Here is a 55,216-nt window from a genome sequence, read left to right on the forward strand (position 1 = left end):
GGCCTTCGCGGCCCGGCTGAGCGGCGTGCTGAAGGCCTGGGTGCAGGTGTCGGAGCCCTACCACGCCTTCGCGGTGAAGTTCTTCAAGCACGCGGCCGAGCCCGACAATCCGCTCAGCCCGTTCAGCAGGGAGTCGTCGCCGGTGCGCGAAGCGGCGATCTCCATCTACCGGCGGGTGGTGGAGGGCTCCAAGGGCCGCATGGATCCCGATCTGCGCGCCGAGCTGCCCGAACTGCTCTGGCTGATGTCGATGGGGATCGTGCTCTTCTGGGTGCACGACAACTCGCCCGGCTGCGAGCGCACCCACCGGCTCATCGACGTCTCCGTGGCGATGGTCGACCGGCTGGTGGGCTTGTCCCATCTGCCGGGACTGAGGGGGATCACCAAAGACTTCCTCGCGGCGATCCACGAGCTACGCGAATAGCGCGATTACTCTCGGTAGCCAAGGTGGCCTATCGGAGGGATCGAAGCCATGGCGTGGGCATCGGTGCTGGTGGCCGTCGCAGTCCTGCTGATCGCGCTGGTCGTGCTCCGGCGCAAGGGCAAGGACGACGAGGGCGACTACAGCGCGAGCTCGCTCGACTTCGCGGCCAACCTGGCGCTCGCCGCCTACCTGCTGGTGCTCGCCTACGCCGCGGTGCTGGTCTACGACGCGAGCGGCGCCGCCGAGAGCGATGCGCTGGCCGAGTCGGAGAGCCTGACCGAGCTCTACTGGGCGGTGGCGCCCCTGCCGGACTCCGAGCAGATCAGGTCGCAGATCAAGGCTTACACGACGGAGACGATCCAGCTCGACTGGCCGAGGATGTCGGAGGGCGAGCTGGCGCAGGAACCCGCGCGGACCCTTGAGGACCTCAGGGCCTCGATCATGAACCTGCGGCCGGTCTCCGACGCCGACAAGGAGCTCCGCAGCACCGCGCTCGACCGGATCTCCGACGTGACGCACGCCAGGGTCGTGCGGGCGGACGACGCGGGGAGCTCGCTGGACAACATCTTCATGATCTCGCTCGTGCTCTCGGGGCTGGTGGTGATCGTGCTGCCGTGGTTCGCGAGGGCCAGGCCCACCGTGGCGTCTGTCGCGGGCGACGTGGTGCGGGTGGGGGTCGTGGTGGGGGGCATCCTGATCATCCTGGTGATGGAGCATCCGTATTCGGGGATGAAGGCGGTCCAGCCCGAGGCGTTCGCGGTGGCCCGGGAGCAGTACGAGCAGATCGACCGGCGTTTCCCGGGAGCGCCTTAGGCGTACGGCCTAGCGGATGGTGCGGCGGGTCGAGGCGCCGGTGCGGCCGCCCAGGACGGCGATGGCGGCCACCGAGACGACGCCGGTGAAGATCACCACAACCTTGGCGGTGCCGTCCAGGCCCTCCCTGCGCTCGGCGAAGCGCGCCAGCACGCCTTGCCTGTCCGCGCGGCGGGGCTCGTAGCCGCCCTCCTGAAGCTCCGCGGGTGGCTGACTGACACTGCGCTCGCCGGAGGCACCGGAGCGCCCGTCAGAGCCCCCAGAAGCCCACGAACCGCCACCGGAGCCCCCAGGGCCCCCATCGGAGCCGCCAGGGCCACCGGAGCGCCCAGAGCCCCCAGAGCCGCCAGAGCCGCCCGAACCCCCCGAACCGCCCAAGCCGCCGAAGCCGCCGAAGCCGTCCGACCTGCCTGAGCCGCCTGAGCCGCTCGAACCGCCGGAACCGCCCGAACCTCTCGAACCGCCAGAGCCGTCCGACCTCCCTGAGCCGCCCGAGTCCCCAGAGCCCTCCCGCCCCTTCTCCCCGGTGGCAGGCCGCGGACGGCTCGGCCGGGCAGCGGGCCGCCGCGTCTCGCCAGGCGTCGGCGAGACGGAGTGCGCCGGAGAAGCGGAGGCACTGGGCAACGCAGCCGTCGGAGAGGGCACAGGCGTCGGTGGCGCATACGAGCATGGCCCGCAGTAGCCCGCCACCACCGTGATCGGCGGGTGATACGGAACGGCCACCCCCACGACGATGTCCACGCACGGCCCGGACCCTGCGGCCGCCATGGAGGCGAACAGGAACGGCGTCGCCGCCACAGCCGTCAGCACCGCAGGAGCCAGAAGCCTCATCGATGCTGTTCTAGCACGTCAGAACAGGAGGACCCGGCAACAGAAGATCAATGTGGCGCAAACCTACATACCGATTGGTATGGTGCTGGCATCCACCGAAGGAGGTCGGGCAACGATGGCCTGGGGTATGACGATTCCCTTCTACGACCGCTCGCTGGCGGGCTCCAAGGAGTTGATCGCCGAGCTGCCCGCTCTCGGCTACACCGACGCCTGGTCGGCCGAGGTCAACGGCGTCGACGGCTTCACCCCGCTGGCGCTGGCCGCGGAATGGGCGCCCGAGCTGCGCCTGGGCAGCGCCATCGTGCCGGTCTCGACGCGGGGGCCTGGCCTGCTGGCCATGTCGGCCGCCACGCTCGCCGACCTGGCACCCGGCCGATTCGTGCTGGGCATCGGCGCCTCCAGCCCGGCCATCGTGGAGCAGTGGAACGCCGGCGAGTTCGTCAAGCCGTACGCCCGCACCCGCGACACGCTGCGCTTCCTGAAGAAGGCGCTGCAGGGCGAGAAGGTCTCCGAGACCTACGAGACCTTCGCCGTCAAGGGCTTCAAGCTGGAGCGCGCGCCGAAGACCCCGCCGAAGATCGTGCTGGCCGCGCTGCGCCCGCGCATGCTGCGCCTGGCGGCCGAGGAGGCCGACGGGGCGATCACCAACTGGCTCTCGCCGGAGGACGTGCCCAAGGTCAGGGCCGAGATCGGCCCCGACACCGAGCTGATCGCCCGCCTGTTCGTGTGCGTAAGCGAGGACACCGAGAAGGTGCGCGAAATGGCGCGCTGGATGCTCACGACCTACCTCAACGTGCCGGTCTACGCCGAGTTCCACCGCTGGCTGGGCCGCGGCGAGATCCTCAAGCCGATGTTCGACGCGTGGGCGGCGGGAGATCGCCAGGGGGCGCTCAAGGCGCTGCCCGACGAGGTCGTGGACGAACTGGTGGTGCACGGCGACGCCCAGACGTGCAAGGCTCGGATCCAGAAATATGTGGATCAAGGACTGAACACCCCGGTTCTCGCGCTGATCCCCGGCGGCGAGGTCCCGATCGCCCAGGCCGTACGCGACCTGGCTCCCTAACCGCAAGGAGGCACGTGTGGAGGAGTTGCTGCGCCAGGACGCCACGGCCCAGGCCAGGGCCGTACGGCAGGGCCAGGTGTCGCCCCGGGAACTGGTCGAGGCGGCGATCGCGAAGATCGAGCAGCACGACGGCGAGATCAACGCCGTCATCCACCAGAGGTTCGAACGGGCGCTGCAGGACGCCGACGCGGCGCCCGAGGGCACTCCCTTCCGCGGGGTGCCCATCCTCCTGAAGGACCTGGGCTGGCCGCAGAAGGGCGAGCCGTACAACGCGGGCTCCCGCACCCTCGACGGCGTCGGCATCCCGGCCGACGGCTACGGCGTGACCAGGCTCCGCGAGGCGGGCTTCGTGATCCTGGGCCGCACCAACACGCCGGAGTTCGGCACGACGATCACCACCGAGCCGTCGGCCTTCGGACCGACGCGCAACCCGTACGACACGGCCTACTCCGCGGGCGGCTCCAGCGGGGGGTCGGCCGCGGCGGTCGCGGCGGGCATGGTGGCGATCGCGACGGCCAGCGACGGCGGCGGCTCCATCCGCATCCCGGCGAGCATGTGCGGCCTGGTGGGGCTCAAGCCCACGAGGGGGCGCTGCAGCTTCGGCCCCGGCAGCGGGGAGGGCTGGGGCGGCTTCTCGGTGTCCGGCTTCGTCACCAGGACCGTGCGCGACACGGCCGCCGGGCTCGACCTGGTCTCCGGTTACGAGCCCGGTGATCCGTACGCGGCGCCGGCGTTGCCGCGCCCGCTGGTGCAGGAGGTCGGGACCGACCCCGGCCGGCTGCGGATCGGGTTCGTGGCCGTGCACCCGCGCGGCGACGTGCCGGAGGAGCCCGAGCTGGTCACCGCCGTGACCGGCGCGGCGGCGCTGCTGGAGAGCCTGGGCCACGAGGTGGTGCAGGCGCATCCCGATGCGCTGGCCGACCAGGACTTCCGCCTGATCTTCGGCGACATCGTCTCCAACAACGTCGCGGCCGAGGTGGAGAGCGTGGGGCGCTGGCGCGGCAAGCCGGTCGACCTGGCCGAGCTGGAGCCGCGCAACCGCGCCATGGCCGAGGCGGGGCGCCGCCACAGCGCGGTGGACCAGGTGCTGGCCACCCAGTGGATCGACGGGTTCCGGCGGCGCATGGCGGTGTGGTGGGACGACTTCGACCTGCTGCTGGCTCCTTCGCTCGGCATCGCGCCCTTCGAGCTGGGCTGGATCCCGCGCGACGATCTGACCACCTCCTTCGGGCGTACGGCGATGGCGGTGAGCTTCACCTCGATCTTCAACGCGACCGGGCAGCCGTCGATCTCCCTGCCGCTGCACACCACGCGTGCGGGAGTGCCCGTGGGCGTGCAACTGGTGGCCGCGATGGGCCGCGAGGACCTTCTTGTCCGCGTCGCCTCCCAGGTCGAGCAGGCCAAACCCTTCGAGCATCCCGCGATGCGTTAGGGAACCCGGCTCCTGGGGCATTGCGTTATGTCGTGAGGGAGGTGCTCACGACATGGCGAAGGCATTACGGGCGTACAAGGCCTACCGCGACGTGACACGACCGGGCACACCAGGATTGGGTGCCCGGTTACGCGCGATTCCGCGCATGCTGAAGGCGGCCACGAGCGGCCGTTATCCGGGACTGGGCAAGCGCAGGCTGGCGATGCTGGCGGTCGGCGTGGTCTATCTGGTCTCGCCCATCGACCTGGTGCCGGAGGCGGCGCTGCTGGCCTTCGGAGTCGTCGACGACTTCGGGATGTTCATGTGGATGATGAGCACGCTGCTCGGACAGGGCGGCGAGTTCGTCGAGTGGGAGAAGCAACAGCTCAGATCGACTCATTCCTGAGCCAGGCGCGCGACGGCAGAGGGTGGCCGAAGAGGCGGGCGGCGTTGCCGTAGGCCACCCTGGCCAGGTCGACGGGGGGCAGTTGCCCGAGGTTGCGGGCGACTGCCTTCTGGGTGTCGGGCCACGTCGAGTCGGAGTGCGGGTAACCGCTCTCCTGCAGCACGTGGTCGAGCCCGACGGCCAGCCGTACGCCCGACAGCGCGTGGTCGTCGAGCGTGCCGAAGAAGAAGTTGCGCCGCAGCACCTCGCTGGGCTTGAGGCCGCCCTCCCAGGAGGCCTCGCCGGCCACCGGGTGGTCGAGGGCGTAGTCGGCGCGCTCGGCCAGCATCGGCACCCAGCCGACGCCGCCCTCGACGATGAGGATGCGAAGGTTGGGGAAACGCAGCGGGATGCCGGACCACAACCAGTCGGCGCAGGCGAACATCGCACTGGCCGGCATGAGCGTGGTGATCGCCTCGATGGGGGTGTCGGGTGAGGGCACGGGTGACCACGACGAGGCGCCGGTGTGCAGGCAGACGACGGTGCCGGTCTCTTCGCAGGCGGCGAAGAACGGGTCCCAGTGGCCGCTGTGGATCGAGGGCAGGCGCAGCCTGGTCGGGAACTCGGGGAAGACCACGGCCTTGAAGCCCCGGGCGGAGTTGTCCTTGATCTCCTTGGCGGCGATCTCGGGGTCGGGAAGCCACGGCAGCTGCAGGCCGATCATGCGCTCGGGATAGGTGCCGGCCCAGACGTCGATGTGCCAGTCGTTCCACGCCTTGACCAGGGCCAGGCCCAGCTCCTGGTCGCGGGTCTTGGCGAAGGGCATGCCCGACTGGCCCGCGAGCATGCCGGGAAAGCACACGGCCGCCCAGATGCCCGCCAGGTCCATGTCGGAGACGCGGGCTTCGATGTCGTAACAACCGGGGCGCATGTGCTCGAAGCGGATGGGTTCGAGGTTCCACTGCTCGCGTGGAAGCCCCGAGCCGACGTCGATCGCGGCCGCGGGATAGGTGGCTCCGCCGTAACGCCAGACCTGGTGACCGGCTTCGGTCTCGACGACCTTCGGCGCGGCGTCCGCGTACTTGGCGGGAAGCCTGCCTTCGAACAGATCCGGGGGCTCGATCAGGTGATCGTCTGCAGAAATGATCACATAGTCGCGCCGCCTCTGCTCAGGGTCGGGGAGGAGCGCCGTAGTCACGCAGGTAACCGTACGACGTGCCTGAGGCGTCGAACAAGCGGACCCGGGATCGCAGGAGGGGGAAAGGGGCCTGCGATCCCGGTCCGGATGGCCCGCCGGAGATGAGGAGGATGCTGCTCGCGGCGGACCGTCGGCGGACCAACTACCCCTCCGTGAGAGAAATTCTCAGCTTTTCCACAGCATCTGCGGAAAGTCCGGCGACATCCGTGCAATAACCCGCAACGGATCCGTGTCTCTCCGCCAGCCCGGCCAGGAAGAACCGCATCGCGTCCGCGGGGGCCTGCCCGAATCCCGGCCACATGGTCACGTACGGCGTGCGAGCCAGGTGGTCGGCGATGAAGTGCTCGGTGGCCAGGCCCGTCAGCGCGTAGTCGGCGATGATGTCCTCGTCGGAGACGCCCGCCAGGCTCAGCGCGAGCGCCGTGACGATGCCGGTGCGGTCCTTGCCCGCCGCGCAGTGCACCACGACCGGGCCGTCCTCGGCGATCGCCTCCAGCGCGAGGCGGATGTTGTCGGCGCGGTCCTCGGTGCACTCGAGGTAGCGGTCGGAGAAGAAGCGGGCGATGCTCGAACCCGGCTCGTATCTCTCGTGGGCGTTCCAGCGGCGCCCCTCGATCGGCAGGTTGAGGTAGCGCAGGCCCTCGGTCTCCGGGGCCCTGCCGCTCTTGTCGACCTCGAAGTCGTGGCGCAGGTCGATGACGGTGCGGATCTTCAGGGCGTGGAAGGCCTCAAGATCGGCTCCCGTCAGGAAGCCGAGGTTGTCGGCCCGGTAGAGGCGCTGCCACTTGACCGTGCGACCGTCATAGGCGGCATATCCGCCGGCGTCGCGAAAGTTACGAAGATTTGCGAAGGAAAGGTGGCGGATCACGACGCCACACTAGCCGCCTTACGATCGTTGACCTCGCGCCGGATCAGCAGCAGCCATCCGCCGATCGCGACCCCGATGAACAGCCACCACTGCACGCCGTACGCGAAGTTGAGCCCGCCCCCCGCGCCGACCTCCGGCGCGGGCACCGGCTCGGGCGCGGCCTGCGCCTGCGGGTCCTGCGCGGTCAGCTCGACGTAGCCGTCGGAGATCCCGTACGGCAGGCGCCCGGCCAGCGCCTCGGAGTCGATCAGCAGGATCTGCCCCTGCGGCAGCCCTTCCCGATCCTTGATGCCGGTGGTCTCCTCGGTCTCGCTGAGCCGTAGCCTCCCGGTGACAGTTACCTGACCGGCGGACGGCGCAGGCACGTCGGGCGGGGTGTCCGCGGTCGCCGCGGCCTTAACCCAGCCGCGATTGACCAGCACCGCCCGCCCGCCCGCCGTGACCAGGGGCGTCACCACGTAGAAGCCCGGCCTGCCGTTCTGGGAGCGCCGTCGCACGACCAGTTCGTGGGCGGCGTCGAAGGTGCCCGTCGCGGTGACGGTGCGGAACCGGTTGGCCTCGCCGACCTCGACCTGTTCGAAGGGGACCGGCGCGGCCTCAAGGTTGCCGGTGATCAGCTCGCTGCTGGCCGATCGCTCCTCGAACCGGCCGAACTGCCAGTTGCCGAGGAAGACGAAGGCCGGGATGACCAGCAACACCACGATGTGGAGTGTCACCCAGCGGGGGGTCAGCAGGAACCGGTACACGCCATCAAGGTTAGGCACCGGGTGCACCGGTCGAACCATCGGGCAGAACGCGGGACGCGGGCTGCGGCGATCGCGTACGGTCGAAAGCCTCCCGACCCCCTCTGGAGTAGCAAGCCCTCATGTCAGTGCTCGAAGCGCCGCCCGTGGCGGCGTCGTTCACCATGCCCGCGCTGCCCGCTCTGCTGAGGCACGCCCTTCCCCGGGCGATCGAGTCGATGTTCATGCCGGTCATCGCCTTCTGGGCCGGCTTCTTCCTGGCGGGTCTGGCCGGAGGGCTGGTCACGGGCCTGATGTGGGTCTACGGGTGCGCTGCCTGGCGGCTGTTCAGGCGCACGGCGCTGCCCGGCATGGTGATCCTGGCGGTCGTGGCGATCACCGCGCGCACGGCCTTCTCGCTGGCCGCCGACAGCGCGGTCCTGTACTTCCTGCCGCCCCTGGCCGGGGTGTTCTGCGTGAGCCTGGTCTTCCTGGCCACCGCGCCGACCCGCCGTCCGCTGGCCAGGAGGGTGGCGTGCGATCTGGTGCCGATGCCCGAGGGGGTTCAGGAGCACCCGGCGATGCGGAGGTTCTTCAGGCGCCACTCGGTGATGTGGGGATGCGTGCAGCTGGCCAACGCCTCGCTGAGCCTGTGGCTGCTGCTCAGCCAGCCGGTGGAGGGTTTCCTGCTGGTGCGCACCTGCGCGGTGGCGGTGTTGTTGTCGTGCGCGGGCCTGGTGTCGTTGCTGGGCTTCCGCCGGGCGCTACGCGCTCTGCAGCTTCGCCCCTGACCCTGGCACGGGCGTGACCTCGCGGGGCCCGCTCAGGTCGTGGCCTTCAGAGCACCTGAACTGCTGGTGGATCGGGGCGCCGCAGTCGCGGTGGGTCAGCACGACGGGCGGGCCTTCGGGGTCGGCCATGTACTTGTCGCCCCAGTGCATGAGCGCGACGAGCAGGGGATAGAGCTCGCGGCCCTTCTCGGTGAGGCGGTATTCATAGCGCTGGCGCTGGCCGGGCTCGCGGTAGGGGACCTTGCGCAGCAGGCCCTCGTCGACCAGGCGGGCCAGCCTGGCGCTGAGCACCTGGCGCGGGGCGCCGGTCATGGTCTGCATGTCGGCGAAGCGGCGCACGCCGCTGAAGGCCTCTCGCAGCACCAGGAAGGTCCACTTCTCGCCGACGATTTCCAGGGTGCGCTCGATGGAGCAGTTGTCCACGCGGAAGGCCACGTTCATCTCCACATCATATCTGAGTTCAGTTGACAGACTCAGCTCTCCTGGAGGAGTCTGGGTCTATGAACGGAACCCAGATCCGCCCGATCCGCCCCGAGGACGAGGCGGCATTCACCCGGTTCCTCACGGGGTTATCGCTGCAGACCCAGGTCATGCGCTTCTTCACCGGGCTGGGCAGGCCGTCGCCCACCCTGGTGCATCAACTGATGAAGGACGCGCTGATCGCTGTCAGGGAGGGGGAGATCGTCGGCCACGCGATGGCCTTCCCGGGTGGCACGCTCGGTGCCGACGTCGAGATCGGGGTGGTCGTGGCCGACCAGTGGCAGGGCTTCGGCCTGGGCCCGAAGCTCATCGACGCCGTGCTGATGCGGGCCTGGCTGCGGGGGGCGCAGACGGTCGGCATGGACGTGCTCGGCGAGAACCGCCGGGTGCTCCGTATGATCCGCAGGACCTGGCCCGAGGCTCGGTTGCAGGTCTCTTCCGGATCGGTGGAAGTGGTCGCTATGATCAATGCGGCCGTTCTATTTGCAGAATAAGGTTCTGTTGGTCCACCATTGACCTGTGAAGACTGCAAAGAACGGACGCGATGGTCGCACTCGGATCATCGAGGGCGCCCTGCGCCGCTTCAGCCAGGATGGGGTCTCGGCCACGACGCTTGCCAGCCTGCGCGAGGAGAGCGGGGTCAGCGTCGGCAGCTTCTATCACCACTTCGCCAGCAAAGAACACGTCTTCGGCGTGCTCTACTCCGAGATCCTCGCCTCCTACCAGGAGGAGTTCCTGTCGGAGCTGGTCAGCCACGACAACGCCCGCTCGGGCATCGAGGCCATCCCCGCCTTCCACATGAAGTGGGCCGGCGAGCACCCCGAGCAGGCGCGGCTGCTCGTCAGCGAGCGTCCGCCGCGCAAGCACGAGCCCGGCGGCGCCGAGGTCTCCGAGGCCCGTCGCGCCTTCTTCCGCAAGGTCTCCGACTGGTGGAAGCCGTTCATGAAGACCGGCGAGCTCCAGCCCATCCACGCCACCATGTGCTACGTGTTGTGGCTCGGCCCCGCCCAGGAGATGTGCCGCCTGTGGTTCGCCGGAGCGCACACGCCCACCGACGAGGAGATCAGGAGCCTCGGCGAGGCTGCCTGGCAGAGCCTGCGCCAGCGATGATCGGCCACCCTCTGTGGTGTTATTGTCACGTTTGTGGGACGACCTCGTGCGCTGGTTCTGACCGCGCTACCGCAGGGCGCTCTGGCACGCCTCGGTGAATTCGCCGATGTCGTCCCGGCCGCCGACCGGCCCAGCCTGGGCTTCACCGACGAGCAACTGGCCGATCTGGTCATCGGGACCGGCGCCACGATCCTGATCACCGACGGCGACGTCGTGGGCAGATGCGTGTTGTCGCTCCCGCTCGACGCCGTCGCGTGCCTGGGCGCCCCGGTCAACATCGACCAGCAGCTCGCCGCCGAGCGCGGAGTGCCCGTGCTGCGCGCCGCCGACCACGACGTCAACGCCGTCGCCGAACTCACGCTCGCCCTGCTGTTCGCGGTCAGCCGCCGCATCGTCGTCGCCGACCGCGAGGTACGGCGGGGCAGGCTCTACCGCGGCAAGGTGCCGCCCAACCGGCGCTACCGGGGGACCCGTCTGGCCGGGCGCACCTTCGGCATCGTCGGGCTCGGCCGGGTCGGCAGGGCCGTGCGATGGCGCTGCGAAGGGCTCGGCATGCGGGTCATCGCCTGCGACCCCTACGTCGCCGAGGCCACCCACACCCTGCCCGAACTCCTCGCCGAAGCCGACGTGGTCTCGCTGCACGTGCCCGTCACCGGCGAGACCTGGGGATTCATCGGCGACACCGAACTCACCGCGATGAAGCGGGGCGCGGTCTACCTCAACACCTCGCGCGGCTCGCTGCACGACCTCTCGGCGCTGGTCGACGCCCTGCGCTCGGGACATCTCGGCGGCGCCGGGCTCGACCACTTCGAAGGCGAGTGGCTCGACCCCACCCACCCGCTCACCCGGCTGTCGAACGTCGTGCTCACCCCTCACCTGGGCGAGGCCACGAACGACAGCGAGGAAGAGCGAGCCGAGCGCATCGTCGAGGACATCATCGAGATGGTGGCCATGCCGACGGCCGAACTCGCGTAGGCACGCGCCAGCAGTCGGAGTCGAGCGAGATGTCGAGCCGCAGGTCGCGGCGCTTGCGCCGGAGCCCTGGCACCCTCAGCCGGTCGGCGTCGAACCCGAGCTCGCCCGGGAGCACGCGAACATCGTCGTGGTTGCCGCAGCGCGGGCAGGTCCACGACACCAGATCGCGGCCGCGGTGATAGTCCGAACAGGCCCGGAAGTATTCATCCGGCCTGAAGCGGGCCTCACACGCGAAACAGGGGAGCAGCACGCATAAACAGATATCGTGGCCGACTTGCCGACTGCCTGCAGAACGCTTGGGTAACTTTGTAACAGTCTGATTACTGTGCGTTGAGGGAACGATGATGCGGGATCTACTCCTGAAGTCCGGCTACACCATCGACGGCGTGCGCGAACGCCTCGGCGACGTGGCCGCCACCGCGCTGTCCCGGGAGGAGCTCGTGCCCGCGCTGCGGGCCACCCGCGAGCTCGATCCGCTGGCCGTGCTCATCAGGCATTTCTGGCTGGGCGTGGAGGTGCCCGAGGACCTCGTGCCCGCCGAACTGGCGCCGCTCAAGGGCTACCACGTGCAGCCATGGGGCGACGACGGCTACCTGGTCTCCGACCGCAAGGTACGGCCCGGCGACGCGCCCTTGCGCCCCGACCACGTGGTGGGCGCCGGCGGCGCCTCGGCCAACCTGGCCCAGCTCGCCAGCCGCCGCCCGGTCGAGCGCGCCCTCGACCTCGGCACCGGCTGCGGCGTCCAGGTGTTGTCACTGGCCGGTCGCGCCACGAACATCGTCGCCACCGACCTCAACCCGCGGGCGATCGAGCTGGCCAGGCTGAGCTGGGAACTGTCCGGCATCTCGGGCGTCGAGACCCGGGTCGGCTCGCTGTTCGAGCCGGTCGACGGCGAGCTGTTCGACCTGATCGTCTCCAACCCGCCGTTCGTGATCTCTCCCGCCAGACGCTTCACCTACCGGGAGGTCGGCGGCGACTCCTTCTGCCGCGACCTCGTACGGCAGGCGCCCCGATTCCTCAACCCCGGCGGCCAGGCGCACTTCCTGGCCAACTGGACCCATGTCGAGGGCGAGGACTGGCGCGACAGGGTGGGCGGCTGGCTCGGCGAGACCGGCTGCGACGGCTGGGTGGTCGAACGCGACGTGCAGGACCCCGCCGAATACGTGGAACTGTGGCTCAGGGACGCCGCCGAGCAGGGCACCGCTGCCTACACCGAGCTGTACGACCAGTGGCTGGGCTGGTTCGAGGAGCAGAAGATCGAGGCGATCGGCTTCGGCTGGATCAGCATGCGCCAGGCCGAGTCGCTCGACCCGGTCGTCCGCGTCGAGCGCATGACCCACCAGGTCCAGCTGCCGGTCGGCGACTACGTCGACCAGGTGCTCGACGGCATCGCCCTGGCCCACCGCCTCGACGACCTCGACGAGGCCCGGCTACGCGTCGCCGAGGGCGTGCTCGACGAGCGCATCGGCCTGCCGGGCGCCGAGGACCCCTCGCGCATCGTGCTGCATCAGACCAGGGGCCTGATGCGCAGCACCGACGTCGGCACGGTCGAGGCCGCCCTCGCCGGCGTCTGCGACGGCGAACTCGCCCTCGGACCGCTGCTCAACGTGATCGCCGAGCTCGTCGGCGGAGACCGGGTCGACGCCGAGCAGCTCAGACCGTTGATCGCCGAGGGATACTTCACCGTCTGAGGAGCCTGTTTATCGGTCGTTGATTGGGTGTTGACCCCCCAGGAGCACTCTCTAGGAGTGGACACGGACCCGGGGGGTTCAGGGAACGTGTCAGGCCCGGCCGGTCGTCGAATGTGAGGCGGCTATCCGTCGCGTGGAGCATCCGGATAACCGGGCCCCCTAGCGAAACGCGGCGGTAGATGACCGGCCGGGCTAAAAGTCCTCTCACCCAAAGGGACAGGCTCTTGTTCAACCATGTCTGGATGACGCGGCTCGACGACGAGCTCTACTCAGGTCTCGACGACAATGGGAAGCTCGTCGAGGAGCGCCCGCAGGTCGGCGGCCTCGGGGGCACCGAGCCTGACGAAGAGGGTGTGGGCCTGGCGTAGGCATTCGGCGCTGCGCGTCGTGTTGCCCATGCCCATGAGGGCCTTGCCCAGCACCGTCAGAGAAAGCGCCTCGCCGTACGGATGCCCGATCTCCCTGCTGACCACCAGTGCCTGTTCCGCGTGCCGTACGGCGTCGGCGTAGCGTTCGGCGGTGATGAAGGTCTCGGCCAGGCGGGAGCAGACGCGCTGCTCCCAGACCCGCTGCTTGCCGGCGCGGAAGAAGGCCAGGCACTCCGCGTGGTGGTGGACGGCCTCGTTGAGCCGGCCGACCCGCGACAACACGATGCCCAGGTGGTAGCGCGCCCTGGCCATGCCGGCGCCGCTGCCGATCTCGGTGAAGATCGCCAGGCCCTTCTCGGCGGCGGCGATGGCGTCGTCGGGCCTGCCGAGTCCGAGGTGCTCGCGCGCGGAGTAGCTCAGCACGAGGGCCTCGCCTCCCGGGACGCCGTTGTCGTGGTAGTAGGTCATCGCCGCGTCGAACCAGCTCAGCGCCTCGTGGTGGCGCCGCTGGCGGCCGACGACGACGGCCAGGGCGTTGAGCACCTCGCCGGTGACGACCTTCTCGCCGCGGGCGGACGACAGCTCGTGCACCAGCCTGAACTGCTCCTCCGCCTCGACGAGCCGGTTGGAGGCGAACATCACGCGCCCGAGCACGTAGCGGGCGCGCAGTTCGCTGCCCGCGTCGCCGATGCGCAGCGCGGTCGCCAGGACCGCGCGGCTGGCCGAGTCGAACTCGCGGGTGTGCGTGCCCATCTCCAGCAGCGGTTCCATGCCGACGAGCATGTCGCCGGCGGGCAGGAGTTGGTCGGCGGCGCGGGAGGAGTCGGCGGCCTGGTTGATGGCGCCGAACAGTGCGTCGCCCTCGGCGATGAGCCAGGCCAGCGCGCCTTCGATCGCGTTGAAGCTGAGCCCGCTGCCGACGACCATCAAGTTGTCGGCGATGCCGCTGCCCTCGTAGGCCAGCCGGTGCGCCGACTGGGCGGAGGCCAGGTAGAAGCCGAGCAGGCGGCGCAGCGCCATCGTGCGGGCCTGCGGGCGCTCGGCCTTGTCGAGCACGCGGCGGGCGAACAGCTTGAGCAGGTCGTGGAAGCGGTAGCGGCTGGGCGCGGGCGCCTCCAGCAGGCTGACGTCGACGAGCGACTCCAGCAGGTTCTCCGCTTCGTGGGTGCTGAGCGACAGCACGGCGGCCGCGGCCCCGATGGAGATGTCGGGGCCGTTGGGCAGCGCCAGGAGCCGGAAGGCCCTGGCCTGGTTGGGCGAGAGCTGGCCGTAGCCGAGCGCGAAGGTGGCCTCCACGGCCAGGTTGCCGACTCGCAGCTCGTCGAGGCGGTGCTGCTCGTCGGCCAGGCGCGGCACCAGCGAGGCCACGGTCCACGAGGGCCGCGCCGCCAGGCGGGCGGCCACGATGCGTACGGCCAGCGGCAGGAACCCGCAGGCGGCCACGACGTCCATGGCGGCGGCGCGCTCGGGGGCGACGCGCTCGGGTCCGGCGACCGTGGCGAACAGCGACAGCGCTTCGTCCGGCTCCAGCACGTCGAGGTCGATCAGCCGGGCGCTGGGCAGGTCGGCGAGCTTGCTGCGGCTGGTGACGATCGCCGCGCAGCCGGACGAGCCTGGCAGCAGCGGCGTGACCTGGGCGGCGTCTCGCGCGTTGTCGAGCAGCACCAGGATGCGACGCTCGGCCAGCAGGGAGCGGAACAGGGCCGAGCGCTCGGCCAGGCCCTCGGGGATGACGTCCGGGGGGATGCCCAGCGCGCGCAGGAACGCGCCGAGCGCCGACTCGGGCGCGGTGGCCTCGTCGGTGTAGCCGCGGAGGTCGGCGTAGAGCTGGCCGTCGGGGAAGGTCTCGTCGCACGCGTGCGCGACGTGAACGGCCAGAGCTGTTTTGCCCACCCCGCCGATTCCGCAGATGGCGGCGATCGGCACGCCTTCCGACTGGCCGGTGGACAGGTACGTGCGCAGCCTGCCGACGATCTCGCGGCGGCCGGTGAAGTCGCTCACCGCGGCGGGCAGCTGGGCGGGCTTGGGCAGGTCGGCGAGGGTGTCGTCGTCGGAGGCCGCGGCGACGGGCTCATGCGGCGCCTCGGTGGCGGCGGCGAGCGTGGGGTCGGCGTTGAGTATGCGCTGGTGCAACGTCGTCAGCTCGGAGCCCGGCTCGACGCCGAGCTCGTCGATGAGCGCCTCGCGGGTCTCGGTGAAGACGTTGAGGGCGTCGCCCTGGCGGCCGCAGCGGTAGTAGGCCAGCATCAGCTGGGCGCGCAGCCGCTCGCGCAGCGGGTGGTCGGCGGTCAGCGCGATGAGGTCGGAGACGACCGCGGCGTGGTTGCCCAGCTCCAGGTCGATGTCCATGAGCGTTTCGATGGTCGTCAGCCGGCACTCGATGAGGCGGTCGCGCTGGTGGTCGGCGTACGGCCCGACGGCTCCCGCGAGGGGTTCGCCCTCGAACAGGTCGATGGCGGTGCCCAGCTTCTCGGCGGCGTCCTTCGGCTGCCCGGACCTTCGGGCGGCCTCGGCCTCGTGGATGAGCTTCTCGAAGCGCGTGAGGTCGAGCGCGCCCTCGGGCAGGCGCAACGCGTAGCCGCGGCCGACGGAGGTCAGCAGCTCGGGGCGGGAGCGGGCGGGACGTTCCGGCTCCAGCACGGTGCGCAGGCGGGAGACATAGGTGCGCAGCGCGCCGAGCGCGCGCGGCGGAGCCTCCTCGCCCCAGACGGCGTCGATCATCTCGGTGGGGGTGACCGCGCGGCCTTCCCTCAGCAGCAGGACGCCGAGGATGGAACGCTGCAGGGGGGTTCCCAGGTCGAGCTCGATGTCGTCACGCCACGCCCGGACCGGACCGAGTACGGCGAACCGCAGTCCTCCAGCCATGCCGCAATCTCCAGCCTCAATGGGTTGATTTCTGACCAAATGATATGACGAGTCATGCCTAACACATAGGCACGCATTGATTCGTTAACCGAAGTGTTGATCGAGCGTTGATTCGGCATTGAGCCGGCCTGTTCATGCTGGGGGCATTCGGGCGTGGTCCCACGGGGGCGACCATGCCTTGTCGATACATGGAAGGCCCCGTCCCGAGGGTTCCGGGACGGGGCCTTCAGCCGACTGGGTGGTGACTCAGGCTGCCTCGACCATTCCGAGGCGGTGGACCAGGCGATCTCGGATCGCCGGCCATTCTTCGCGCAGGATCGAATAGAACGCGGTATCTCGGACCGTGTTGTCGGCGCCCCTGCTCTCCCGGCGCCTCACCCCGTCGAAGTGGGCGCCCAGGCCCTCGATGGCCTTGCGAGAGCGGTGATTACGAACGTCTGCCTTGAGCGTGATGCGGTGCACGTTCCACGTGTCGAAGGCGAGCGAGAGCATCAGGAACTTGCTCTCCCGGTTGACCCCTGTGCCCTGGGCCGATGCGGCCAGCCAGGTGTAACCGATGTCCGCCACGGACGGAACCTCACCCACCGCGCTCCGCGAACCAGGAGGCCAGGGCATCGGGCCCTGCCAGTACTCCAGGTTCATGAGACGGGTGGCACCGACGATGCGGTCGGTGTTCAGCCACCGGATGGCGAAGGGCATCGTGTGGCCCTCCGCCTGCTCAGCCATGGCGGCCCCCACATAGGAGGCCATCTCGTCCCACCCGTTGGGGACACGAGTGAACGCATACGTGCTGCGGTCTTCACTCGCCGCGGTGACCAGGTCATCGACCACCGCGAGGCTGAGAGGCTCCAGGCGCACGAGGCGCCCGGACAAGGTGACAAGAGCGGGCATGAGCACATGATGGGGCCTGCCCGCCGTGCTCGGTACCACCGGAATCTGCAGGTTTATGCAAACGAGGTGTTTTCCCAGGTCAAGGCCCTCAAAGCAGCGTCAAGATGATCAAGATTGGCGGCGATCCAGGGCAGGTTCAGCGGGTCGTCGGAGGTCAGTGCGGCCCACCGTTCGTCGGTGTGCTCGCCGTACAGCAGGCTCGTGGCCACCCGCACGCGGCCCGAGGAGGGGTCGTCCCCGAATGCCTGACCAGGCAGAACGCCGATTCCGTGATCTTCGAGAAGGATCTTGGTGATGTTGCTGACGCCGAAGTCCGGATAGAGGTAGAAACCGCCGTGAGGCCTGGCCACGGGCACTCCGGCCGCGATGAACCTTTCGTAAACGGCGTTGGAAACCTTGCCGTGCAACCGCCTGCTCAGTTCGATGTGCTCGACGATCTCCGGGGGCTCCGCGAAGCCGTACGCCGCCGCCTCCTGCACCGGGGCGGCGGGCGCGGACCAGATCTCGCTGGCCACGGCCAGCAACTGCCTGCGCATCTCGTGGGCGCCGTCGGGCAGTCGCGCGACACCGATGCGCCAGCCGCCCAGCGCCAGGCTCTTGCTCAGACCCGTGGTCACGATCGTGCGCTCGGGCGCGAGATCGGCGGGGGAGAGGTACGGCAGGGCGGGGTCGTGCACCAGGTCGCGGTAGATCTCGTCGGAGATGATCAGCAGATCCTTGGCGCGGGCGACCTCGACGAGCCTGCGAATGGTCTCGGGGGTCGCCAGGCGCCCGGTGGGGTTGTCCGGGAGCGTCACCAGGACGGCCTTGACGTTGGGACCGGCCTGCGCCAGGAGGTCCGGGTCGGGCACGCCGCCTTCGGTGGCGGGGATCAGGATCGCGCGGGAGCCGACCAGGTCGGCCTGCGCCGCGTAGCTCACCCAGCTCGGCTTGGGGAGCACGATGTCGCCGCCCAGCACCAGCAGCAAGCCGTACAGCAGCGACTTGCTCCCCGGGCCCGCGATGACCTGCTCCGGGTCGGTGGCCAGGCCACGCCGGTTCCAGTAGCCCGCCGCCGCTTCGCGCAGACCGGCCGCTCCCGCGACGGGGCCGTAGCCGTTGCGTCCCGACGCGTCGATGAGCCTGTCGCGCAGCGCCGGGTGGACGGGCAGACCAGCCTCGCCGAAGGCCAGGTGCAGCACTCGTTCCCCGGCGCGTCGTCTTCGTTCGATGTCCTCGTTCGTCGCCAGCGTGGCGGAGAGGGTAACGGTCATGTTTGTCACGTTCCCAAGATGGTTGGATGAAGGCATCAGCACAAGCGAGGCTTTTGGTGGGTAGGCATAAGGAAGTCCGATGCTTGATTTGCGCCGTTTGGCCTTGATACGAGAGTTCGCCCGTCGCGGCAGCATCGCCGCGACGGCCGCGAGCTTGGGTTACAGCCCGTCCGCCGTCTCACAACAGCTCGCCGCCCTGGAGCGGGAGGCGGGCGCCGTCCTGCTCGACAGGACGGCTCGAAGCGCCGAGTTGACCGATGCCGGACGCAGGCTGGTCGAGCACGCCGAGCGCATCCTGTCGATGGTCGAGGAGGCCGAGTCCGATCTCTCGGCACATACGGCCACTCCTTCCGGTCGTGTCGTCCTGACCGCATTCCCCACAGCGGCCGTCGCATTCGCCCCGGCTCTGGCCCGTTCGCTCCGGCGCTACACCGAGCTGACGTTGCGCCTGGGACAGTCCAGGTCAGGGCGCGGAATGCGGGAAGTGCAGTCGGGCGAGGTCGACATCGCGCTCATCGACGACTGGTACGGCAGGACGCAGGACTCGGCGGGCCTGCGGGTCTTCCCTCTGCTCCACGACCCGCTCGTCCTGGTGGTTCCGCGCAAGCACCGCCTGGCCGACCCCGAGGTCCCGCTCGACCTGCGCGAGCTGCGCGACGAGCCCTGGATGGCCACCCCTGACGGCGAGCCCTCGCGCCTGGCCGTCGACCGGCTCCTCGTCGACGTGGGCGGCACCCGCCCCACGCCGTGGGAGTTCGAGGGACTCGGCACGATCCTGTCGCTGGTCGCCAAGGGCATCGGCATCGCGGCCGTGCCCGCCCTCGCGCTGGCGGCGGGGGTGCGCGGCATCGCCGTCCGCGAGTTCCCCGGCAACCCGGTCGGGCGCGACGTGCACGCCGTGGCCCGCGGCTCGTCCATCCACCGGCCCTCGGTCTCGGTCACCCTGCGGGCCATCCACGTGGCGGCCCGCTATCTCGCGGCGGACCTGGAGCCGGTACGGCTAGCCTGAGGGCCGTGCCGTCCTACGCGATCGAGGAACTGCTGATCTCCTCACGTCCCGGCGCCCTGGTGGCCGGGGTCGACGAGGTCGGGCGCGGCGCCTGGGCCGGTCCTGTGCTGGTGTGCGCCGTCGTCACCGACCTGTCCGAGCCGCCCGCCGGGCTGACCGACTCCAAGCAGCTGTCCCCTGGGCGGCGCGACGCGCTCTTCGAGACCGTGACCTCGTGGGCCGCCGGAGTCGGCTACGGCGAGGCCTCCCACGAGGAGATCGACACGCTGGGCATGACGGAGGCGCTGCGGCGTGCCGCCCACCGGGCGCTCCGCGCGCTACCCGTCCGGCCCGACTTCGTGATCCTCGACGGGGCGCACGACTACATCGGCTCGCCCTGGCCGGTGCGGCTCGAGGTGCGCGGCGACTCCGCCTCCGTCTCGGTGGCCGCCGCCTCGGTGCTGGCCAAGGTCAGGCGCGACACCTACATGGCCTCGCTCGACTGCCCCGGATTCGGCTTCGACGAGAACGCCGGCTACCCCTCGCCGGTGCACCAGGCCGCGCTCGCGGAGTCGGGGCCGACGGCGCACCACCGGCTGTCGTGGAGCTACATGGACGACCTGCCGCAGTGGAAGCACCTGAAGAAGCACCGCGACCCGCTGGTGGGAGAGGGGCAGCTATCGCTCTTCGGTTAGGGATCTTCCTCGTCGCCGCGGGGTTCCCAGGCGTCCCGCCCGAGCAGACGCTCCAGACCGCGCTCGACACGATCGTCGCGGCCGAGGAGGCCGGATTCGACGACGTCTGGATCGCCGAGCACCACTTCATGTCCTACGGCGTCTGCCCCTCGCCCATGACGATGGCCGCCGTGGCCGCCGGCCGTACCCGGCGCATCGGCCTGGGCACCGCGGTCTCGGTGCTCTCGACCACGCATCCCGTGGCCCTGGCCGAGCAGGCGGCCATGCTCCACCACCTGTCGGGCGGCCGCTTCACGCTCGGCGTCGGGCGCGGGGGTCCGTGGGTGGACCTGGAGGTCTTCGGCACCGGCCTGCCCCGTTTCGAGTACGGCTTCGCGGAGTCGCTCGACCTGCTGTGCGCCTGCCTCGACCGGTCGAAGGTGTCGGCCGAAGGCGAGTTCTTCTCCTTCCGCGAGGTCTCGCTGGTGCCCCACGCGCGGCTGCGTCCCGTGGTGGCCTGCACCTCGCTCGGCACGGTGCGCCTGGCCGCCTCGCGCGGGCTGCCGATGTTGCTGGGGATGCACATCGACGACGAGGGCAAGCTGGAGCTCATCCGCGCCCACGGCGGTGACGGGCACGTGGCCGCGGTGGCGGCCCACGTCGCCGACACCACGGCCGAGGCGGTGGCCGAGATGAAGGCGCGCATGCCCGCCTGGCTGACTCCGGGACTGGCCGGATACGTGCCCGTCGACGCGCGGCCGCGCTCGCCGCGCGACGTGGAGGGGTACGTCGACTTCCTCACCCGCGTGCACCCGGTGGGCTCGGCCGAGCACTGCGCGGCGGTGATGCGGCGCACGACCGAGGTGACGGGGCTGCGGCACCTGCTGCTGATGGTCGAGGGCACGGGCGACCCGGTCGGGACCGTCAGGCGTCTAGGGGAAGAGGTCCTTCCCCTGGTCAAAGTCTGTTGATCTTTGCTTCATGCGGCGGCGCGTGTCGGGGCGATTTGCGCGCATGCTGAGCAAGATCCATATTGTGTGGAGAATCCGGATCATCAGCGTGGTGGCTCTGGCTTGTCTCGTCCCGCCCCAGGCCGTCATGGCGGCCGGCGAGGACGCGGCCTACGCGCAGTGGACGCCTGACGGTAAGTCCGGCACGGTCGAAGTGCCCGGCGTCGGCTTCCCGGCGGGCACCTGGACCAGCGACGCCAGCACCGTCAGGGCGCCCTCCGGGGCCTCGACCTTCCTGAACGACAACACCCCGTTCGGCAAGGAATTCGGCAGCTCCAGGGGCGAGAACTACCTGTACTTCGGGGCCAGGGGCACGCAGCCGTCGACGACGGAGGTCGAGTTCGACGCCCCGACCCCCGCCGGCCGATGGGGCTTCACGCTCGGCGACGTCGACGCCGACAGCGTCATGGTCGAGGCCTTCGCCAAGGACGGCACCAAGCTGACCGCCGCGCAGCTCGGCTGGAAGGGCGCCTTCAACTACTGCTCGGCCGGTCCGAGACCGTCGGCGTGCACCTCCGGGTCCTCCACCGACAGGCCCACCTGGGACGGCGCCACAGGCACGCTCCAAGGCAACGGCCCCGACACGCAGGGCGCCGCGGGCTGGTTCATGCCGACCGTCCCGATCGTCAAGCTCACGCTGACGTTCTCCGTCAAGCAGGGCATCCCGGTCGCCCAGCTCTGGATCGCCTCGAAATGGGTCGACAAGGGCAGGCCCGATATCCAGATCAAGAAGTCGGCCAGCCCCAAGGTCGTCAGGCCGGGCGGCGTGATCACCTATACCGTGACCGTCACCAACAAGGGCACCGCTCCGGAAGAGGACGCGGAGTACGTCGACGACCTGTCCGACGTGGTCGACGACGCGACCTACCTCGGCGACGCGAAGGCCGACTCCGGCAGGGTCACCTACGCCGCGGCCAAGCTGAGCTGGGACGGCGTCGTCGAGCCCGGCCACACCCACAAGGTCACCTTCTCCGTGCGCGTGCACAGGCAGAGCTCGGGCAACCGCGTCATCCGCAACGTCGTCATCAGCGACGGCGCCCGGCTGAACTGCGAGGACGGCAGGGGCAAGGGCTGCTCCGTCGCCTACAGGTACAACCCGCGTCGCGACGCCTACGTCCAGGCGGGAGCGGGCAAGCACGGCAGGAACTGGTCCGTCGGCTTCAAGAAGCGCACCAAGGTCTGCAGGACGGCCGACGCCGGCGCCCTCTGCTGACGGGCAGAGGGCGCCGGCGCGCCGGTGGTCAGCAGTCGACGAGCTCGGGCTTCTGGTTGAGGATCTGGGCGCGGGGGCTGGTGAACTCCCGGAGCGCGTCGACCGCGCCAGGGGAGAAGACCGCGACCCGGTGGCAGTTCTGGAACGCCAGCCTTACATCGAAGTGCCGTTCGAGCGCCCCGCGCATGGAGTCGCTGGCCAGGCACCGCAGCAACTGGCCGCGAGCCTCCTCGGAAGGCGGGGCGACGAGGTTGTCGGCGAACTCGGCGCCGGTCTCCGAGCGCTGCTGGACCAGGCCGCTGATCACCGACCAGGCGTACGGCAGGGAGTCGCGGACGCAGGCCACGAAGGCCGCGTCGTCCACGTCTCCGGCGCGCGCTTGGTCGAGCAGATCGTTGGGAACGGTCAGCGACATGCTGTCTCCTCTGTTCGATGGTCGTTTTCGACGCTAAAACGGGCTAGCCGAGCCGTCCATAGACGAAGCCGGGGTCTATCTGCAGGGAAAGATCGGTGCCGGCCCGCGAGTTTCCCCAGGCCTCCGCGTTGCGCTCGTGGAACTGTGCGGTCTGCCTGCCGTACCTCTCCCAGTTCTTCTCCTGGGCGTCGACCTGCTTGAGCACGCGGGAGAGCGCTTCGGTGTTGGCCGGTTCGAGATCGATCAGGTCGAAGGGGCGGCCCTGCTCCAGCGCGCGGACGGCCGAGGAGTGCTCGAACCAGGTCAGCAGCGAGTCGCCGACGTGGGCGCGCAGGAAGTCGACGTCGTCCGGTGAGTGGATCTTGTTGCCGACGACGGCGAGGCTGACGTCGTAGGCGGAGGCGTAGTCGCGGTATTGCTGGAAGACGCTGACGCCCTGGCGGGTGGGCTCGGCGACCAGGACGGTCAGGTCGAAGCGGGTGAACAGCCCCGAGGCGAAGGAGTCGGCCCCGGCGGTCATGTCGACCACGACGTACTCGCCCTGCTCGTCGACGAGGTGGTTGAGCAGCAGCTCGGCGGCGCCGACCTTGGAGTGGTAGCAGGCGACCCCGAGGTCCTCCTCGGCGAACGGCCCGGTGGCCATGAGGCGCAGGCCGTGCGGGGTGGCGACGGTGTACGGCAGGGCGTCGAGGGGGAGCAGCCGGGAGCCGCGTCCCGGCGGGGTCGTCTTGGTCATCGCGGCGGCCGAGGGGATCAGCGGGTTGGAGCCGCGCAGGAGCTCCTTGATCTCCTCCAGGTGGGCGCCCAGCGGCTCGGGCTGCTCGTCCAGGCCGAGGACGAGGGCGAGGTGCTGGTTGATGTCGGCGTCGATCGCGACGACCGGCGCGCCCTGGCTCGCTGCGTAACGGGCGAACAGGGCGGAGATCGTGGTCTTCCCGCTCCCGCCCTTGCCGACGAAGGCGACTCTCACCTGGGACTCCCTCAATGGAATGAAAACCGTTTCCATCGATGATGGCATAGGGTCCAGCCATGAGTGATGAAGAGCTGAGAATCAAACTGGAAAAGTTGCTTGCCCAGGTCGCCGACAATCCCGACGATCCCGAGCTGAACCGGGAGATCGCCTACACGCACGACGGCCTCGGGCTGGAGCACGACGCCGTGCCGTACTACGAGAAGACCCTGGAACTGGGCGCGTCGGACCGGCAGGGCACGTGGACCGGCTATGGCAGCACGTTGCGGGTGATCGGCCGTTTCGAGGACGCCGTGAAGGCCTTCGACAAGGGACTGGAGGAGTTCCCCGGCGATCCCGCGATGCGGGCCTTCCGCGCGATGGCGTTGTACAACCTCGACCGGTCGCGTGAGGCCGTGGCGGAGCTGCTGCGGGTGCTGGTCGACAACAAGCAGCTCGGCGGCTACGAGCGGGCCGCCGCCTACTACGCGGAGAACCTCGACGAGACGATCTGAGCGAACGTCACCTCGGTGAGCAGCTTGGTCTCGTGCTCGCGCAGCGCGCTCCACACGTCGGCCAGCGGCTGGGCGACGCCGGGATAGTCGCCCTGATACTCCGGGCGTCCTTCGACCAGGTCGATGACGTCGGCCAGGGTGATCTCCGAGGCGGGGCGGGCCAGCCAGTAGCCGCCGTCGGGGCCGCGCAGGCTGTGCACGATGCCGGCCTTGCGGAGCTGGAGCAGGATGTTGTCGAGAAATCGCCGCGGGATCTGCTGGGCCACGGCGATCTTCTCGGCGGGCACCGGACCAGGCGGTGCGGCGGCCAGCTCGGTGACCGCCCGCAACGCGTACTGAGTTCTCGCAGAGATCCTCATTGTTCCTGGCGAAGACCCCAGCGGCGGCGAAGGGCGGTGTTGGCCGCCTCGAAGAGCATGTCGATCACGATGCCGATGACCAGGATGACGATCATCGTGCCGATCAGGCCCGGCGAATCCGACAGCTCGCGTGAGATGGCCAGCTGCTCGCCCAGCGAGGCCTGGTAGGCGATGATCACCATCAGCTCTCCGGCCATCAGCGAGCGCCAGGCGAACGCCCAGCCCTGCTTGAGCCCGGCCAGGAACGACGGCAGCGAGGCGGGCAGGATGACGTGCCGGTACATCTGCAGCCTGCCGAAACCCAGCACCTTGCCCGCCCGCAGGAGCAACGGCGGAGTGTAGTCGACGCCGGCGATCAGGCCGTTGGCGATCGAGGGCGCGGCGCCCAGGACGACCACGAACTGGATGGCCGACTCGGTCAGCCCGAACAGCAGGATCGCGAAGGGGAACCAGGCGATCGACGGCATGGTCTGCAAGCCGGTGATCAGCGAGCCGAAGGCGGCGCGCAGGATGCGGACGCGGGAGACCGCGGCCCCGATGACCAGCCCGATGAGCACCGCCAGCGCGAAGCCGACGACGGCCCTGCGCATCGTGGTGGCCAGGGCCTGGTAGAACTCGGGGTCGGTGACCTTGTTCGCCAGGTCGCCGAAGGTCGTGATCGGCCCGGCGAACACGTACTCCGGCCAGAACCCGGCCATCACCACGGCCTGCCAGATCGCCAGGACGATCACGACGGCGGTGAGCATGGGCCAGGCGTGCCGCCAGACCCTCAGCCCGAACGAGGTGCGCTTGGCGGGGAGCAGTTCGAGCGCGTCGAGCCCGGTGAGCTGCCGCTCGTGGGTGTCGGCGGGGGGCAGGCGGTCAACGGCCATGGCGGCCCACCTCCTCGCGGAGCCGGTCGGTGATCGTGGCGGCGAGGGTGGCGACCTCGGCGGAGTCGGTGCGTCGCGGACGCGGCAGCTCGATCGGGAAGTCCTCGACCACCCGGCCGGGGCGGCTGCTCAGCAGCACGACGCGGTCGCCGAGCCGTACGGCCTCGCGGACGTTGTGGGTGACGAACAGCACGGCCGGCCGGCGCTCGCGCCAGATGCGCTCCAGCTCGTCGTGGAGGATGTCGCGCGTCATCGCGTCGAGCGCGCCGAACGGCTCGTCCATGAGCAGCACGTCGGCCTCCTGGGCCAGCGCCCTGGCCAGCGCGACACGCTGGCGCATGCCGCCCGACAGCTCGTGCGGGCGCTTCTTGCCGAACGCTCCCAGGTGGACCAGGTCGAGCAGCTCCTGGGCACGGGCCCGGCGCTCGTCCTTGCCGACCTTCTCGGCGCGCATGGCCATCTCGACGTTGGCGGTGACGGTGAGCCAGGGGAACAGGGCGGGTTCCTGGAACATCATCGAGATCTTCGACCCGGAGCTGATCTCGCCGCCCGAGACGTCGTCGAGGCCGGCGACCAGGTTGAGCAGGGTGCTCTTGCCGCAGCCCGAGGCGCCGAGCAGGCAGACGAACTCGCCGGGCCGTACGGCCAGCGAGACGCGGTCGAGTGCGAGCAGGTCCTTGCCGTACATCTTGGAGACGGCCTCCAGCCGGACCGCGTAGGCGTCGGTCCGGCTGTCGGCGTGCTCCGTGAGAGGAGCGGTCATCGTCACTTGTCCTTGATCGACTGCTGGCCCTGGGCCGCCAGGACCTCGTTGAGGATCTTCAGGTCGTAGATGCCGTTCAGGTCGACCGGCTCCAGCAGCCCGACCTCGATGGCGTGCTCGGCGCTGCCGGTCAGGGAGGAGGCGATCGGGTCGTTGGTGAAGGTGATGTTCTTGAACGCGCTGTCGAGCACTTCCTGCTTCAGCGGCTTCTGGGTCAGCTTCTCGATCGCGGCGTTGACGGTGGTCGCGGCGGCGGCCGGGTCGTCGTTGATGAACGTGGTCGCCTCGACGTGCGCCTCGATGAGCTTCTTGAGCAGGTCGGGGTTCTCCTTGGCCCAGGCCTGGCGCACGATCAGGTGGGTGATCACGAACTGCTTGCCGGGCCAGAGCTCACGCTCGTCGAGCAGGATCTTGCCCTTGCTCTCCAGGACCAGGCGGCTGGCGAAGGGCTCGGGCACCCAGGCGCCGTCGATGTCGCCGGTGGCGAAGGTCTGCAGGGTCTGGGCGTTCTCCTGCGGGACGATGTGCACGTCGCCGCCGCCCTTGGTGTCGGTGTTCAGGCCGTTCTGCTTGAGCCAGTAGCGCAGCGCCACGTCCTGGGTGTTGCCGAGCTGGGGGGTGGCGATCTTCTTGCCCTTGAGGTCGGCGACGCCGTTGATCTCGGGCTTGGTGACCAGGTAGACGCCGCCGGAGGCCGAGCCGGCGACGATCTTGATGGCCTCGCCCTTGGACTTGGCCCAGGCGTTGATGGCCGGGTTCGGGCCGATGTACGTCGCGTCGATGGCGCCCGAGAAAATCGCCTCGATGGCGGCGGGGCCGGCGTTGAAGGTGCTGGTCTTGACCGGGACGCCCAGGTGCTTGGCGTACAGGCCCTTCTCGGTGCCGACCAGGGCGGTGGAGTGCGTGATGTTCGGGAAGTAGCCGAGGCGCACCTCCTTGGCGGTGCTGCCGGTGGTGCCCCCAGGGCTCTCCGTGGCGCTTCCGCAGGCTGCCGCGGTCATCAGTGCCAGCGCGGCGACCACGGTGCGGATCTTCATGGCTACTCCCTAATTCCTACTTAATAAGTCGGCTATGTGCACATCCAAGACCTATATTTCCTTTACGTCAAGTAGGAATTGGGGAGAGTTAACGCGTGCAGGGCCTATCCACCGTGTGGGCGCTGCACGCGTGACTGGCCGGCCAGGGCTAGCCGCAGGTGCTGTCGAGCGACACCGGCTTGTCGGGTGAGGTGCCGTGCGTCGAGGAGGTCTGCCGGGTGGTCGCCGTCTTCGTGGCGGGCTTCTCGGCCAGGGCGACCCTGACCCGCTGCTTGATCAGCGCCCAGTCCGGATAGACGGTGCTGATCAGCGGCGGCACGAACTGCAGGCTCTTGATCTGGGTGCCCTTGACCTTCATCGACAGGTCGATCAGGGCGGGCAGCAGGCTCTGCGGCACGTCCGTCGAGATGGCCCGCTTGGCGGCGCCGGCGAGCTTCTCGAAGCTGTTGAGCACGGTGATCGGGTCGGCCTGCTTGGCCACCGCGTTGAGCAGGCACTTCTGGCGGCCCATGCGCACGTAGTCGTCGCTGTTCGTCCGGCTCCTGCCGTACCAGAGGGCCTCCTGGCCCGACAGCTTGCGGGTGCCGGCGGCCAGGTAGCCCTCGTTGTACTTGCCGAAGGTGATCGGCTCCTTGATGGTGACCCTCACGCCGCCCATCGCGTCGATGATCTCGGCGAAGCCCTTCATGTCGACCATCGCGTAGTACTCGACCGGGATGCCGAGGATGCCGCTGACGGTCGACTTCAGCAGGGTCGGGCCCCGCTTGCCCTTGTGCACGCCCGGCACCATCTCCGGGTAGTCCTCGGCGTACTGGAAGACCTCGTTGAGCAGGTTCGGCGTGTAGTCGCCCTCACCGGAGAAGCCGCTCGGGAAACGTTCGCGGGCCGGGCCGGCGGGCAGCGGGACGTTCTCCAGGTTGCGCGGCAGGCCGAACAGGGTCGCCGCGCCGGTGGCGGTGTCGACGCTGGCCACGGTCATGCTGTCGGTGCGCACGCCCGGCCGGTTCGGCGCGGCGTCGGCGCCGATGAGCAGGATGTTGACCCGCTTCGCGCCGTTCCAGGGGTCCTCGGCCAGCACCGGCGCGCTCGCCGACGGCGAGAAGAGCGTCGTCACCACGTCGTGCGAGAGGTAGGCCAGGCGCGCGGCGTAGGCGCTGGGCGCGATGATCAGTGCGCAGAGCGAGGCCGCCAGTCCGATGGTCAACATCTGGCCGACCGGGGTAGGGGAAGTGGGCCGGACGAGGATGAAGGACCAGATGATGACTGCTGACCAGGTGATCGCCACCACGGCTAGGCCGACGGTCATCGCGGTGAGCCACCCTGGCTGTACGGCAAGCGGAAGCAGACGGTCGCCGAAGCCGAACACGGCGATGAGCACCGTGGCCAGGACGATCGCGTACGCGCCCATGAGGGCCAGGCCCGTTCGCCGCAGACCCACGACCAGATGGGCCACGCCCCACAACACGGCCGATGCGAGCGTCAGCGCCACGCTCCGGCCGAGGCCAAACTGTTTCATGCCTGTTCAACCCCCGTTACCAGCAGATCTATCACAGGTTAGTAACGGAAGTCGGATGGGTGGGCCAACGTGCAGATTGGGTCACGTCAATTCAGCGCAAGACCTGTCCAGGACTTGATGTGGGTATGCGGGGACGATACGGATTCGACGCGCCGGTGCCCTTCTTCGGGCTGATCGTGGGAGCGCTGCTGCTGGCAGGGCTGGCCGTGCTCTCCTTCCGTGCCGACATCATCGCGGCAGGGGTGGCGTTCGTCGTGGGTGCGCTTTACACGGCTATGAGTGCTTTCAGCTATGCGTACACCGAGCGGCGCGGCAAGTTCGCGGTCTGGTCCCGGGTGCTGGAGCTCGGCGGGGCCGAGCAGGTGCTCGACCTGGGATGCGGGCGCGGCGCCGTCCTGATGTCGGCGGCGCGGCGGCTGGAGTCAGGGCGGGCCGTCGGCGTGGACCACGCGCCCGGCGCCGTCCACGCGGCCGCGCGCAACGCCGCCCTCGAAGGGGTCGACGACCTGGTCGAAGTGGTCACCGGCGACCTGCGGGCGCTGCCGTTCGACGATCGCCGCTTCGACGTCGCGGTGTCAGGGCTGGCCTTCAAGGACCTGGCCACCGCCGGCGACCGGGCCGAGGCCGTGGGGGAGGCGCTGCGGGTGGTCAGGCCCGGCGGGCGATTGTTGCTGGCGGACGTGCGGCATGCGCTGGAGTACGAAAACGTGCTGCGCGGGCTCGGCGTGACCGACGTGCGGCGGCGCGACCTCGGGTGGCGCTACTGGTACGGCGGGCCATGGTTCGCCACGTGGCTCGTCGAGGCCCGGCGACCCCGCGAGGATCACCAGGCGGAGGCGCCCTCGAACGAGGTGGGCGACGGGTCATAGCCCAGATGCCTCCTCGCCGCCGTGATGTCCAGTGTGCGCTCGACGGCCAGGTGGCCCACGGCATACCGGGTCAAGGTCGGGCGCTTCGACAACACCTCGCTGAGGGTGGCCAGCGCCAGGGCGGGCTTCTCCGGGATGTAGCGCGGGGTGGCCCTGACGGACCGGTGACGAAGGATCGCACGCAGCGCCTCATCAAGGGTGAGCGGCTCCGCGTCGGTCACGTTGTACACCCCCGGGCGGCTGTCCACGGCCAGCAGGCAGGCTTGCGCGAGGTTATCCACAGACGTGAGGCTCACCCGCTGAGCACCCGTCCCGACCGCGAGAAGATGGCGGCCCCTGACCGCCCGCAACACCCTCGGGAGGAGCGTGGTGTCCCCGTGGCCGTAGATCGCGTGAGGCCTGAGGATGACCGCCCGGCCCATCACCGCCCGCTCCGCGGCCGCCTTCGACGCGCCATAGGCGTTCACATATCTCGCTACCGGCGCCTGTTCCTCCTTCGCCATCACCGTGGGGCGGAACGGGTCATAGACGCTCGCCGTGCTGACGTGCACGAAGACCGCGTCGGGGAAGGCGCTGACGGCCGCCTCGGTGCCCAGGAGGTTGGCGCGCCAGATCTCCGCGGGCGGTCCCCAGTCGGTGACGCTGCCGGCGCAATGGACCACGGCGTCCACGTCGAGGGCTGGGGGCGCGCCCCTGGTGAGATCCCACGACCGGTACGGCACGCCTGGCGGCAGGCCGTCGGCCCGGCGGCGGCGGCCGAAGGCATGCACCTGCCAGCCCTTCGCCACCGCGGCCCTGACCACAGCGCCACCCACGAAGCCGGAGGCTCCGGTGACGGCCAGTCTCATGGGGCTCCTCCTGCTTGGTCAGCACGTCGGTCGTCTCTTAGGTCGTCTCACAGGTCGTCTCTCGGGTCAGCTCCCATCCCAGCTCCTGGCCCGCCTTGCGAGCCGACTCGTGGCCCGACGCGCGGCCCGCCTCCTGGCTCGACTCGTGGGCCGTCTTCTCGCCCCGCGCCCTGCGCCTCGCCCTGCCTCGCGCCCTGCCTCGCGCCCTGCCTCGCGCCCTGCCTCGCGCCCTGCCCCGCGCCCCGCCTCGCTACCTGGCCCGCGCCCCGCCTCGCTCCTCGGTCAGCGGGCGTCACGGGGTTCGACCCTTCGCACGAGCAGCTCGGCATAGGTCGGCAGCAGCACCCCGCGCGCCGCCCTCCGGCGCACCACCGTGACCTCCGTCCGGAGCACCACGGAGGCCACGGCCTTGATCTCCTCCACAGCCAGCGGATAGCCGATGCAGAAATGCGCCCCCGCGCCGAACCACAGCCGCCTCAGCTCGGGCGGATGCCTACGCGTCGGGTCGAAGCCCCCGGCGGCACGAGCGCAGTTGTGCGTCACGATCATCACCCGGTCGCCGGGGCGCACACCCACGTCCCCGACCCGCGCCGCGCGAGACACCGAACGGAGCATGACGGGGGTGGGGGTGGTGATCCTCATGGCCTCCTCGATCGCCCGACCAAGGTCGACGGCGAGGCCGTGACCATGGTCACGGTCGAGAACGACACCTGGCTCGCTACCGCCGCCATGCTCTTCAAGGCACCCATCCCCCCGCCTGTCGTCGCGCTCGCCCGCAGCCCCTTCGGCGCGCCCGCCACCAGACCCCAAGAACCCGTGATCGTGCAGCAACGCCACCAACCGCGGCACGAACGTCGCCACCGTCTCCGTCCCCGTGAGAAAGAACGCCCCCGCCGCCCCCCGAGCCTCCGCCTCCGACAACCCCAGCTCGCTCATCCGCCCCATCACCGTGCCCGGATCCCCGTCACGATAGGCAGCCGAGGCGATGTCGCCGATCCGGTCAAGCACCTCCCTGGCCACCTTCACCTGCCGCCCCGACAGGCTGCGGGTGCGCAGCGACACCATCGAGACCACCCGCTCCCCATCGGCGAACAGCTCCCGCGCACGCTCCTCCGACACCTCGCCGAGCCCGATGACCCTGCAGATCACCGCCCCGGCCATCAGCCGCATCGTGTCCACCAGGTCGACTGTCTCGCCCCGCGCCAGCCGGGCCTCGAGCTCGTCGAGCGGTCTCGCGAGCACGTCGGCCACCAGCGCCCGCACCGTCGCGGGCACGAACAACGGCGCAAGCTTCGCCCGGAGCGCGGCATGCGCCTCGCCCTCCATGTTGAGCAGCACCGACGGTCCCAGCACCGGCGTCCACAGGTCGCCGGGCGAGCCGGGCCCGTCCTTGCGGAAGGCAGGATCCATCAGCACCCGCCGAGCCACCGCCGCGTCGTTGACCACCACGCCCAGCCTCGGCACCCTCACCACCGGCCCCAGCCGCGCGAGCAGCCGCAGCAACGGATAGGCGAAGGGATGCGCCGCCAGATAGAGCCGTGCCTCGTGATCCAGGAACCTGGTCACATCTCCGCCAGCATCACACCCAGGCTGATCCCGCCGCCCAGCCCCAGTAAGGCGACCCGGTCACCCGCCTGCCACGGGCCGAGCGACAGCTGCAGGGGGAGGGTGGCCGATGCGCAGTTACCGTGCTCGGGCAGCGTCACCACCAGCTTGTCCTCGGGGATGTCCAGCGACCGGGCCAGGAAGTCCAGGTACGGCAGCGCCACCTGGTGCACGGCGACCATGGCGAAGTCGTCCCAGTGCATCCCGGTGCGCTTCAACGCGTCCAGGAAGAGGTCGGGCCCGACGAGCTCGAACGCCTCCTTCAGCCGCCGGCCGTCACCGCGGAAGTAGGAGTAGTCGGGATCGCGCGGATGCGCCGACCCACCGCCCGGCAGAGTGCCGATGGCCCAGGCGGTGGAGTCGGCCGAGAAGCCGCGGTAGAAGATGCCCCGGTCGGCATCCGCCTCGACCAGGACTGCGGCTCCCGAGTCCGAGAGCGTGTATCCGGCGAACGAGTCGACGAACTGCGCGCGGTCGCGCACCTGCCAGCGAATGGCGCGCGACGGCGTCTCACCCGTGCAGACGAGCACCCGCCGGTGCGCGCCCGTGAGGATGAGCGCTTCGGCGATCTGGATGCCGTTGAGGAGGCTGTTGCACGCGTTCTTCACGTCGAAGACGGGACAGGTGAGGGCGAGCTTGGCGGCGACGATGTGGGCGGTGGCGGGCTCGACCATGTCTTGGGAGGCGGAGGCGAAGATCAGCAGGTCGATGTCCCCGCGCTCCACCGGCCGCACCACCCCATCAGCCCACCGCACCTCCGGCTGCCCGCTCTGACCCGCGCCTCCCTCTCCACGCCCCTGCACGCCCGGCCCCTGCACGCCACGCCTCTGCACGCCACGCCCCTGTACGCCAGGCCCTTGCACGCCAGGCGCCTCCACGCCAGGCCCCTGCGTGCCAAGCCGCACGCCTGCCGTCTGCGAGTCAGGCCGTCCGCCGAGCGTCTGCGGGCCCGGCCTTACGCCCGGGGTCTGCACGCCGTGCCTCGCCTCGGGCGCTCCCGAGCCCAGCCTTACGTCGGGCGCCGCCGAGCCCAGCCCTACGCCGGGCGCATTCGAGCCAAGTCTCCCACCAGGCGCGTCCGAGCCCAGCCGTCCATCCGGCGAGCCCAGCCGTCCGTCCGATGTGCCGAGCCGTACCGCGGACCCTCGCGGGCCGCCACGCTCCGCGAGCGGGGCGAGGATGCGGAGGGCCGCCTCCGCCGCCAGGTCCGATGCCTGTTGTCCCGGCGCGGCCACGTGCCGTCGGCGGATGCCCGTCATGCGCTCGACGATCCCGCGCGGAGGCCGGTACCCCGACACCGACTGCTCCACCTCGTCGCTGGTGAGCGTCCTGGCCGGAAGGTAGCTGGCGATCACGCTGATGCGGGCTCTCATTCCCCGCAATCTAGCGAGTGAGGATTGCAGCGAGGTTGAGCATCTCTTGCGGTGTTATGGGTAGCGCGTCACGCTTATGACGACGGGTACTGTCTCCACCAAAGTCCCGGCCCGCCTTGACCGCCTCCCCTGGTCGCGCTGGCATTGGATGATCGTCATCGGCCTCGGAACCGTCTGGATCCTCGACGGCCTGGAAGTGACGATCGTGGGCAATCTCTCCGCCCAGCTGGCCAAGCCCGGCAGTGGGGTCGAGATCACCCAAGCCCAGGTCGCGGGTCTGGCAGCGGCGCTCTACGTGGCGGGAGCGTGTACGGGCGCGTTGTTCTTCGGCTGGCTGACCGACAAGTTCGGCCGCAAGAAGCTGTTCATCATCACCTTGCTCGTCTATCTGGTCGCCACCGCGATGACGGCGTTCTCCTTCAGCGCCTGGTGGTTCTTCCTGTTCCGTTTCATGACGGGTTTCGGCATCGGCGGTGAATACGCGGCGATCAACTCCGCGATCGACGAGCTGATCCCGAGCAGGCATCGCGGCCGCATCGACATCATCATCAACGGCAGCTTCTGGCTGGGCGCGGCGGCGGGCGCGTTGCTGACCGTCCCGCTGTTGAACAATTTCGCCGTCAACGTCGGCTGGCGCATCGCGTTCGGGCTGGGTGTGGTGCTGGGCATCGGCATCCTGCTGGTGCGGCGGCACGTGCCGGAGAGCCCGAGGTGGTTGTTCATCCACGGCCGGGGTGACGAGGCCGAGGGCATCGTGCGCGGCATCGAGGACGAGGTGGAGCGCGAGACGGGCGAGCGGCTGGAGGAGCCGCAGCAGGAGATGACGATCCACACCCGCCACTCGATCGGCTTCGTCCGCATCGCGCACACGATGGTGGCGCTCTACCCCAAGCGCACGATTCTGGGTCTGTCGCTCTTCCTGGGCCAGGCGTTCCTCTACAACGCGATCACCTTCGGTTACGCGCAGATCCTGTCGACGTTCTTCAAGATCGACACGAACGCGGGCTACTACTTCGCCGTCATCTGTGTCGGCAACCTGCTCGGCCCGCTGCTGCTGGGGCCGCTGTTCGACACGGTCGGCCGGGTGCCGATGATCTCGGCGACCTACATCGGGTCCGGGGTGTTGCTGCTGGGTACGGCGTGGCTGTTCAACCAGGGCGTGCTGACCGCGGTGACGCTGACGGCGTGCTGGTGCGTGGTGCTGTTCTTCGCCTCGGCGGGCGCCTCGGCGGCCTATCTGACGGTGAGCGAGATCTTCCCGATGGAGACGCGGGCGATGGCGATCGCGTTCTTCTACGCCATCGGCACCGCGGCGGGCGGCATCGCCGGGCCGCTGATCTTCGCTTCGCTCGTGGAGACGGGGGTGCCGGGCAACACGGCGCTGGCCTTCACGATCGGCGCCATCGTGATGATCTTCGGCGGGATCGTGGAGTTGTTCTTGGGGGTGAAGGCCGAGCGCAAGGGGCTGGAGGAGATCGCCGCGCCCCTGAGCGCCGCCACGGCCGCCGCCAAGTCCTGACCATCACGCCAGGGTCAGGCGACGTAGCGGCGCATCAGCCCCGACACCTGGCCGAGGTCGGCGAGGTACAGATGGGGCACATCCACGAAGATCCGCATGGAGCCGCAGCCCAGGCCGAGAATCCGCGCCATCCCGGCCTGGACGTCTGCGAGCGGCACATAGTTCAGATAGCTCGTGTAAGCGTTCTGCGACCGGAAGGCCGCAGTCATCACCAGCCGCTCCTGCCTGATCCGGAACGCCACCCCGGTCAGGCAGGGCACCTCGTTGGCCGGCTCGGCCGGCCGGGTGAGCGAGATCCACGCGCTCTTGCTGTACGGCTTGGCCCGCAGCACCTCGCTCGCCCACTGGACCTGGCCGTTGATGCGTTCCCCGTAGCTGTACTTGAAGGGCGCCACGACCTCGTTCTCGGTGAATTTCCTGGCGTAGAGGGCAGCCTTGGCCGCGTCGCCGTACCGCTCGATGAGCGGGTCGCGCCGGTCCACCTGCTTGATGGAGAAGAGCACCGCCGGAGCCTCGAGGACGGGCCCGCGGTCGTCGTCGGCCAGCGTGCCGTACGCCTGGACATGGCGCATCAGCCAGAACCACGCCTCACCGCAGGAGGCCTGTTCGATCATGGGTAACGCCTCCGCCTGGAGATGTTGCAGCGCACGTAGTAGACCGAATAGTGGAGCAGCGCGACCATCAGGATGCTGATCAGCAGCAGGGTCAAGTTGGGTGACTGGCGGGCCAGGCCGGTGACGCCGACGGTGAGGTAGGCGGAGTTGGCGATGGCCAGCATCATGACGTTGATGCCGGGCCAGGTGAGCGGCGCGTAGGTCTCTGGGAACTGCGGGTTGGTCGGCAGGTTGGGCGACCAGTTGAGATCCTTCTTGAGCCGTCCGGTGTAGAGCAGGCGGAAGTTGTTGAGCGCCCGCGCGGTCCTGGCGTGCGCGTCGACGGCTTCGATCATGCGCAGGAACGGCAGCACGCCGAGCACCCCGAAGGCCGCGACCAGGGCGAACAGGTACCAGGGCACGGTCTCCCAGCTGGTCAGGCTGGCCGGGTCGACGACCTTGGTGCTGGCCAGCGCGATCGCCGCCGCGAAGGGCGCGGACAGCAGGCTCATCGCCAGCCTGGTCATTTTCAGCCGTTCATCCTTGGCGGCGAGGTGAACCGCGTAGATGCCGGTGAAGTCCACCGCTGCGAGGTGGAGGAAGTGGCTCGTTTCGAGCTGCTCGTCCTCCGTGGCCATGCGTGGGGGTGTCTTCCGCATGAGGACGCTCCTGGACTGGGTTCCTTCAGTATGCGCACTCTCCGCCGCATTTCCAGGGCTTTCTTGCCATTTGTTCCAACAAATCTCAACTGGTATGGGTCAGGATGGACCCTCACACGGTGTCATGCCCTAGAAAGACAACATGACAGCTGATTGGTGGCACCCCGACCTGCACGGACTCGTCGTTCTCCAGGGTGACGAGCTGATCTTCGAGAGGTACGGCGAGGGCGAGGACTACCGGCTCGACGAGGCGCTCGGACACGTGAGGTTCGGCCCGGAGACGCCGCACGACATCCGGTCGGTTAGCAAGAGCGTGGTCGGCCTGCTGTACGGTACGGCGCTCGCCGAGGGGGCGGTGCCCGAGCCCTCCGCGAGTCTGATGGAGCAGTTCCCCGAATATGGCGACATCTCAGGCAAGGACGCCCTCACGATCCAGCACGCCCTCACCATGACCCTGGGCCTGCACTGGGACGAGAGCGTGCCGTACACCAGCATCGCCAACAGCGAGATCGCCATGGAGATGGCGCCCGACCGCTACCGCTACATCCTGGAGCAGCCGCTGGTCCAGGAGCCCGGCACGGGATGGCACTACACCGGCGGCGCGTCGGCCCTGGTGGGGCGCATCATCGAGAAGGGCACGAGCCTGCCGCTGGAGGAGTACGCGGACGCCAGGCTCTTCCGGCCGCTCGGCATCTCGTCGTGGGAGTGGTCGCGTGGAGCCGACGGCGTGGTGCTGGCCGCATCGGGCCTGCGGCTCGCGCCCCGCGAGCTCGCCGCGATCGGGCGGTTCGCGATGGAGGTGCCCCTGGAGCCGATGATCAAGCGCGAGGACGGCGGTTCGTACGGCATGCAGTGGTATGTCGGCGACGGCTGGCGGGGCGGCTTCGGCAACGGCGGGCAGCGCCTGATCGTCTTCCCGGCGCGCAAGGTGGTCATCGCGGCGACCGCCGGGCTCTACAACAACGACACCGCGACCGTCGATCAGCTGCTCTGGAACACCGTCATCCCCGCCATCACCTGATGGAACGCGCTGACCGCCGGATGCCCGCCGTATCCTCGCCGGAAGGCGATCAACGTGCGGCGGCTGATCGGCAGCGGCGTCAGCCGTACGCCCGGGTGGGGTGAGCGCGCCGCCAGTTCCGGCACCAGCGCGACGCCCTGCCCGGCGGCGGCGAAGGCCAGGACCGTGTCGAAGTCGTCGAGATGATGGCGCGCCCGCGGCTCGAACCCGGCCGCCTGGCAGGCCCGGATCGTCATGGTGTGGCAGAGCGTGCCGGGTTTGGCGAGGATCCACGGATCGTCGCGGGCCTCCTCCAGGCTCGCGCGCTGGGTCAGGAAGACCGCCTCGCTGAACAAGGCGTGGGTCTCGACGCTGCGATCGGTGATCGGCGGGACGAAGTCGTACTCATGGATCAGCGCCACGTCCAGCTCGCCCGCGCGCAGCGCCGCCGAGACGTCGGCCGGATCGATCTCGGTGACCATCGGCTCCAGGCCGGGCGGCAGCCCGGCGAGGGCGGGCGGGAGCAGGGTGCGGGCGGCCGTGGGGAACGCGCCGATCCGCAGCGGCCCGCGCGGCCCCTCTGTCACCGCCCGGAGCGCCGCTTCGGCGCGTTCGAGCTGCTCAAGTACGGCTTGCGCGTGCTCGACCAGCAGGTGCGCGGCCGGGGTCAGGGTGACCGTGCGGCCGGTCCGCTCCAGCAGGGGCACGCCCGCCTCACGTTCGAGCGCGGACAACTGCTGCGAAACCGCGCTCGGGGTGAACGTGAGCGCCTCGGCCACGGCGGCGATCGTGCCGCGATGGGCCAGTTCGCGCAGGAGGCGGAGCTTGCGAGGGTCCAGCATCAGATCAGCTTACGCTCAACAGCACAAACGTGAACTGGACCTGCACGATGAGGCCGCCGCATGGTGGAGGCATGCTTGCAGGAATCCACGTACCGCTGATCACCCCCTTCGCCGCCGACGGCTCGGTCGACCTGGCCGGTCTCGACAAGCTCGCCCACCACGTCCTCGACCAGGGCGCCAGCGGCCTGGTCGCGCTGGGCACCACCGGTGAGATCGCCACGCTGACCGAGGCGGAGCGCGCCGCCGTCGTGGAGGTGGCGGCCCGGGCCGCGCGCGAGCACGGCGCCACGCTGATCGTCGGCGGCGGGAGCCCCGACCCGCGCGCCACGGCCGAGACCCTGCGGTCGCTCCGGGCCGACGCGGCGCTGGTCACGGTGCCGTCTTTCGTACGGCCCGGCGAGCGCGGGGTGGTGGCCTACTTCGAGGCGCTGGCCGCGGCCACGGCGGTCCCGCTGGTGATCTACCACATTCCCTATCGGACCGGGCAGAGCGTCGGCGCCGAGACGCTGCGCCACCTGGGCGGGCTGCCGATGGTCGCCGGGGTGAAGTACGCCTCCGGCCTCGACGCAACGGCCGTTTCGCTGCTGGGAGATCTGCCCGAGGACTTCTCGGTGCTCGCGGGCGACGACGTGTTCGTCTCGCCGCTGCTCGCGCTGGGTGCGGCGGGCGGCATCCTGGCCTCCGCCCATCTGGCCACGCGCGACTTCGTCGAACTGGCCGGCGCCTGGGGTGCGGGGGACGTGGCGCGGGCGCGGGCGCTCGGTGCCAGGCTGGCTCGGCTGTCGGGCGCGCTGTTCGCCGAGCCGAACCCCACCGTGCTCAAGGGCGTGCTGCACGCCCAGGGGATGATCGCGACGGCCGACGTGCGGCTGCCCCTGCTGCCCGCCGGGCGGGACTCGGTCGAAGCGGCTCTCGCGTCACTGTGAGAACTCCACGTGGTGGCGGTACAGCCAGGCCAGCGACTCGCTGCTGGCCGTCTTCCTGAGGAAGAACGGCATCAGCGAGTCGCGCACCACCCGGCCCACCGGCCCGGCGGCCTTGTTGTTGCTGATCCGCCGTGAGTAGGCCACCACCTTCTCGACCCGGTCACGGCGGCGCGCCTCGAAGGCGGCGAACGGGTCGGCCTCCCGCTTGAGGCAGTCGGCCAGCACGAGCGCGTCCTCGATGGCGAGCGAGGCGCCCTGACCCGCGCTGGGCGAGGTGGCGTGGGCGGCGTCGCCGGTGAGCACCACCCGGCCCCGGTGCCAGGTCGGCAGGGGAGCCAGGTCGTAGATGGGCACCGCCGTGTCGATCCGGCTGCGGGCGATCAGGCCGGACGAGTCGTTCGCGTCGCCGCGGAAGGCCTCGATGAGCAGGGGCTTCCAGTCCTGCCGTTCGACGATCTTGCTCGGCAGGTTGGCGAACCACCAGGTGTCGCCGCCGGAGGCGACGGTGTAGCCGAAGAACGCCTTCTTGCCGAAGACCATGTGATACTCGCCGGGCTCGCCCGGCAGGCCGCCGTCAGGGACGATGCCGCCGAAGCTGTACAGCCCGCTGTAGCGCGGCTGCGCCGGTGCGATCAGCTGGCGGGTGCGCGAGTGCACCCCGTCGGCGGCGATCAGGATGTCGCCCGTCGCCGTGGTGCCGTCGTCGAAGTGGGCGACGACCTCGGATCCCGTGTCGTCGAGGGTGACCAGGCGCTTGCCGTACGAGATCTCGATGCCCCTGGACCGGGCTTCGTCGCGGACGATCCTGAACAGGTCGGCGCGCTGGATGGTGTGGCTGACGGTGCCGTCGTCGAGGGCCATGCCGTTGGGCACCTGGCCGAGACGTTTGCCCGTGCCGCTCCACATGATCATGGTGGGAGTGGGGATGCCTGCTGCCATGACCTGGTGGTGGGCGCCGAGGGTGCGCAGGGCGTCGAGGCCGTTGGAGGCGACGTTGAGGAAGGAGCCGACGCCGGCCGCGTCGTCGCCGTAGGCCTCGAAGATGCGTGACTCGATGCCCACCCGCTGGAGTGCCATAGCAGTCACAGGGCCAGCGATGCCGCATCCGATGATCAAAGCGTTCATAGTGGTATCCTTTCGTTCGGTCTAACGAAATAATGACAAACGCGGAGGTATCGTGTCCAGAGATATTTCGGAAAACCGAAAGAATCTCCTCGATGCCCTGGTCGTGGCCGGACGGGAGAACAGCAACGCGGCGGTCATGTTCCACACCGCAGTCGCCGCGCACATGGGGCTGGGGGCGAGCGAGGAGAAGACGCTCGACCTGCTGCAACGGCGCGGGCCTCTGACCGCGGGGGAGATCGTCAAGCTCACCGGCCTGGCTCCCGCCTCGGTGACGGGGTTGCTCGACCGGCTGGAGGCGAAGTGGTTCGTACGGCGGGTGCGGGATCCTCGTGACCGGCGGCGGGTGATCGTGGAGCTCAACGACGAGATGCTCTCGGGCGGCGACGAGATCTTCGCGCCCCTGGTCAACGGCCTGGCCGAGCTGTACGCGGGCTATGCGGACGAGCAATTGGAACTGATCCTGGACTTCCTCACTCGCGCGACGGCGATTCAGGTGGAGGCCACCTCCAAAATTTCTTGAGACGAGACGTTGCGTCTTGCTGGTTTGCCGGGTAGTGTTCCAGGCATGGGTTACCAGATCTTCCTGTAAGCGCCGCAGGCGTCGAGCACGCGCTCCGCCGCACATCCGCCCGTGCACGCAACCAGGAGGACTATTTATGCGCACCGCGCAACTCGCACTCTCTTCCATCACCAAGCGCTACGACGACCGCGTCGTGCTCGACCAGGTCTCGCTCACCGTCAAGCCGGGCGAGCGGATCGGGGTCATCGGCGACAACGGATCCGGGAAGTCCACGCTGCTCAAGCTCATCGCCGGGGCCCTGACCCCCGACAACGGCGAGCTGACCGTGGTCGCGCCCGGAGGGATCGGCTACCTCGCCCAGACCCTCGACCTGCCCGCCGAGGCCACCGTCCAGGAGGCCATCGACCTGGCCCTCTCCGACCTCCGCACCCTGGAGGCCGACCTGCACACGATGGAGGAGAACCTTGACGAATCCACCCTTGAGGCCTACGGCGAGCTGATCGCCCGCTTCGAGGCCCGCGGCGGGTACGACGCCGACAACCAGGTCGACGCCGCCCTGCACGGGCTCGGCCTGCCGTCGCTCGACCGCGGACGGACGCTGGGCAGCCTGTCGGGCGGCGAACGCTCCCGGCTCGCCCTCGCCGCGACCCTCGCCTCCGCACCCGAACTGCTCCTGCTCGACGAACCCACCAACGACCTCGACGACCAGGCCGTGGCCTGGCTGGAGCAGCACCTGCGCGGCCACCGCGGCACCGTCGTCGCCATCACCCACGACCGGGTCTTCCTGGAACGCATCACCTCGGTGATCCTGGAGGTCGACCTCGGCAAGGTGCGGCGCTACGGCAACGGGTACTCCGGCTACCTCGCCGCCAAGGCGGCCGAACGCGCCGCCTGGGCGCGGCGGCACGAGGAGTGGGTGCTGGAGGTCGAACGGCACAGCGGCCTCGTCGCGGCCAACGCGGGGAGGATGGCGGCGATTCCTCGCAAGATGTCCAAGGCGGGGATGGGCGGGATCGGCGCCTGGCGTGCTCGCGGGCGTTCCCACGGGGCGATGGGTCGCATCCGGCAATCACAGGCGCGCCTGGACGCCCTCCGGGGCGACCCGGTCGTGGCACCGCCGGAGCGGCTGCGCTTCAGCGCCTCGATCACGACGAGTACGGGCACGGGGTCGGGCGGACCGCTCGCCGGTGCAGTGGGCTCGCCGCGGGCGGGCGGCTTGCTCGACGCCGCGGACCCGGGCGCGCGACCGGTCGGCGGTTCGCGTGATGCCGCCCTCTCGACTCCATCACCGGCCCTCGGCGGCCTCGCCGCCGCGCTGACCACCCCAGACGGCCCCTCCACCCTCGACCAGCCCTGGCACTCCATCGCCGAAACCATGCTCACCCAGCTCTTCCCCCCGAGGGCCGAGCTGACCGACGTCACCGTCGCCTCCCGCCTGCACCTGCCCGGCGGCCTGCGCATCGGGTACGGCGAACGCCTGCTCGTCACCGGCCCCAACGGCGCCGGCAAGTCCACGCTCATGCGCGTCCTCGCCGGCGAGCTCACCCCCGACACCGGCACCGTCCACGTCAACGGCACCGTCGGCTACCTGCGACAGGAGGAAACCCCCTGGAACCCGGCACTCACCGTGCTCCAAGCCTTCGCCTCCGGCCGCCCCGGTGACCCGGAGGAGCACGCCGACGCCCTCCTGTCGCTGGGCCTGTTCCGCCCCGCCGACCTCCGGCTCCGGGTCGGCGAGCTGTCGTACGGCCAGCGCCGCCGCATCGAGCTCGCCCGCCTCGTCACCGACCCCGTCGACCTGCTCCTCCTCGACGAGCCCACCAACCACCTGTCTCCTGCGCTGGTGGAGGAGCTCGAGGAGGCCCTGGTCGACTACCCGGGCGCGCTGGTGATCGTCACCCACGACCGCCGCATGCGTTCCCGCTTCACCGGCACCCACGTGGAGCTCGACGCGGGCAAGATCGTCGCCCGTCGCACCGTGTGACCGACCAGCCTCACTCTGGGTGCCCTCCCCTCCTGCACGCTGGAGGGGAGGGCCGTCCACCGCAGGCAAGGGCGAGACGTCGCTCATCCCCACCACAGCAGAGTGCGCGGCGCCGCCCGTCGCAGGCACGGCCGAAGCGTCGTCCTCCTCCGTCACGCCCGCGGGTGAGGAAGCGGCGGCGGCCGGAACCGTTCGCCACGGCGATCAGTGACGGCGCCACCGTCTCGCCGCGAGCCCCCGAGGTCGAAGGGGTCAGCTTCCCCGAATCGCCGTACCCACTTCGCTCACCCGGTCGGCGAGCAGCCCGATCGCCCCCACTGCCCGCGTCACCGGATCGTCCTCCGCCCCGCCCAGCGCCCGAGTGCGCAGGAACGCCTGCTTGACGTCCCTCCATCGCGCCTCCTGCTCGGCGGTCAGCACGCCCCGCAGCTCGGCCAGCTTCAGCAGGTTCGACTCCGCGTCCGTCGTCAACGTCTGCGCCTCACCCAAGTAGTGGTCGGAGATGACCGCCTCCAGCTCGGCGTCGTTCATCGCGGGGACGATGCGCTCGGCGAGCTTGTTCATGTTCCGGTACGACCCTTGCAACTTGTACGGAGGCTCGGTGCGCGCATCGTCGGACTGGGCGGCCGAGGCGATGTAGGCCCGGTTGTTGGCGAGCACCACCTCCTGCACCCTGATCAGCTTGCGCAGGACGGCGAGGACCTGCTCCAGCTCGACCTTGGAGTACGGGTGCGTGAGCTGGTCGGCACGGACCGACGAGTCGCCGCGTGCCAGCCGGACCAGCAGCTCCACGTCGCCCCGGTCGCGGGTGGACAGCGGGGCGAGCACCGGGTTGGAGGTCAGGGCGTTGTCAACGTAGCTCAGCGCGAACAGCTCCTCCCTGCCGCTGAGCACGTCGCCGAGGTTCCACACGTCGGCGCGGTTGGAGAGCATGTCGGGGATGCGGAAACGCTGCCCCGACTCGGTGTACGGGTTGCCCGCCATGCACACGGCGAAGCGCTTGCCCCGCAGGTCGTAGGTGCGGGTGCGGCCGTTCCACACGCCCTCGATACGCCGCTGGGCGTCACACAGCGAGATGAACTTCTGCAGCAGCTCGGGCGAGGTGTGCTGGATGTCGTCGAGGTAGAGCAGCGTGTTGTTGCCCGACTCCAGCGCGAAGGAGATCTTCTCGACCTCCTGGCGGGCGGTGGCGTTGGGCGCCTCGGCGGGGTCGAGCGAGGTGACGTCATGACCGAGCGCCGGGCCGTTGACCTTGACGAAGAGCAGGCCGAGACGGCTGGCGACGTACTCCATGAGCGTCGTCTTGCCGTAGCCGGGCGGTGAGATGAGCAGCAGGAGGCCCATCTGGTCAGTGCGCTTGCCCTCCCCGGCCGCGCCGAGCTGCTTGGCGAGGTTGTCGCCGATGAGCGGCAGGTAGACCTCGTCGAGCAGCCGGTTGCGCACGAAGGCGCTCATGACCTTGGGCTTGTACTCCTCGAGCCGCAGCCTGTCCTTCTCGACCTGGACCAGCTCGTTGCGGCGCTTCTGGTAGGCCCGGTAGGCGGGCACCCGCTCGTCGCGGAAGGCCTTGGTCCTGGGCAGGATCTCGTCGAGCCTGACCTCCAGCTTGCGCTCGGAGATGCGGGGATGGGTGCCGAGCAGCCCTTCGATGGTGGCGGTCAGGGTGGCGCCGGAGTCGTAGCGCGGCACGTCGCACAGCAGGAGCGCCAGCGCCTCGGGCAGCTCCGGCGCCTGCTCGAACGCCTCCAACCAGGCCTGGGCGAGCTGGACCCTGTACGGCAGGGCGAGCTGATGGAGGTCGGCCTGGAACTCCTTGGCCTTGTCGGGGCCGAGTGCCTGGTGGAAGCGCTCGACCAGGGCCCGGGCGGCGGCGCTGGTGACGAAGCCGGCAGGGGTGGCGGCCAGCTCCTCGACGAGGTACTCGCCCGCGAGCGCCGCCGTCGCCCCGTCGACCCCGAGAGCCGCGGCCAGGTCGGCGACGGTTCGGTCGTCGGGGGTGTGGGAGCTCGCGCCGTGGTGACCGTTGGTGGAGCTCGGGGCTTGGGGGATGGGGGAGCTTGCGTGCGCGCCCACCGCGCCGGATGGTGAGGGACCGGTGGCGGCCGAGCTGGATGGTGAGGGACCGCCGGTGGCCGAGCTGGATGGTGAGGGACCGCCGGTGGCCGAGCTCATCGCCGCGCCCGCACCAGGCGTGGGGAGGTGGCCGCCGGAGGACGATGCCGGGAAGTGGCCGCTGGCTGTGGGCGAGGCTGGGTGGTGGGCGGCGGGGTGCGGCTGCATGGGGCGGCTGCCGGGGGCGAACCCGGTGCCGGTGCCGGTGCCGATGCCCGTGCCGATGCCCGTGCCGGTGTCGGTGGTGGTGTCGGTGGTGGACGTGGCGCTAGTGGCGGTGGTGCCGGCGGCGGGAGTGCTGGTGCCGGTGGTGCCGGTTTCGGTGGTGGTGCCGGTGTCGGGGGTGGCGGTGCCGGAGTCGGCGGTGGCGGTGAAGCCCGTGGGGTGGCCGCTGGGTGACGGTGACGGGGTCGTCGCTGGGGGGCTGGTAGCGGTGAGTGCCTGCCCGCCGAACGGTGCTCCCTGATCCGAGCGGGTACGGTCCGAGCGGGTGTGGTCCGAGCCGACACCCGCCAAGAACCGGGCGATCGCACCCCCCAACTCCCCGCTCAATGCCTCAACCCCGCCCGACCCGCCGAACAACCCCCGAGCCCGCGCCAACGACGAGGCGCGCACGGCGATTGTTTTACGTGAAACCTCGTCCACCCCATAAGCCCAATACAGCTGCGCCGCGGCCCGAGCCCTCGACGGGAAGCGCAACAACCCAGCCCCCGACGTGAGCCGTACGAGCGCGTCGAGGATCAGCGCCGCGTCGTGGTCGTGCACTCCCCGCTCGTATCCCTCGTCGTAGCGCGACTCCGCCGCCTGCCGTACGAGCGCGGGGAGGTCGTCGTCGGGGCGGGCGGTGGCGAGGAGGGCGGCGGCCAGGTGTTCGCCGCGGTAGACGGCGGGCGTCTCGGAGACGAGGAGCTGGTCCCAGAAGGGGCGGGTGTCGGCGAAGGTCGCGGGGGCGGGGGAGCGGTAGTCGGTGCCGGTGATGGAGAAGTGCATCGCCCCGTCGTGGGGCACGAGCGTGAGGTCGATGGGCTGGGTGTTGACCGCGAATCGGTGGCGTCCGAGGCGCAGGGTCTCGCCGCCGTCGGTGAACAGGTCGAGCCGGTCGCGCAGGGCGCGGCCGGCTTCCTGCTGGGCGGCCTTGATGCGGCCGTCGAGCTCTTCGGCGCGCACGCTGTCGCCCAGCTCGCGCAGCTCGGACGACACCGAGCGGAGCTTGGTGATCATGGGGTCGGTGGCGAAGTAGGTGTTGACGTCGTCGAGCGAGCCGAGCGTGGAGACGCGGCGCGAGACGCTGGCCAGGATGCGTGAGGCCGAGGTGAAGAGCCGGTCGGTGCGGCGGGTGCGCTCGTCGAGCAGGGTCTGCTTGCGCGCGGAGAACGCCTCGTAGACGTCGTCGCGCTTGTCGGCGAGCTGGGCGGAGAAGTCGTCGAGCTCGCCGAAGCGGGACTCGAGGGTCTCCAGCTGCAGCATGAGCTTGCCGAGCTGCTCGTCGCAGCGCTCGGGGGTCTCGGACATGGCCAGCGCGCCGGTGACGGCCTGGCCGAGCAGGGCGAACTCGGCGGCGAAGGCGGCGCGGCCCTCGACGGTCATCAGCTCGCGGCGGCGGCCGTCGAGGATGGCACGCGCGCGGTTGACCCCGGCGATCACCTCGGCGATGCGGGCCAGGATGGAGGTGCGGACGGTGGCGTCGGCGATGTCGAGCGAGCCGACGACCTCGGTGACGACCTCCAGCCCTTCCGACTGGACGGCGAGTTTCTCGACGACGGGGGCCGACTGCGACACGGTGGTGATCGCCCCGGCCTCGGCGGCGAGCTGCTCGACGGCGGCGTGGTAGCCGGTGAAGGCGTCGGCGCCCCGCAGGAAGGAGACGGCGCGTTCGCCGACGGACTTCAGCTCGGACGCCAGCTCGGCGGCGAGCTCGTCGAGCCGGGTGGCGTCGATGTAGCGGACCTCGCGCAGCCCGACCAGCCGCCCTTGGGCGCGGCGCAGCGAGGCGAGCGAGGCGACCCACGCGTCGGCGGAGCCGGGTGTGTCGCCCCGCGCCTGGCGGACCAGCGTGACGGTCTCGTCGGAGGCCTCGCGCAGCGCCCGCTCGGCCTGCGCGGTGAGCTGCTCGACCTTCTCGAACTCGTCGAGCACCTGCTCGGCGGTGGCGCGCACCTCGGCCAGCGGCTCGCGCAGGCCGTGTTCGCCGAGCCAGTGGTAGTGGTCGGCGGCGCGGGTGCAGGCGGCGATGAGCGCCTCGAACATCGCCTCTGAGGCGGCCATCTCGTCGGCCATGCGCGACACGGACAGCGCGTCGGAGATGCCACGCACCAGCTCGGCGTTGCCGATGCGCTCCAGCGGCCCGGCGCCGGTGGGCTGGGCGGCGGCGTAGGTGTCGGAGACGTAGGGGGTCTGCCAGACCTGCATCGGGTGCACGCGGGTCGGCTCGTCGGAGGTGGCCCGAAAGACGATCATCGTGCCGTCGTCGAACAGCGAGAAGCCGTGGCACGGGATCGGGTTGGCCACCTCCTTGCGGATCACGTTGTAGGGCAGCAGCAGCGACCTGCCGTCGCCGCGCGCGTGGAAGACGTAGAGCGCGTCCTCGCCGTTGGGCGAGCGGATGACGCGCTCGAACTCGAGGTCGGTGACGTCGGTGTCGAAGGTCTTGCTGATGCCGGTGGACAGGTAGTAGCCGCCGGGGAAGATCAGGCCCTGGTCCTCGGGCAGCCGCTGGCAGGCCTGGCCGATGCCGTCGAGCCTGGTGACGCTCTTGGTGCGGGTGTTGAAGACCAGGTGGCGCCAGACGGTCTCCTTGTAGGGCTTGATGCGCAGCAGGAGGAGCGGGCCGATGCGGGCGTATTCGACGTCGGCGTCGGCGAGCGACTGCAGGGGCTCGTTGACGGGCTCGGTGTAGATGCCCTCGCCCGACTCGGTGTTGTCCTCGATCTTGATCGTCAGGTCGCCGCCGACCGTCTCGACGAACACCTCGTTGCCGATCGCGATGTGGGGATGGCGGCCGAGGATGTGGTCGTCGCGGGTGGTCGGGATCCACTCGAAGTCGTGGGACGGCGGCATGACGTGGTCGCGCTCGCCGCGGGCGTCTTCGTAGGTCGGCACCCCGGCGGTGTCGACGCTCCATCGGAGCACGCGCGTGTCGCTGGGACCGGTCTGGAAGACGGCCAGCAGCTTGCCCTCCACCCGGCGGAGCTGGGTGAGCCTGGTCTCCTTGTAGTAGCGGTACAACTCGGCGAAGTCCTTACCGAAGACGGGGTCGTTGAGCGACGCCAACTCTGCCGCCTCGAACCTGAACGCCGAGCCCTCCCGGGTGAACCTGTGGACAGAGAACACGTCGTTGACGGACGTCTCGGACTTCAGGCCGATGAAGACGTTGTAGCCGAACAACATCACGTCGCCGAGCGAGACGATGTCCCTCGGGACGCAGTTGTTCTCGGTGCGAAGGCGCTCGGTGCCGATGAGCGTGAGCTCCGACCCGCCGAAGACCTCCAGGCGCTGGGTGTTGAGGCTCTCCGCCGCCTGGGCCAGTTCATTCGACTGGGCGAGCAGGCGGTTCCTGAGCACCTCGTAGGTGCCCGCCTCGAGGCCGGTCGTCTCGGTCATCGTCCTGTCCTTCTCGTGGCCGGGCTGACAGCAGCCGTCGCCGTGGCCGGGCTAACAGAGATCGCGTACGGCGAAGCGGTCCGCTCCGCCGTACGCCCGCCTCGGATCAGTTTCTCGCCGCCGTCAGCGCCGCCACGGGGGACTCGGCCACGCCGAGCCGCCTGGCCGTCTCCAGCAGCTCGTTGAGCTTGCCGGTGTCGGGCCCGCCGCCCTGGATGAGCTTCAGCAGCAGCGCCGAGATGGTCAGGTTCTTCAGGTCGTCGGTCGACACCCCGCTGAGGATGCGCCCGAGGTCGGCGGTCAGGCTGGCCGACCCGTTGAGGTACGGCTCGGCGAGCGAGGAGGCGACGGTGGAGTGCCCGACGAACCCGTCGACGGCCTTGCCCGCGGTGATCGAGCCGACGATCCGGTCGAAGAACGTCGATTCGCCGCCGACGATGTCGATGTTGGCCTTGGCCAGACCTGCGGCGACCACGGAGGCCTGCGACTCGGCGACCTGGCGCTGCACGTCGATGCGCTTGAGCTCGACGTCCTTGGACGCCTCCAGCCGCAGGCGGTACTCCTCGTGGGCGCGGGAGGCGTCGTCGAGCGCGGCCATCGCGGCGGCCTTCTCGGTGAGACCTTCTGCCTCGGCCTTGAGCTTCTCGCCCACCGCGGAGGCCTGGGCAACCGCCATGGCGGCGGCGCCTTCGGCTTCGGCCTTCAGCTTGGAGGCGAGGGCGCCGGCCAGCGCGGTCTCGCCGTCGGCCTGGGCCTTGAGCCTGTCGCCCTGGGCCAGGGCCATGGCGCGGGCGCCGTCGGCCTCGGCGCGCAGCTTCTCGGACAGGACGAGGGCTTCGGCGCGGCCGACCTTCTCGATCGCCTCCGCGTCGCGCTCGCGCACCTGCACCTTGGCCAGGCCTTCCGCGGCGGCGGACGCCTGGACGCCCTCGGCGAGACGGATCTTGGCGCGGGCTTCGAGGTCGGCGGCCTGCTGGCGGGCCTCGGCGAGCACGATCTCCTCGCGGGCCTTGAACTTCGAGGCGGCCTCCGCGGCCTCGGCGGCCTTGATGTCCTTGACCAGGTTCTCCTGGGCCTCGGCCTCGGCGGCGATGATCGTGGTCTGCCGCAGCCGCTCGGCCTCTTCGAGTGCGCGCAGCTTCTTGATGCCCTCTTCCTGCTCGGCCACGGTCTTCTCGACCACGATGCGCTCGCGGATCACCTCGGCGATCGAGCGCTTCTCCGTCTCGACCTCCTTGTCCTTGGCGATGCGCGACAGCTCGGTCTCCCGCTCGCGCGAGATGACCTCCAGCATGCGGTCCTTCTCGATGCGCTCGGACTCGATGGCGATGACCCGCTCGCGGTTCTTCTCGGCCACCGCGACCTCGCGGGCGCGGTTCTCGTTCTGGACGCCGAGCTGCTCGTCGGTCTTGAGCGCGGCCGACTGGGCGCGCAGGCGCTCCTCGGCCTGGACGCGGAAGATCTCCGCCTCTTCGCGGGCCCTGAGCGTCTCGATCTCGCGCTTCTGCTTCAGCTCCGCGTCGGCCTGGCGGCGCTCCAGCTCCAGGATGGCCTCGCGCGCCTCGACGTTCTGGCGGGTGATCTCCTTCTCCTCGTTGCGCGTGAACTCGTTGGTGCGCACGTGCTCCAGGGCCGTCAGCTCGGTGATCTTGCGGATGCCCTGGGCGTCGAGGATGTTGCTCTTGTCGAGCTGGATCAGCGAGGTCTGCTCCAGGTAGTCGATCGCGGCGTCCTCGAGGATGTAGCCGTTGAGGTCGGTGCCGATGATCCGGATGATCTCGTCGCGGAACTCGTCGCGCTTGGTGTAGAGGTCCACGAAGTCGAGGTGCTTGCCGGCGGTCTTCAGCGCCTCGGAGAACTTGGCGTTGAACAGCTCCTGCAGGGTGGTCTCGTTGCTGGCCCGCTCGGTGCCGATGGCCTGGGCGACCTTGATGACGTCTTCGGCGGTCTTGTTGACGCGGACGAAGAAGGTGATGCGGATGTCGGCCCTGATGTTGTCGCGGCAGATCAGGCCCTCGCGGCCGGAGCGTTCGATCTCCATCGTCTTGACCGAGATGTCCATGATCTCGGCGCGGTGGAAGACGGGGAAGACGACGGCGCCGGTGAAGGTCACGTCGACCTTGTTGATCTTCGAGATGACGAGCGCCTTGCCCTGCTCGACCTTCTTGAACAGGCGGCTGATCACGATCAGCAGACCGATGATCACGATGAGGACCACGGCCAGCAGGACGCCGAAGCCGGTGGAGATGACGTCCATCAGGAAACCCTTTCGTCGGGCATGACGTAGTAGAACTCGCCGCCCGCGTCGTAGTCGAAGATGAGGGCCTTGTCGCCGCGCTTGAGCACGTCGGCGCCGGTGGTGCGCACCTGGACGACCGCGGTGGAGCCGTCGGCGGCGGTGACCTCGGCCTGCCCGAAGCTGTTGCCGGCCAGGCCGGTGCGCACCACGCACGGCATGCCGACGAAGTCGTGGCGGGAGGGCGAGGCGGCGGGTGCCAGCCGCCGCAGCGGCTTGACCAGCAGTTTGGTGACGAACCACGAGGCCGCCACGGCCAGCACGAGCACGCCCACGCGCAGGGGCGTGCTGTCGACGAAGGTGCCTCCCGCGAGGCTGAAGAACCACGCGAGGGCGATCAGCAGCGACAGCGTGACCCCGGCGGGCACGCCGCTCAGGCCCAGCCAGGCCAGGTCCTCGTCAAGGTGGGTCAGGCCGGTCACCACGACGATCCAGTAACCGATCACGACCACGAGCAGGAACGTGAAGATGACCGCTGGGAACGCCAGCGTAGCGTCGATGAAGTCGCTCATCGGCTCCCCGTAAATACCCCGTAAAGCGGAGTGCCGACTATATCCCCGTTAACCATCGTTTTTCAGTATCTGAGCTGGCATTGCAGCCGACTTGCTATCGAGTTGACCTCGACCGCACTTGAGGTTGCATCGTCGAAGACATGAGAGCTGCGGCATTCGCGACCCCAGGGTCGCCGGACGTGTTGGAAGTCATGGAACTGCCGACCCCTGAGGCCGGCCCGGGGCAGGTCAGGGTGCGGGTGAAGGCCGCCGGCGCACAGCCGTACGACACGGCGGTGCGCGCGGGATGGGTCCCGCCGGGCATCGGCGACGAGCTGCCCCGCATCCCGGGAAACGAGTTCGCAGGTGTCGTCGACCAGTCCGACACCATCCCGATCGGCACGGAGGTGCTCGGTTTCACCCAGCTGGGCGGGTATGCCGAGTACGTGGTGGTCGGCGCCGACCAGGTCGCGCCCAAGCCCGCCGGGCTCGCGTGGGAGATCGCGGGCGGGCTGACCGCGGGGGTGCAGACCGCGGAGATCGCGCTCGACACCATCGGGCTCAAGGAGGGGGAGACGCTCCTGATCCACGGCGCCGCCGGTTCCGTGGGACACGCCGCGGTGCAGATCGCGCGGCGGCGGGGTGCGCGGGTGATCGGCACGGCCCGCCCGGAGAACCACGACTTCCTGCGCGAGCTGGGGGCGATCCCGGTCGAGTACGGCGAGGGCCTGCGCGAGCGGCTGGCGGCGCTGGGCCCCATCGACGCGGTCGTCGACGGCGCCGGGGGACAGGCCCTGGACCTGTCCGTCGAGCTCGTGGCGGATCCCGCCAGGATCGTCACGCTGGTCGATCACGGCAGGGCGGCGCAGCTCGGCGTCATGACCACGCAGGGTGTGCGGACCGCCGTACGCCTGGGCCGCTACGCGCAGCTGGTCGCCGACGGCGAGTTCACCTTCCACGTACGGCGGGCGTATCCGCTGGAGCGCGCGGCCGACGCCCACCGCGAGATCGAGACGGGCCACGGCCGGGGGAAGATCGTCATCACCGTGGCGTGATGTTGTCGATGGAAGGCGTTCACGCCACTCCTGCGCGTGGACGCCGATCGGCAGGATGAAGGACATCGACCGAATGAGATGTCCGGGAACGAGCGGACATCAAGAAGGGAAGCACCGATGTCCGCCGTCACCGCCACTCCCGCCGCCGACAACGCCGCCGCCCTGGCGCACTTCGCCGCCCGCCTGGCCTTCGAGACCGACGTCTCGGACGTCGCCGCCGACCTGGCCGAGGGCGTGAAGGACGTCATCGTGATCGACTCGCGCAGCCAGGAGAGCTGGAACCAGGGCCACGTCGAGGGTGCCGTGCACCTGCCCACCCGCGAGATCGCCACCCGCGCGGCGGCCGAGATCCCGCGCGACGTCACCGTGGTCACCTACTGCTGGGGTCCCGGCTGCAACGGCGCCACCCGCGCCGCGCTGGAGTTCGCCAAGCTGGGTTACCGGGTCAAGGAGATGATCGGCGGCTTTGAGTACTGGGCGCGCGAGGGCTTTCCCGTCGAGACCCTGAGCGGTGTCACGCGCCACCCGATCGACGCCCTGACCGCCCCGGTCTCGGGCATCGCGTGCGCCTGCTGACGAGCCCCTGATTGGCGCCCCCGACCGGACGCACCTGTCGGGGGCTTTTGCTACTTACCCGCGGCTCAGCTCGGTCAATCACAGCGATGATCTCAAGAATGTCGCCGGTTGTAGCGGTTGACCTTGGCGCGATTGCCACATGTCTCCATCGAGCACCACCGGCGCCGCCCGTTCTTGCTGACGTCGTCGAACCACAACACGCATTCGGGGTTGGCGCACTTGCGCACCCGCTCTCCCCGCTCGCCGACCAGACGCGCCAGGCCGGCCGCCGCGATCCAGGCCGCCCGCCAGGCCGGATCGTCCACGATGACCTCCTCGGTCACCACGCCCGCCCTGAGCAGCGGGCGCCTGGAGCCGTGTCGCAGGATCGAGTTGAGTGAATCCTCGTCGCCTGCAAGCGCCTTCCGCATCGCCGTACGGCTCTCGACCAGCCGCTCGCGCGCCCGCTCCAGGTCGTCGTCGGCCGGGAGGCCGTGCTCGTCGAGCCAGGCCCGCACGTTGCGCAGGTCGTCGAAGTGGTCGACGCGGGCTCCCTGCCAGTTCCACCACGTGTTCACCAGGTCCAGGGGGAGCGGCTCTCCGATCAGTGGTCTGCTCATGCCTCTCATTCTAACCTTCTAAATGGTGTTGACAGGTTAACCGGAGATCACTACAGTCCTCATTAACCACTGAAACTGCTTTAGAAGGTTAACGACATGGAACACCGCTTCGCCAAGATCGACGGGCTTGAGATCTTCTACCGCGAGGCCGGAGACCCCTCCGCGCCCACATTGCTCCTGCTGCACGGCTTCCCGACCTCGTCGATCGCCTACCGCACGCTGATCGACGAGCTCGCCGGCGACTTCCATCTGGTCGCGCCCGACTACCCCGGCTTCGGGCACAGCTCGGCGCCCTCGGTGGAGGAGTGGGACTACACCTTCGATCACCTGACCGACGTGGTGGACAAGCTCGTCGACACCCTTGGGCTCACCCGCTACGCGATCTACGTGCACGACTACGGCGCGCCCGTCGGCTTCCGCCTGGCCCTGCGCCACCCCGAGCGAGTGACCGGCATCATCACGCAGAACGGCAACGCCTACGACGAGGGGCTCACCCCGTTCTGGGACCCGATCCGCGCCTACTGGGCCGACCCGACTCAGGGCGAGCCGCTGCGCGGGCTGCTCACCAGGGACGCCACCCAGTGGCAGTACACCCACGGCGTCCCCGACCCGGACCGCGTCGACCCCTCGCTCGCCCTGCACGACCAGGCGCTCCTCGACCGGCCGGGCAACCAGGAGGTCCAGCTCAAGCTCTTCCTCGACTACGGCACCAACCCGCCGCTCTACCCGCTCTGGCAGGAGTACCTGCGCACCCACCGGCCGCCGCTGCTGGCCGCCTGGGGTGAGGGCGACGAGATCTTCGGGCCCGACGGCGCCAGGGCCTTCACCCGCGACCTGCCCGACGCCGCCGTCCACCTGCTCGACGCAGGACACTTCCCGCTCACCACGCGCCTGGCCGAGAGCGCCGCCCTGATCCGCGACTTCCTGCACGGCCTGGAGGAACGATGAACACCAAGGTCTCCGCGCAGCCCGGGGCCGCGGTGAACGTCCGCGCCGTGGCGGCCACGACCGGTGCGGCCCTGGCGGGCCTGCTGCTCCTGGCCGCCATCACCGCCACCACGGGTCTGGAGCTGTTCGCGCTGCCCTTCGCCGCCAGCGCGGCGATCGTGGCGGTGGCTCCCCAGGCCCCCTTCGCCCAGCCGAGGAGCATCCTCGTCGGGCAGCTGAGCGCCACCGCGCTGGCCCTGGTGATCACCGCGGTCATGGGTCCGTCGGTCTGGGCCGCGGCCGTGGCGGCGGGCCTGTCGATCGCCCCGATGATGCTGGCCAGGGCGCCGCACCCGCCGGCGGCGGCCACCGCGGCGCTGATCGGCCTGACCGATCCAGACCCGCTCTTCATCCTCAACCCGGTGCTCCCGGCGAGCGTGGTCGTGATCGCGGGCGGGGTGGTGCTCGGCAAGGTGATGCGCGGTGCCCACCGCTACCCGGCCTCCTGGCGCTGAGCGCCCCGCAACCCCGCCTACTGGCGCTGAGCCAGCACCCGCACGATGGCGAGCCCCTCCTCACCGGGAGTGGGCTCGCCGTCTTCGATGTCCCACAACGTGTTCTGAAGCACCCGGCCGAGGGTCCAGCCCGCGGCCCTGGCCCGGTCGAGCCCCACGAGCGAGGTCATCAGGTCGAACCGCTTGAGCGCCTCGTCCGGCCCCTCGTACCGATTGGTCAGAGCGGGCAACAACTCGAAGCCGGGATCGCCCGCCAGCGGCTTGGGATCGATCGCCAGCCACGGCTCGCGTGAGGCGGCGAGCACGTTGTCGAAGTGCAGGTCCCAGTGGAGCAGCCGGTCGCCCGGCTCGTCGATCAGCTCTCGTACGGCTCCCGCGCACCGGTCGAGCAGCCACCTGGTCTCGGGGTCGACCTGGCCGATGACCCGGTCGGTCTCCTCCAGCATGGCGCCGGCGATGTCGGCCAGGCGGCGCAGCCCCTCGGGCGCCTGGTGGGCGACGAGCCGGGCGAGCAGGGTGCTCAGGATCTCGAGCGCCTCGTAGACGTCGGGGTGGTGCTCCAGGGACCGGTCGCCTTCGAGGGCTTCGAGCAGCAGCGCGTTGGCCTCGAAGCGCGCGCCCGACGGCACGGTCGCGGTCTTGAGCAGACGCACGATCCCGTCGCCGTCCCAGGCGCTGAGGCCGGGGGCCTCGGTGACGCCCTCGTCGGTGGCCGGCTGCAGCTTGAGCATG

The 55,216-nt window shown here is 69.9% G+C and carries 52 protein-coding genes (2 of these 52 only partly in view); 25 read left to right on the forward strand and 27 right to left on the reverse strand.

Annotated features, from left to right (window positions below; all coding sequences use genetic code 11):
• A protein-coding gene (locus tag ACIBH1_RS35760; RefSeq protein WP_397318442.1) for a TetR family transcriptional regulator crosses the window boundary here: on the forward strand, window positions 1-424 show its 3' portion. 233 nt of this gene lie to the left of the window's left edge; only the last 424 of its 657 coding nucleotides appear in the window; its start codon lies off the left edge, out of view; it ends in the stop codon at window positions 422-424.
• 48 nt (window positions 425-472) lie between these two features.
• Window positions 473-1,237 (forward strand): hypothetical protein, encoded by a 765-nt coding sequence (locus ACIBH1_RS35765; protein ID WP_397318443.1) that lies wholly within the window; start codon window positions 473-475, stop codon window positions 1,235-1,237.
• Window positions 1,238-1,246: 9 nt separating this feature from the next.
• On the opposite strand, the gene ACIBH1_RS35770 is transcribed toward ACIBH1_RS35765, so the two are convergent.
• On the reverse strand, window positions 1,247-1,390 hold the full coding sequence (locus ACIBH1_RS35770; protein ID WP_397318444.1) for a hypothetical protein: 144 nt from the start codon (window positions 1,388-1,390) through the stop codon (window positions 1,247-1,249).
• A gap of 805 nt (window positions 1,391-2,195) precedes the next feature.
• Between ACIBH1_RS35770 and ACIBH1_RS35775 the strand changes: the two genes are divergently transcribed.
• From ACIBH1_RS35775 to ACIBH1_RS35785, 3 genes are read left to right on the forward strand one after another with little or no spacing between them, the layout of a single operon-like run.
• Window positions 2,196-3,131 carry an LLM class F420-dependent oxidoreductase gene (locus ACIBH1_RS35775; RefSeq protein WP_397318445.1) on the forward strand — a complete coding sequence of 312 codons (936 nt, stop codon included), beginning with the start codon at window positions 2,196-2,198 and terminating at the stop codon, window positions 3,129-3,131.
• 16 nt (window positions 3,132-3,147) lie between these two features.
• Window positions 3,148-4,563: an amidase gene (locus tag ACIBH1_RS35780; RefSeq protein ID WP_397318446.1), complete on the forward strand. Its 1,416-nt coding sequence runs from the start codon at window positions 3,148-3,150 to the stop codon at window positions 4,561-4,563.
• 52 nt (window positions 4,564-4,615) lie between these two features.
• Window positions 4,616-4,948: a YkvA family protein gene (locus ACIBH1_RS35785; RefSeq protein ID WP_397318447.1), complete on the forward strand. Its 333-nt coding sequence runs from the start codon at window positions 4,616-4,618 to the stop codon at window positions 4,946-4,948.
• On the opposite strand, the gene ACIBH1_RS35790 is transcribed toward ACIBH1_RS35785, so the two are convergent.
• The 3 genes from ACIBH1_RS35790 to ACIBH1_RS35800 all read right to left on the reverse strand — a co-directional run bounded on the left by ACIBH1_RS35790 (window position 4,929) and on the right by ACIBH1_RS35800 (window position 7,739).
• On the reverse strand, window positions 4,929-6,125 hold the full coding sequence (locus ACIBH1_RS35790; RefSeq protein WP_397318448.1) for an amidohydrolase family protein: 1,197 nt from the start codon (window positions 6,123-6,125) through the stop codon (window positions 4,929-4,931). The genes ACIBH1_RS35785 and ACIBH1_RS35790 overlap by 20 nt on opposite strands.
• 142 nt (window positions 6,126-6,267) lie before the next feature.
• A complete protein-coding gene (locus tag ACIBH1_RS35795) occupies window positions 6,268-6,993 on the reverse strand; it encodes a tyrosine-protein phosphatase (protein WP_397318449.1) in 726 nt (241 codons plus the stop codon).
• Window positions 6,990-7,739, reverse strand: coding sequence for an SURF1 family protein (locus ACIBH1_RS35800; RefSeq protein ID WP_397318450.1), 750 nt, complete (start codon window positions 7,737-7,739; stop codon window positions 6,990-6,992). The genes ACIBH1_RS35795 and ACIBH1_RS35800 overlap by 4 nt, the downstream gene beginning before the upstream one ends.
• Window positions 7,740-7,858: 119 nt before the next feature.
• Here ACIBH1_RS35800 and ACIBH1_RS35805 point away from each other — a divergent pair, with 119 nt between their 5' ends.
• Window positions 7,859-8,506, forward strand: coding sequence for a VC0807 family protein (locus tag ACIBH1_RS35805; RefSeq protein ID WP_397318451.1), 648 nt, complete (start codon window positions 7,859-7,861; stop codon window positions 8,504-8,506).
• Here ACIBH1_RS35805 and ACIBH1_RS35810 read toward each other — a convergent pair.
• Entirely contained in the window at window positions 8,480-8,947 is a 468-nt protein-coding gene (locus ACIBH1_RS35810; protein ID WP_397318452.1) for a winged helix-turn-helix transcriptional regulator, read from the reverse strand. The genes ACIBH1_RS35805 and ACIBH1_RS35810 overlap by 27 nt on opposite strands.
• Before the next feature lie 59 nt (window positions 8,948-9,006).
• On the opposite strand from ACIBH1_RS35810, the gene ACIBH1_RS35815 reads away from it, so the two are divergent.
• From ACIBH1_RS35815 to ACIBH1_RS35830, 4 genes are all read left to right on the forward strand, one after another.
• Window positions 9,007-9,480, forward strand: a complete 474-nt coding sequence (locus ACIBH1_RS35815; protein ID WP_397318453.1) for a GNAT family N-acetyltransferase — start codon at window positions 9,007-9,009, stop codon at window positions 9,478-9,480.
• A gap of 25 nt (window positions 9,481-9,505) precedes the next feature.
• On the forward strand, window positions 9,506-10,096 hold the full coding sequence (locus ACIBH1_RS35820) for a TetR/AcrR family transcriptional regulator (RefSeq protein ID WP_181610667.1): 591 nt from the start codon (window positions 9,506-9,508) through the stop codon (window positions 10,094-10,096).
• A 33-nt stretch (window positions 10,097-10,129) separates the two neighbouring features.
• Complete coding sequence (locus ACIBH1_RS35825) at window positions 10,130-11,071, forward strand: NAD(P)-dependent oxidoreductase (protein WP_397318454.1); 942 nt, start codon at window positions 10,130-10,132, stop codon at window positions 11,069-11,071.
• Window positions 11,072-11,415: 344 nt separating this feature from the next.
• Window positions 11,416-12,762, forward strand: coding sequence for a methyltransferase (locus ACIBH1_RS35830; RefSeq protein ID WP_397318455.1), 1,347 nt, complete (start codon window positions 11,416-11,418; stop codon window positions 12,760-12,762).
• Between the two features lie 269 nt (window positions 12,763-13,031).
• Here ACIBH1_RS35830 and ACIBH1_RS35835 read toward each other — a convergent pair whose 3' ends face one another.
• From ACIBH1_RS35835 to ACIBH1_RS35845, 3 genes are all read right to left on the reverse strand, one after another.
• Window positions 13,032-15,995 (reverse strand): AfsR/SARP family transcriptional regulator, encoded by a 2,964-nt coding sequence (locus ACIBH1_RS35835; protein ID WP_397318456.1) that lies wholly within the window; start codon window positions 15,993-15,995, stop codon window positions 13,032-13,034.
• Window positions 15,996-16,241: 246 nt separating this feature from the next.
• Window positions 16,242-16,886: a GNAT family N-acetyltransferase gene (locus ACIBH1_RS35840; RefSeq protein WP_397318457.1), complete on the reverse strand. Its 645-nt coding sequence runs from the start codon at window positions 16,884-16,886 to the stop codon at window positions 16,242-16,244.
• Window positions 16,887-16,939: 53 nt separating this feature from the next.
• Window positions 16,940-18,139, reverse strand: a complete 1,200-nt coding sequence (locus ACIBH1_RS35845; protein WP_397318458.1) for a pyridoxal phosphate-dependent aminotransferase — start codon at window positions 18,137-18,139, stop codon at window positions 16,940-16,942.
• A gap of 79 nt (window positions 18,140-18,218) precedes the next feature.
• Between ACIBH1_RS35845 and ACIBH1_RS35850 the strand changes: the two genes are divergently transcribed.
• From ACIBH1_RS35850 to ACIBH1_RS35865, 4 genes are all read left to right on the forward strand, one after another.
• A complete protein-coding gene (locus ACIBH1_RS35850) occupies window positions 18,219-19,148 on the forward strand; it encodes a LysR family transcriptional regulator (protein ID WP_397318459.1) in 930 nt (309 codons plus the stop codon).
• Window positions 19,145-19,822, forward strand: a complete 678-nt coding sequence (locus tag ACIBH1_RS35855; RefSeq protein ID WP_397318625.1) for a ribonuclease HII — start codon at window positions 19,145-19,147, stop codon at window positions 19,820-19,822. Before ACIBH1_RS35850 ends, ACIBH1_RS35855 begins: the two co-directional genes overlap by 4 nt.
• Window positions 19,756-20,772, forward strand: a complete 1,017-nt coding sequence (locus ACIBH1_RS35860) for an LLM class flavin-dependent oxidoreductase (protein WP_397318460.1) — start codon at window positions 19,756-19,758, stop codon at window positions 20,770-20,772. The genes ACIBH1_RS35855 and ACIBH1_RS35860 overlap by 67 nt, the downstream gene beginning before the upstream one ends.
• 91 nt (window positions 20,773-20,863) lie before the next feature.
• Entirely contained in the window at window positions 20,864-22,024 is a 1,161-nt protein-coding gene (locus ACIBH1_RS35865) for a hypothetical protein (protein WP_397318461.1), read from the forward strand.
• 28 nt (window positions 22,025-22,052) lie between these two features.
• Here ACIBH1_RS35865 and ACIBH1_RS35870 read toward each other — a convergent pair whose 3' ends face one another.
• Window positions 22,053-22,439, reverse strand: coding sequence for an SCO5389 family protein (locus tag ACIBH1_RS35870; protein WP_397318462.1), 387 nt, complete (start codon window positions 22,437-22,439; stop codon window positions 22,053-22,055).
• Window positions 22,440-22,482: 43 nt separating this feature from the next.
• A complete protein-coding gene (locus ACIBH1_RS35875; RefSeq protein ID WP_397318463.1) occupies window positions 22,483-23,409 on the reverse strand; it encodes an ATP-binding protein in 927 nt (308 codons plus the stop codon).
• A gap of 59 nt (window positions 23,410-23,468) precedes the next feature.
• Here ACIBH1_RS35875 and ACIBH1_RS35880 point away from each other — a divergent pair, with 59 nt between their 5' ends.
• The gene (locus tag ACIBH1_RS35880) at window positions 23,469-23,903 is read left to right on the forward strand and encodes a tetratricopeptide repeat protein (RefSeq protein WP_397318464.1); all 435 of its coding nucleotides are present in this window, start codon (window positions 23,469-23,471) and stop codon (window positions 23,901-23,903) included.
• Here the strand turns inward: ACIBH1_RS35880 and ACIBH1_RS35885 are convergent.
• The 5 genes from ACIBH1_RS35885 to ACIBH1_RS35905 form a co-directional block, all read right to left on the reverse strand.
• A complete protein-coding gene (locus ACIBH1_RS35885; RefSeq protein WP_181610679.1) occupies window positions 23,873-24,262 on the reverse strand; it encodes an Rrf2 family transcriptional regulator in 390 nt (129 codons plus the stop codon). The genes ACIBH1_RS35880 and ACIBH1_RS35885 overlap by 31 nt on opposite strands.
• Window positions 24,259-25,134, reverse strand: a complete 876-nt coding sequence (locus tag ACIBH1_RS35890) for an ABC transporter permease (RefSeq protein ID WP_397318465.1) — start codon at window positions 25,132-25,134, stop codon at window positions 24,259-24,261. Before ACIBH1_RS35890 ends, ACIBH1_RS35885 begins: the two co-directional genes overlap by 4 nt.
• Entirely contained in the window at window positions 25,124-25,897 is a 774-nt protein-coding gene (locus ACIBH1_RS35895; protein WP_397318466.1) for an ABC transporter ATP-binding protein, read from the reverse strand. Before ACIBH1_RS35895 ends, ACIBH1_RS35890 begins: the two co-directional genes overlap by 11 nt.
• 2 nt (window positions 25,898-25,899) lie before the next feature.
• Window positions 25,900-26,934, reverse strand: a complete 1,035-nt coding sequence (locus tag ACIBH1_RS35900) for an ABC transporter substrate-binding protein (protein ID WP_397318467.1) — start codon at window positions 26,932-26,934, stop codon at window positions 25,900-25,902.
• Between the two features lie 148 nt (window positions 26,935-27,082).
• Window positions 27,083-28,450, reverse strand: coding sequence for an LCP family protein (locus ACIBH1_RS35905; RefSeq protein WP_397318468.1), 1,368 nt, complete (start codon window positions 28,448-28,450; stop codon window positions 27,083-27,085).
• Window positions 28,451-28,575: 125 nt separating this feature from the next.
• Here ACIBH1_RS35905 and ACIBH1_RS35910 point away from each other — a divergent pair, with 125 nt between their 5' ends.
• Complete coding sequence (locus ACIBH1_RS35910) at window positions 28,576-29,319, forward strand: class I SAM-dependent methyltransferase (protein WP_397318469.1); 744 nt, start codon at window positions 28,576-28,578, stop codon at window positions 29,317-29,319.
• Here ACIBH1_RS35910 and ACIBH1_RS35915 read toward each other — a convergent pair.
• The 3 genes from ACIBH1_RS35915 to ACIBH1_RS35925 all read right to left on the reverse strand — a co-directional run bounded on the left by ACIBH1_RS35915 (window position 29,274) and on the right by ACIBH1_RS35925 (window position 33,145).
• The gene (locus tag ACIBH1_RS35915) at window positions 29,274-30,167 is read right to left on the reverse strand and encodes an NAD-dependent epimerase/dehydratase family protein (protein ID WP_397318470.1); all 894 of its coding nucleotides are present in this window, start codon (window positions 30,165-30,167) and stop codon (window positions 29,274-29,276) included. The two genes, ACIBH1_RS35910 and ACIBH1_RS35915, sit on opposite strands and share 46 nt — an antisense overlap.
• Before the next feature lie 282 nt (window positions 30,168-30,449).
• Window positions 30,450-31,733 (reverse strand): cytochrome P450, encoded by a 1,284-nt coding sequence (locus ACIBH1_RS35920; protein ID WP_397318471.1) that lies wholly within the window; start codon window positions 31,731-31,733, stop codon window positions 30,450-30,452.
• Window positions 31,730-33,145 (reverse strand): 3-oxoacyl-ACP synthase III family protein, encoded by a 1,416-nt coding sequence (locus ACIBH1_RS35925; RefSeq protein ID WP_397318472.1) that lies wholly within the window; start codon window positions 33,143-33,145, stop codon window positions 31,730-31,732. The genes ACIBH1_RS35920 and ACIBH1_RS35925 overlap by 4 nt, the downstream gene beginning before the upstream one ends.
• Before the next feature lie 148 nt (window positions 33,146-33,293).
• Here ACIBH1_RS35925 and ACIBH1_RS35930 point away from each other — a divergent pair, with 148 nt between their 5' ends.
• Window positions 33,294-34,664 (forward strand): MFS transporter, encoded by a 1,371-nt coding sequence (locus tag ACIBH1_RS35930; RefSeq protein ID WP_397318473.1) that lies wholly within the window; start codon window positions 33,294-33,296, stop codon window positions 34,662-34,664.
• Window positions 34,665-34,678: 14 nt separating this feature from the next.
• Here ACIBH1_RS35930 and ACIBH1_RS35935 read toward each other — a convergent pair whose 3' ends face one another.
• Both ACIBH1_RS35935 and ACIBH1_RS35940 read right to left on the reverse strand, forming a co-directional pair.
• A complete protein-coding gene (locus ACIBH1_RS35935; RefSeq protein ID WP_397318474.1) occupies window positions 34,679-35,278 on the reverse strand; it encodes a hypothetical protein in 600 nt (199 codons plus the stop codon).
• Window positions 35,275-35,916 carry a hypothetical protein gene (locus ACIBH1_RS35940; RefSeq protein ID WP_397318475.1) on the reverse strand — a complete coding sequence of 214 codons (642 nt, stop codon included), beginning with the start codon at window positions 35,914-35,916 and terminating at the stop codon, window positions 35,275-35,277. The genes ACIBH1_RS35935 and ACIBH1_RS35940 overlap by 4 nt, the downstream gene beginning before the upstream one ends.
• A gap of 142 nt (window positions 35,917-36,058) precedes the next feature.
• Between ACIBH1_RS35940 and ACIBH1_RS35945 the strand changes: the two genes are divergently transcribed.
• Window positions 36,059-36,937 (forward strand): serine hydrolase domain-containing protein, encoded by an 879-nt coding sequence (locus ACIBH1_RS35945; protein WP_397318476.1) that lies wholly within the window; start codon window positions 36,059-36,061, stop codon window positions 36,935-36,937.
• Here ACIBH1_RS35945 and ACIBH1_RS35950 read toward each other — a convergent pair.
• Window positions 36,898-37,758: a LysR substrate-binding domain-containing protein gene (locus tag ACIBH1_RS35950; RefSeq protein ID WP_397318477.1), complete on the reverse strand. Its 861-nt coding sequence runs from the start codon at window positions 37,756-37,758 to the stop codon at window positions 36,898-36,900. The genes ACIBH1_RS35945 and ACIBH1_RS35950 overlap by 40 nt on opposite strands.
• Window positions 37,759-37,829: 71 nt before the next feature.
• Between ACIBH1_RS35950 and ACIBH1_RS35955 the strand changes: the two genes are divergently transcribed.
• Window positions 37,830-38,684, forward strand: coding sequence for a dihydrodipicolinate synthase family protein (locus ACIBH1_RS35955; protein WP_397318478.1), 855 nt, complete (start codon window positions 37,830-37,832; stop codon window positions 38,682-38,684).
• Here ACIBH1_RS35955 and ACIBH1_RS35960 read toward each other — a convergent pair.
• Window positions 38,676-39,809 (reverse strand): FAD-dependent monooxygenase, encoded by a 1,134-nt coding sequence (locus ACIBH1_RS35960; RefSeq protein ID WP_397318479.1) that lies wholly within the window; start codon window positions 39,807-39,809, stop codon window positions 38,676-38,678. The genes ACIBH1_RS35955 and ACIBH1_RS35960 overlap by 9 nt on opposite strands.
• 136 nt (window positions 39,810-39,945) lie before the next feature.
• On the opposite strand from ACIBH1_RS35960, the gene ACIBH1_RS35965 reads away from it, so the two are divergent.
• Entirely contained in the window at window positions 39,946-40,329 is a 384-nt protein-coding gene (locus ACIBH1_RS35965) for a MarR family transcriptional regulator (RefSeq protein WP_397318480.1), read from the forward strand.
• Window positions 40,330-40,465: 136 nt separating this feature from the next.
• The gene (locus tag ACIBH1_RS35970) at window positions 40,466-42,313 is read left to right on the forward strand and encodes an ABC-F family ATP-binding cassette domain-containing protein (protein WP_397318481.1); all 1,848 of its coding nucleotides are present in this window, start codon (window positions 40,466-40,468) and stop codon (window positions 42,311-42,313) included.
• Window positions 42,314-42,565: 252 nt separating this feature from the next.
• Here the strand turns inward: ACIBH1_RS35970 and ACIBH1_RS35975 are convergent, their stop codons facing one another.
• From ACIBH1_RS35975 to ACIBH1_RS35985, 3 genes are all read right to left on the reverse strand, one after another.
• On the reverse strand, window positions 42,566-48,025 hold the full coding sequence (locus tag ACIBH1_RS35975; protein WP_397318482.1) for a DNA repair ATPase: 5,460 nt from the start codon (window positions 48,023-48,025) through the stop codon (window positions 42,566-42,568).
• A gap of 106 nt (window positions 48,026-48,131) precedes the next feature.
• Window positions 48,132-50,282 carry a flotillin family protein gene (locus tag ACIBH1_RS35980; protein ID WP_397318483.1) on the reverse strand — a complete coding sequence of 717 codons (2,151 nt, stop codon included), beginning with the start codon at window positions 50,280-50,282 and terminating at the stop codon, window positions 48,132-48,134.
• Window positions 50,282-50,833, reverse strand: coding sequence for a hypothetical protein (locus ACIBH1_RS35985; protein WP_397318484.1), 552 nt, complete (start codon window positions 50,831-50,833; stop codon window positions 50,282-50,284). The genes ACIBH1_RS35980 and ACIBH1_RS35985 overlap by 1 nt, the downstream gene beginning before the upstream one ends.
• Before the next feature lie 140 nt (window positions 50,834-50,973).
• Here ACIBH1_RS35985 and ACIBH1_RS35990 point away from each other — a divergent pair, with 140 nt between their 5' ends.
• Both ACIBH1_RS35990 and ACIBH1_RS35995 read left to right on the forward strand, forming a co-directional pair.
• On the forward strand, window positions 50,974-51,867 hold the full coding sequence (locus ACIBH1_RS35990) for an NADP-dependent oxidoreductase (protein WP_397318485.1): 894 nt from the start codon (window positions 50,974-50,976) through the stop codon (window positions 51,865-51,867).
• Window positions 51,868-51,984: 117 nt separating this feature from the next.
• A complete protein-coding gene (locus ACIBH1_RS35995) occupies window positions 51,985-52,443 on the forward strand; it encodes a rhodanese-like domain-containing protein (protein ID WP_397318486.1) in 459 nt (152 codons plus the stop codon).
• A 92-nt stretch (window positions 52,444-52,535) separates the two neighbouring features.
• On the opposite strand, the gene ACIBH1_RS36000 is transcribed toward ACIBH1_RS35995, so the two are convergent.
• Window positions 52,536-53,042 (reverse strand): CGNR zinc finger domain-containing protein, encoded by a 507-nt coding sequence (locus ACIBH1_RS36000; protein ID WP_397318487.1) that lies wholly within the window; start codon window positions 53,040-53,042, stop codon window positions 52,536-52,538.
• A gap of 96 nt (window positions 53,043-53,138) precedes the next feature.
• Here ACIBH1_RS36000 and ACIBH1_RS36005 point away from each other — a divergent pair, with 96 nt between their 5' ends.
• Together ACIBH1_RS36005 and ACIBH1_RS36010 are read left to right on the forward strand one after the other, a co-directional pair.
• Entirely contained in the window at window positions 53,139-53,990 is an 852-nt protein-coding gene (locus tag ACIBH1_RS36005) for an alpha/beta fold hydrolase (protein ID WP_397318488.1), read from the forward strand.
• Window positions 53,987-54,484, forward strand: a complete 498-nt coding sequence (locus ACIBH1_RS36010; RefSeq protein WP_397318489.1) for an HPP family protein — start codon at window positions 53,987-53,989, stop codon at window positions 54,482-54,484. Before ACIBH1_RS36005 ends, ACIBH1_RS36010 begins: the two co-directional genes overlap by 4 nt.
• Before the next feature lie 17 nt (window positions 54,485-54,501).
• On the opposite strand, the gene ACIBH1_RS36015 is transcribed toward ACIBH1_RS36010, so the two are convergent.
• Window positions 54,502-55,216, reverse strand: partial view of an aminoglycoside phosphotransferase family protein gene (locus tag ACIBH1_RS36015; RefSeq protein ID WP_397318490.1) — the 3' portion only. The gene runs 194 nt beyond the window's last position; only the last 715 of its 909 coding nucleotides appear in the window; its start codon lies beyond the right edge, outside the window — the gene reads right to left on this strand; the stop codon is at window positions 54,502-54,504.

The sequence above is a fragment of the Nonomuraea sp. NPDC050663 genome (assembly GCF_044456985.1).
In the GTDB taxonomy this organism is placed as follows: Bacteria; Actinomycetota; Actinomycetes; order Streptosporangiales; family Streptosporangiaceae; genus Nonomuraea.

Bases quoted from the DNA above. Each gene is read 5' to 3' on its own strand.
- ACIBH1_RS35765 (WP_397318443.1), top strand. From the start codon at position 473: ATGGCGTGGGCATCGGTGCTGGTGGCCGTCGCAGTCCTGCTGATCGCG.
- ACIBH1_RS35985 (WP_397318484.1), bottom strand. From the start codon at position 50,833: ATGAGCGACTTCATCGACGCTACGCTGGCGTTCCCAGCGGTCATCTTC.
- ACIBH1_RS35995 (WP_397318486.1), top strand. From the start codon at position 51,985: ATGTCCGCCGTCACCGCCACTCCCGCCGCCGACAACGCCGCCGCCCTG.
- ACIBH1_RS35900 (WP_397318467.1), bottom strand. From the start codon at position 26,934: ATGAAGATCCGCACCGTGGTCGCCGCGCTGGCACTGATGACCGCGGCA.
- ACIBH1_RS35895 (WP_397318466.1), bottom strand. From the start codon at position 25,897: ATGACCGCTCCTCTCACGGAGCACGCCGACAGCCGGACCGACGCCTAC.
- ACIBH1_RS35805 (WP_397318451.1), top strand. From the start codon at position 7,859: ATGTCAGTGCTCGAAGCGCCGCCCGTGGCGGCGTCGTTCACCATGCCC.
- ACIBH1_RS35950 (WP_397318477.1), bottom strand. From the start codon at position 37,758: ATGCTGGACCCTCGCAAGCTCCGCCTCCTGCGCGAACTGGCCCATCGC.
- ACIBH1_RS36005 (WP_397318488.1), top strand. From the start codon at position 53,139: ATGGAACACCGCTTCGCCAAGATCGACGGGCTTGAGATCTTCTACCGC.
- ACIBH1_RS35845 (WP_397318458.1), bottom strand. From the start codon at position 18,139: ATGACCGTTACCCTCTCCGCCACGCTGGCGACGAACGAGGACATCGAA.
- ACIBH1_RS35935 (WP_397318474.1), bottom strand. From the start codon at position 35,278: ATGATCGAACAGGCCTCCTGCGGTGAGGCGTGGTTCTGGCTGATGCGC.
- ACIBH1_RS35785 (WP_397318447.1), top strand. From the start codon at position 4,616: ATGGCGAAGGCATTACGGGCGTACAAGGCCTACCGCGACGTGACACGA.
- ACIBH1_RS35885 (WP_181610679.1), bottom strand. From the start codon at position 24,262: ATGAGGATCTCTGCGAGAACTCAGTACGCGTTGCGGGCGGTCACCGAG.
- ACIBH1_RS35930 (WP_397318473.1), top strand. From the start codon at position 33,294: ATGATCGTCATCGGCCTCGGAACCGTCTGGATCCTCGACGGCCTGGAA.
- ACIBH1_RS35980 (WP_397318483.1), bottom strand. From the start codon at position 50,282: ATGGACGTCATCTCCACCGGCTTCGGCGTCCTGCTGGCCGTGGTCCTC.
- ACIBH1_RS35835 (WP_397318456.1), bottom strand. From the start codon at position 15,995: ATGGCTGGAGGACTGCGGTTCGCCGTACTCGGTCCGGTCCGGGCGTGG.
- ACIBH1_RS35815 (WP_397318453.1), top strand. From the start codon at position 9,007: ATGAACGGAACCCAGATCCGCCCGATCCGCCCCGAGGACGAGGCGGCA.
- ACIBH1_RS35810 (WP_397318452.1), bottom strand. From the start codon at position 8,947: ATGAACGTGGCCTTCCGCGTGGACAACTGCTCCATCGAGCGCACCCTG.
- ACIBH1_RS35955 (WP_397318478.1), top strand. From the start codon at position 37,830: ATGCTTGCAGGAATCCACGTACCGCTGATCACCCCCTTCGCCGCCGAC.
- ACIBH1_RS35870 (WP_397318462.1), bottom strand. From the start codon at position 22,439: ATGTCGCTGACCGTTCCCAACGATCTGCTCGACCAAGCGCGCGCCGGA.
- ACIBH1_RS36000 (WP_397318487.1), bottom strand. From the start codon at position 53,042: ATGAGCAGACCACTGATCGGAGAGCCGCTCCCCCTGGACCTGGTGAAC.
- ACIBH1_RS35830 (WP_397318455.1), top strand. From the start codon at position 11,416: ATGCGGGATCTACTCCTGAAGTCCGGCTACACCATCGACGGCGTGCGC.
- ACIBH1_RS35880 (WP_397318464.1), top strand. From the start codon at position 23,469: ATGAGTGATGAAGAGCTGAGAATCAAACTGGAAAAGTTGCTTGCCCAG.
- ACIBH1_RS35840 (WP_397318457.1), bottom strand. From the start codon at position 16,886: ATGCCCGCTCTTGTCACCTTGTCCGGGCGCCTCGTGCGCCTGGAGCCT.
- ACIBH1_RS35890 (WP_397318465.1), bottom strand. From the start codon at position 25,134: ATGGCCGTTGACCGCCTGCCCCCCGCCGACACCCACGAGCGGCAGCTC.
- ACIBH1_RS36010 (WP_397318489.1), top strand. From the start codon at position 53,987: ATGAACACCAAGGTCTCCGCGCAGCCCGGGGCCGCGGTGAACGTCCGC.
- ACIBH1_RS35775 (WP_397318445.1), top strand. From the start codon at position 2,196: ATGACGATTCCCTTCTACGACCGCTCGCTGGCGGGCTCCAAGGAGTTG.
- ACIBH1_RS35990 (WP_397318485.1), top strand. From the start codon at position 50,974: ATGAGAGCTGCGGCATTCGCGACCCCAGGGTCGCCGGACGTGTTGGAA.
- ACIBH1_RS35965 (WP_397318480.1), top strand. From the start codon at position 39,946: ATGTTCCACACCGCAGTCGCCGCGCACATGGGGCTGGGGGCGAGCGAG.
- ACIBH1_RS35915 (WP_397318470.1), bottom strand. From the start codon at position 30,167: ATGAGACTGGCCGTCACCGGAGCCTCCGGCTTCGTGGGTGGCGCTGTG.
- ACIBH1_RS35905 (WP_397318468.1), bottom strand. From the start codon at position 28,450: ATGAAACAGTTTGGCCTCGGCCGGAGCGTGGCGCTGACGCTCGCATCG.
- ACIBH1_RS35925 (WP_397318472.1), bottom strand. From the start codon at position 33,145: ATGAGAGCCCGCATCAGCGTGATCGCCAGCTACCTTCCGGCCAGGACG.
- ACIBH1_RS35850 (WP_397318459.1), top strand. From the start codon at position 18,219: ATGCTTGATTTGCGCCGTTTGGCCTTGATACGAGAGTTCGCCCGTCGC.
- ACIBH1_RS35940 (WP_397318475.1), bottom strand. From the start codon at position 35,916: ATGCGGAAGACACCCCCACGCATGGCCACGGAGGACGAGCAGCTCGAA.
- ACIBH1_RS35945 (WP_397318476.1), top strand. From the start codon at position 36,059: ATGACAGCTGATTGGTGGCACCCCGACCTGCACGGACTCGTCGTTCTC.
- ACIBH1_RS35960 (WP_397318479.1), bottom strand. From the start codon at position 39,809: ATGAACGCTTTGATCATCGGATGCGGCATCGCTGGCCCTGTGACTGCT.
- ACIBH1_RS35975 (WP_397318482.1), bottom strand. From the start codon at position 48,025: ATGACCGAGACGACCGGCCTCGAGGCGGGCACCTACGAGGTGCTCAGG.
- ACIBH1_RS35910 (WP_397318469.1), top strand. From the start codon at position 28,576: ATGCGGGGACGATACGGATTCGACGCGCCGGTGCCCTTCTTCGGGCTG.
- ACIBH1_RS35970 (WP_397318481.1), top strand. From the start codon at position 40,466: ATGCGCACCGCGCAACTCGCACTCTCTTCCATCACCAAGCGCTACGAC.